This is a genomic window from Microbulbifer sp. SE14, from assembly GCF_059834885.1.
Genome location: NZ_JCBAJA010000019.1, coordinates 57,672 through 101,711 on the forward strand (window position 1 = coordinate 57,672; position 44,040 = coordinate 101,711).

Annotated in this window: 36 protein-coding genes (1 of these 36 cut by a window edge); 24 read left to right on the plus strand and 12 right to left on the minus strand. The window is 61.7% G+C overall.

Features of this window, described 5'->3' with window-relative positions; translation table 11 throughout:
• Positions 1-339: the 5' portion of an NADPH-dependent 2,4-dienoyl-CoA reductase gene (locus tag AC6R19_RS14135; RefSeq protein WP_500580482.1), read on the minus strand. 1,692 nt of this gene lie to the left of the window's left edge; the window shows 339 of its 2,031 coding nt (coding positions 1-339); it begins with the start codon at positions 337-339; the stop codon falls past the left edge of the window.
• Between the two features lie 210 nt (positions 340-549).
• Entirely contained in the window at positions 550-1,440 is an 891-nt protein-coding gene (locus AC6R19_RS14140; RefSeq protein WP_500580483.1) for a LysR family transcriptional regulator, read from the minus strand.
• Between the two features lie 108 nt (positions 1,441-1,548).
• On the opposite strand from AC6R19_RS14140, the gene AC6R19_RS14145 reads away from it, so the two are divergent.
• The 9 genes from AC6R19_RS14145 to AC6R19_RS14185 all read left to right on the plus strand — a co-directional run bounded on the left by AC6R19_RS14145 (position 1,549) and on the right by AC6R19_RS14185 (position 9,814).
• Complete coding sequence (locus AC6R19_RS14145) at positions 1,549-2,220, plus strand: histidine phosphatase family protein (protein WP_500580484.1); 672 nt, start codon at positions 1,549-1,551, stop codon at positions 2,218-2,220.
• 15 nt (positions 2,221-2,235) lie between these two features.
• Entirely contained in the window at positions 2,236-3,450 is a 1,215-nt protein-coding gene (locus tag AC6R19_RS14150) for an acyl-CoA dehydrogenase family protein (protein ID WP_500580485.1), read from the plus strand.
• Between the two features lie 11 nt (positions 3,451-3,461).
• Positions 3,462-4,520 carry a phosphotransferase gene (locus tag AC6R19_RS14155; protein ID WP_500580486.1) on the plus strand — a complete coding sequence of 353 codons (1,059 nt, stop codon included), beginning with the start codon at positions 3,462-3,464 and terminating at the stop codon, positions 4,518-4,520.
• A gap of 27 nt (positions 4,521-4,547) precedes the next feature.
• A complete protein-coding gene (locus AC6R19_RS14160) occupies positions 4,548-5,324 on the plus strand; it encodes an SDR family oxidoreductase (RefSeq protein ID WP_500580487.1) in 777 nt (258 codons plus the stop codon).
• Positions 5,324-6,103, plus strand: a complete 780-nt coding sequence (locus tag AC6R19_RS14165; protein WP_500580488.1) for an SDR family NAD(P)-dependent oxidoreductase — start codon at positions 5,324-5,326, stop codon at positions 6,101-6,103. Before AC6R19_RS14160 ends, AC6R19_RS14165 begins: the two co-directional genes overlap by 1 nt.
• 45 nt (positions 6,104-6,148) lie before the next feature.
• Positions 6,149-6,607: a MaoC family dehydratase gene (locus tag AC6R19_RS14170; RefSeq protein ID WP_500580489.1), complete on the plus strand. Its 459-nt coding sequence runs from the start codon at positions 6,149-6,151 to the stop codon at positions 6,605-6,607.
• Between the two features lie 27 nt (positions 6,608-6,634).
• Entirely contained in the window at positions 6,635-7,558 is a 924-nt protein-coding gene (locus AC6R19_RS14175; RefSeq protein ID WP_500580490.1) for an SDR family NAD(P)-dependent oxidoreductase, read from the plus strand.
• Between the two features lie 10 nt (positions 7,559-7,568).
• A complete protein-coding gene (locus AC6R19_RS14180) occupies positions 7,569-8,750 on the plus strand; it encodes an acetyl-CoA C-acyltransferase (RefSeq protein WP_500580491.1) in 1,182 nt (393 codons plus the stop codon).
• 86 nt (positions 8,751-8,836) lie between these two features.
• Positions 8,837-9,814: an NADPH:quinone oxidoreductase family protein gene (locus AC6R19_RS14185; protein ID WP_500580492.1), complete on the plus strand. Its 978-nt coding sequence runs from the start codon at positions 8,837-8,839 to the stop codon at positions 9,812-9,814.
• On the opposite strand, the gene AC6R19_RS14190 is transcribed toward AC6R19_RS14185, so the two are convergent.
• The 4 genes from AC6R19_RS14190 to dinB all read right to left on the minus strand — a co-directional run bounded on the left by AC6R19_RS14190 (position 9,811) and on the right by dinB (position 12,442).
• Positions 9,811-10,242: a hypothetical protein gene (locus tag AC6R19_RS14190; protein ID WP_500580493.1), complete on the minus strand. Its 432-nt coding sequence runs from the start codon at positions 10,240-10,242 to the stop codon at positions 9,811-9,813. The two genes, AC6R19_RS14185 and AC6R19_RS14190, sit on opposite strands and share 4 nt — an antisense overlap.
• A complete protein-coding gene (locus AC6R19_RS14195) occupies positions 10,239-10,775 on the minus strand; it encodes an RNA polymerase sigma factor (protein WP_500580494.1) in 537 nt (178 codons plus the stop codon). The genes AC6R19_RS14190 and AC6R19_RS14195 overlap by 4 nt, the downstream gene beginning before the upstream one ends.
• Before the next feature lie 84 nt (positions 10,776-10,859).
• Complete coding sequence (locus AC6R19_RS14200) at positions 10,860-11,165, minus strand: DUF6116 family protein (RefSeq protein ID WP_500580495.1); 306 nt, start codon at positions 11,163-11,165, stop codon at positions 10,860-10,862.
• Between the two features lie 194 nt (positions 11,166-11,359).
• The gene (gene dinB, locus AC6R19_RS14205) at positions 11,360-12,442 is read right to left on the minus strand and encodes a DNA polymerase IV (protein ID WP_500580496.1); all 1,083 of its coding nucleotides are present in this window, start codon (positions 12,440-12,442) and stop codon (positions 11,360-11,362) included.
• Between the two features lie 88 nt (positions 12,443-12,530).
• Between dinB and AC6R19_RS14210 the strand changes: the two genes are divergently transcribed.
• Positions 12,531-13,067, plus strand: coding sequence for a carboxymuconolactone decarboxylase family protein (locus tag AC6R19_RS14210; RefSeq protein ID WP_500580497.1), 537 nt, complete (start codon positions 12,531-12,533; stop codon positions 13,065-13,067).
• A 5-nt stretch (positions 13,068-13,072) separates the two neighbouring features.
• On the opposite strand, the gene AC6R19_RS14215 is transcribed toward AC6R19_RS14210, so the two are convergent.
• From AC6R19_RS14215 to mutS, 5 genes are all read right to left on the minus strand, one after another.
• Complete coding sequence (locus tag AC6R19_RS14215) at positions 13,073-13,270, minus strand: helix-turn-helix transcriptional regulator (protein WP_500580498.1); 198 nt, start codon at positions 13,268-13,270, stop codon at positions 13,073-13,075.
• Positions 13,267-13,650, minus strand: coding sequence for a hypothetical protein (locus AC6R19_RS14220; protein WP_500580499.1), 384 nt, complete (start codon positions 13,648-13,650; stop codon positions 13,267-13,269). The genes AC6R19_RS14215 and AC6R19_RS14220 overlap by 4 nt, the downstream gene beginning before the upstream one ends.
• Positions 13,651-13,834: 184 nt before the next feature.
• On the minus strand, positions 13,835-14,002 hold the full coding sequence (locus AC6R19_RS14225; protein WP_500580500.1) for a DUF1328 domain-containing protein: 168 nt from the start codon (positions 14,000-14,002) through the stop codon (positions 13,835-13,837).
• A gap of 334 nt (positions 14,003-14,336) precedes the next feature.
• Positions 14,337-14,660, minus strand: coding sequence for a ferredoxin FdxA (gene fdxA, locus AC6R19_RS14230; protein WP_500580501.1), 324 nt, complete (start codon positions 14,658-14,660; stop codon positions 14,337-14,339).
• Positions 14,661-14,820: 160 nt separating this feature from the next.
• A complete protein-coding gene (gene mutS, locus AC6R19_RS14235) occupies positions 14,821-17,463 on the minus strand; it encodes a DNA mismatch repair protein MutS (RefSeq protein WP_500580502.1) in 2,643 nt (880 codons plus the stop codon).
• 502 nt (positions 17,464-17,965) lie between these two features.
• On the opposite strand from mutS, the gene alr reads away from it, so the two are divergent.
• From alr to AC6R19_RS14260, 5 genes are all read left to right on the plus strand, one after another.
• Positions 17,966-19,144, plus strand: coding sequence for an alanine racemase (alr, locus tag AC6R19_RS14240; protein WP_500580503.1), 1,179 nt, complete (start codon positions 17,966-17,968; stop codon positions 19,142-19,144).
• A gap of 271 nt (positions 19,145-19,415) precedes the next feature.
• On the plus strand, positions 19,416-22,376 hold the full coding sequence (locus AC6R19_RS14245; protein WP_500580504.1) for a TonB-dependent receptor: 2,961 nt from the start codon (positions 19,416-19,418) through the stop codon (positions 22,374-22,376).
• Between the two features lie 97 nt (positions 22,377-22,473).
• A complete protein-coding gene (locus AC6R19_RS14250) occupies positions 22,474-23,874 on the plus strand; it encodes an NlpC/P60 family protein (protein ID WP_500580505.1) in 1,401 nt (466 codons plus the stop codon).
• 11 nt (positions 23,875-23,885) lie between these two features.
• The gene (locus AC6R19_RS14255) at positions 23,886-24,980 is read left to right on the plus strand and encodes a dipeptide epimerase (protein ID WP_500580506.1); all 1,095 of its coding nucleotides are present in this window, start codon (positions 23,886-23,888) and stop codon (positions 24,978-24,980) included.
• Positions 24,981-25,014: 34 nt separating this feature from the next.
• Complete coding sequence (locus AC6R19_RS14260; RefSeq protein ID WP_500580507.1) at positions 25,015-25,803, plus strand: MurR/RpiR family transcriptional regulator; 789 nt, start codon at positions 25,015-25,017, stop codon at positions 25,801-25,803.
• Between the two features lie 121 nt (positions 25,804-25,924).
• Here the strand turns inward: AC6R19_RS14260 and AC6R19_RS14265 are convergent, their stop codons facing one another.
• Positions 25,925-27,433: a transglutaminase domain-containing protein gene (locus AC6R19_RS14265; RefSeq protein ID WP_500580508.1), complete on the minus strand. Its 1,509-nt coding sequence runs from the start codon at positions 27,431-27,433 to the stop codon at positions 25,925-25,927.
• A 203-nt stretch (positions 27,434-27,636) separates the two neighbouring features.
• Here AC6R19_RS14265 and AC6R19_RS14270 point away from each other — a divergent pair, with 203 nt between their 5' ends.
• From AC6R19_RS14270 to AC6R19_RS14310, 9 genes are all read left to right on the plus strand, one after another.
• Positions 27,637-29,220: a serine hydrolase gene (locus AC6R19_RS14270; RefSeq protein WP_500580509.1), complete on the plus strand. Its 1,584-nt coding sequence runs from the start codon at positions 27,637-27,639 to the stop codon at positions 29,218-29,220.
• A gap of 21 nt (positions 29,221-29,241) precedes the next feature.
• Positions 29,242-30,291, plus strand: a complete 1,050-nt coding sequence (locus tag AC6R19_RS14275) for a S66 peptidase family protein (protein ID WP_500580510.1) — start codon at positions 29,242-29,244, stop codon at positions 30,289-30,291.
• A gap of 99 nt (positions 30,292-30,390) precedes the next feature.
• Positions 30,391-31,779, plus strand: coding sequence for a Na+/H+ antiporter NhaC family protein (locus AC6R19_RS14280; protein ID WP_500580511.1), 1,389 nt, complete (start codon positions 30,391-30,393; stop codon positions 31,777-31,779).
• Positions 31,780-31,813: 34 nt separating this feature from the next.
• Positions 31,814-33,802 (plus strand): aminotransferase class I/II-fold pyridoxal phosphate-dependent enzyme, encoded by a 1,989-nt coding sequence (locus AC6R19_RS14285; protein ID WP_500580512.1) that lies wholly within the window; start codon positions 31,814-31,816, stop codon positions 33,800-33,802.
• 63 nt (positions 33,803-33,865) lie between these two features.
• The gene (locus AC6R19_RS14290) at positions 33,866-34,132 is read left to right on the plus strand and encodes a CinA family protein (protein WP_500580517.1); all 267 of its coding nucleotides are present in this window, start codon (positions 33,866-33,868) and stop codon (positions 34,130-34,132) included.
• 220 nt (positions 34,133-34,352) lie between these two features.
• Positions 34,353-37,655 carry a TonB-dependent receptor gene (locus AC6R19_RS14295; protein ID WP_500580513.1) on the plus strand — a complete coding sequence of 1,101 codons (3,303 nt, stop codon included), beginning with the start codon at positions 34,353-34,355 and terminating at the stop codon, positions 37,653-37,655.
• A 41-nt stretch (positions 37,656-37,696) separates the two neighbouring features.
• Positions 37,697-42,049 carry a beta-helix domain-containing protein gene (locus AC6R19_RS14300; RefSeq protein WP_500580514.1) on the plus strand — a complete coding sequence of 1,451 codons (4,353 nt, stop codon included), beginning with the start codon at positions 37,697-37,699 and terminating at the stop codon, positions 42,047-42,049.
• A 444-nt stretch (positions 42,050-42,493) separates the two neighbouring features.
• On the plus strand, positions 42,494-43,732 hold the full coding sequence (locus AC6R19_RS14305) for a beta-helix domain-containing protein (RefSeq protein WP_500580515.1): 1,239 nt from the start codon (positions 42,494-42,496) through the stop codon (positions 43,730-43,732).
• Positions 43,733-43,791: 59 nt separating this feature from the next.
• Positions 43,792-44,040 (plus strand): helix-turn-helix domain-containing protein (locus AC6R19_RS14310; RefSeq protein ID WP_500579929.1); only part of this gene is annotated, 249 nt, incomplete at its 3' end.

Genomic DNA, 44,040 nt, shown 5'->3' on the forward strand with positions numbered 1-44,040 from the left:
GTTATAGGCGTAGCGGCCGGCGTGCAGTATCTGCATACAGATCTTGCCGCCCTCGGCATGCACTGCGTCGGTGACTTCCCGGTGCTGCTGCGCCTCCTCCGGCGTGGTCATCTTGGCCGCGCCCATACCCACGCCGCCCTCTTCGTTGGGGCCTATGCCGCCGGTCACGATCAAGCCTACACCGCCTCGGGCGCGCTCGGCATAGAAGGCCGCCAGGCGGGTGAAGCCGCCGGGGTGCTCCTCCAGGTTGGTATGCATCGAGCCCATCAGTACCCGGTTTTTCAGGGTGGTAAAGCCCAGGTCCAGCGGGGCCAGCAGGTGGGGGTAGGCTTGGGACATGGTGACGCCCTCTCTTCTTCTGATCGGATTTGATATGCAACTCTTTGCATATTGTTGCGCTGGAGGATAGCAAGGGAGGGGGTGGTGGGCAGTGACCGATCCGGTCGAATTCTTTGGCCTGTCCGAGTGGCCCGTAGCTGGTTCCGCGACGGCAGGGCCTTCGCATCTGGCTCGATTTCCTTTCTGAGCCCCCACTCTCTCGTCCTGCCCCTATACAAACAACTCCATCAACTGCCCCCGCAACCACCGATTGGCCGGATCGTCGTGCTGGTTCCTGTGCCACAGCAGGTGCCAGTCCATCTGCGGAACCTGGAATGGCAACTCAAACAGCCGCGCCGGGTATTGGTTGGCCAGGCTGGCCGGCACCGTCAGCGCCAGGTCGGTGCGCAACACCACCAGTGGCGCCACCCGGTAGTGCTGGACCCGCAGTTTGATATTGCGGCGCCGCCCCAGCTTGTTAAGGGCGATATCCACCAGTCCCGGCCCGCTGCGGCGGCTGGAGACGTGGATATGCTCCAGCTGCAGGTACTGTTCCAGCGTCAGGCTGGTCTGCTCTGCCAGCGGGTGGTCGGCGCGCAGCATGCACAGGTAGCGGTCGTTGATCAGGCGCTGTTGCTGTAGCTGGGTGGCGGTGGCCAGGGGTATGTCGAGGCCGAAATCCAGGGTGTTTGCGGCCAGTTCCTTCACCAGCTGGTCGCGGGGCACATAGTAGGACTCGACGCTGATCCCCGGCGCCACCTGCTGCAGTCGCTCCAGCAGCCGCGGTAGCAGCAGTGTCTCCGCCATATCGTTCATCGACAGGCGCAGTGTCTTGCGGGCGCTGGCCGGGTCGAACCGGCGCTCTTCGCTGAGGCTGCCGCCGAGCAGGGCCAGTGCCTGCTGTACCTTGGGCATGATGCGCTCAGTCAGCGGCGTCGGGTTCATACCCACCGGCGTACGGGTGAACAGTGGGTCATCCAGGGTGCGGCGCAGGCGCGCCAGGGCGTTGCTGACCGCCGGCTGGGTGATATGCAGCTGTTCCGCGGCGCGGGTCAGGTTGCGCTCGTTGTAGATCGCCTCCAGTACCAGGAAGAGATTCATATCCATCTGCTGTAACTGCACGGTTGTCACCAGTCATAATTAGTGTGAATGATTGGATATTCGCATAATAAATTTTGATGATCCACTGGCCGGCGCTAGGGTAGGAGACCAAGCAAAGGGGGATATGCATTGGCTGAGTTCTACACGGTGCGCCACGGCCAGGCCTCATTCGGCGCTGCCGACTACGACAAGTTATCCGAGCTGGGCTGGCGCCAGGCGCGCTGGCTGGGGGAGCACTGGCGCGGGCTGGGTATGGCGTTCGAGCGGGTCCTCTGTGGCGACCTGCTGCGCCACCGGGAGACGGCGCAGGGGATCTGCGAGGGCATGGAGCTGGACTCTGCCCAGGTACAGATAGTCCCGCAGCTCAATGAGTTCGATTTCCACAGCGTGCTGCAGCGCTACGGCGAGCGGGATCCGCAGTCGGTGCCGCCGCAAGGGGCCAGCCGCTCCGACTACTACCGTTTCCTGAAGAAGGCCATGCTCGCCTGGGCCGAGGGCGAGATAAGCCCGGCGGAGAGCTGGCGCGCCTTCGAGCAACGCATCGAGGAGGCATTGGAGCTGATCGGCGATAGCCCCAGGGGCAGCAGAACCCTGGTGGTGAGTTCCGGTGGTGCCATCGCGATGATGGTGCGCCAGGTGCTCGGCGGCCACGCGGAGACGGTGACCAAGCTCAATATGCAGATAAAAAACACTGCAGTGAGCCGCTTCTTTTCAGGCGCCGGCAGCATCAGTCTGCACAGTTTCAACCATGTTCCGCACCTCGAAATCGAAGGGCGGCAGGAATTCATAACGTACAGTTAAAAAAGGCAACCCGGGATGCATTTTGGATATTCTGACAAGGTGAAAGGGCTGCTCGAGCGCCTGAAAAAATTCATGGACGACCACGTCTATCCGGCGGAGCGGACTTATCACGAACAGCTGCTGGAAGACCGCTGGGGCGAGCCGCCTATACTGGCGGAGCTGAAGGCCAGGGCCCGCGAGGCGGAACTGTGGAACCTGTTTATGCCGGATCCGCGCTTCGGCGCCGGCCTGGCAAACCTGGAGTATGCGCCGCTGGCGGAGGAAATGGGCAAGGTGGTCTGGTCCTCGGAAGTGTTCAACTGCAGTGCGCCGGATACCGGCAATATGGAGGTGCTGGCCCAGTACGGCAGTCCCCAGCAACAGGCGCAGTGGCTGCGGCCGCTGCTGGCCGGGGAGATCCGCTCGGCATTTGCGATGACCGAGCCGAAAGTCGCCTCCTCCGATGCCACAAATATCGAGACCTCGATAGTGCGCGACGGCGATGACTATGTGATCAACGGCCACAAGTTTTATATCAGCGGCCTGATGAACAAGCGCTGCAGGATTCTGCTCGTCATGGGCAAGACGGACCCGGACAATCCCAACCGCCACCAGCAGCAGTCGCAGATACTGGTTCCCACCGACTCTCCGGGTGTCAAAGTAATCCGCCCGATGACGGTATTCGGTTACGACGACGCGCCGGAGGGGCACGCGGAGGTGATCTTCGACAATGTGCGCGTGCCGGCGGCCAACCTGATTCTCGGCGAGGGGCGCGGTTTCGAGATAGCCCAGGGGCGCCTGGGGCCGGGCCGCATCCACCACTGTATGCGATTGATCGGCCAGGCGCAGCGCGCACTGGAGATGATGTCGAAGCGCGCGGAAGAGCGCATCGTGTTCGGCCGCTCGATGAGCAAGCAGGGTTCGGTGCGCGAGGATATCGCCAAGTCCGCCTGCGAGATCGAGCAGGCGCGCCTGCTGACACTGAAGGCCGCAGACCAGATGGACCGATACGGCAACAAGGCGGCCAAGGACCTGATTGCGATGATCAAAATCGTCGCGCCGCAGATGGCCTGCACTGTGATCGACCGCGCGATACAGATCCACGGCGCCGCCGGCCTCAGCCAGGATTACAACCTGGCGCATCACTACGCCTATGCGCGCACCATCCGCCTGGCGGACGGCCCGGACCAAGTGCATATGATGCAGCTGGGGCGCAACCTGGCGGCGCGTTACGGCGCAGAACAGCAATAAGGCGGGGTGCGATGACGGAAGAAATGATCTCTGATAAGCACAGTTCAGTGGAGCAGCTGCCAGTAGATAGATTGGAAAAATACCTGGCCGCGCATATCGACGGTTTCCACAGCCCGCTAACGGTAACCAAGTTTTCCGGCGGCCAGTCGAATCCGACTTTCAAGCTGGAAACGGCATCCGGCACCTATGTACTGCGTCGCCAGCCGCCGGGCAGGCTGCTGAAGTCCGCCCATGCGGTGGATCGGGAATTCCGCGTGATGCGCGCGCTGGCGGATACGGATGTGCCGGTACCGCGGGTGCTGCATCTGTGCGAAGACCGGGACCTGATCGGTTCGCTTTTCTATGTGATGGAGTACTGCGACGGGCGCATCTTCTGGAACGCCGCCCTGCCGGAGGTGAACAAGCCGGAGCGCAGCGCGATTTACGATGAGATGAACCGGGTGCTGGCGGCGCTGCACAGTGTCGATATCGATAAGGCCGGTCTCTCCGATTACGGCCGCCCCGGCAATTATTTTCAGCGCCAGTTCGAGCGTTGGAGCGGCCAGTACAGGGCGTCGGAAATCGACAAAATCGACGCGATGGATCGCCTGATCGACTGGCTCTCGGGCAACCTGCCGGAAGACGACGGCCGCGTGGCGCTGGTGCACGGCGACTACCGCCTCGACAACATCATTTTCCACCCCGGTGAGGCGCGCGCCATTGCGGTGCTGGACTGGGAGCTCTCCACCCTCGGCCATCCGTTCGCGGATCTCGCCTATCAGTGCATGCAGCTGCGTATGCCGGCCCGGGGCGACAAGATGTCCGGACTCATGGGGGCAGACAGGGCCGCACTGGGTATTCCCGCGGAGGCAGACTATGTGGCGCGCTACTGCGGGCGCATGGGGATCGACAGGATCGATAACTGGGCCTTCTGCCTGGCGTTCAGCTTCTTCCGCCTGGCCGCGATTATCCAGGGCGTGGCCAAGCGCGCACAGGAAGGCAATGCCTCCAACAGGGACGCGGCCAAACTGGGGTCGCTGGTGGATCCCGTGGCCCGCATGGCGCTGGATATTATCGAAAAAGAACATTGAACATCGCAGGAAATCCGAGGATAGAAAATGACGACCAACCTGTTTGACCTGAGCGGAAAAGTCGCCCTGGTTACCGGCGCCAGCCGCGGCATCGGCGAGGCCATCGCAAAACTGCTGGCGGAGCAGGGCGCCCATGTACTGGTGTCCAGCCGCAAGATCGAAGGCTGCAAGGCGGTGGCGGATGCGATAGTTGATACCGGCGGTTCGGCGGAGGCATTCCCCTGCCATATCGGCGATTTGGAGGAAATTGAACGGGCAATTTCCGTGATACGCCACAATCACGGCCGCCTGGATATCCTAGTCAACAACGCCGCCACCAATCCCTATTTCGGCCATATCCTCGACACCGACCTGGGCGCCTTCCAGAAGACCGTGGATGTGAATATTCGCGGTTACTTCTTTATGTCCGTCGAGGCCGGCAAGCTGATGCGCGAGCAGGGCGGTGGCTGTATCGTGAATACCGCTTCCATCAATGCGCTGCAACCGGGGGTCGGCCAGGGCATCTACTCGATTACCAAGGCGGCGGTGGTCAATATGACCAAATCTTTCGCCAAGGAGTGCGCCCAGTTCAATATCCGCGTCAACGCGCTGCTGCCGGGCCTGACCAAGACCAAGTTTGCCGGCGCCCTGTTTACCCACGAGGACATCTACAAGACCGCCATCGACCATATCCCCATGCACCGCCACGCGGAACCGGAGGAGATGGCCGGTACCGTGCTCTACCTGGTGTCGGATGCTTCCAGTTACACCACCGGCGAGTGCGTGGTGGTGGATGGCGGCATGACTTCCTGCGGAGGTATCTGATGAGCGCCGATCCGATGCTCGACTTTTCCGGCCAAGTGGCGCTGATCACCGGCGCCGCCAGCGGTTTCGGGCAGCTGCTCGCGCGCGAGCTCGGCCAGCGCGGCGCCAAGCTGGTACTGGGCGATATCAACGAATCCGATCTACTGAAACTTGCGGACGAACTGGACGGCGCCGGCATCGAAGTGCTGGCGCAGCACTGCGATGTCTCCGCGGAAAATGACTGCGCGGCGCTCGCGGAACTCGCGCAGTCGTTCGGCAGGCTGGATATCGCGGTCAACAACGCCGGTATCGCGCCGCCGATGATGGCGCTGGAGGAGACGGACGAGGCGGAGATGGACCGCCAGTTCAACGTCAACCTCAAAGGGGTGATGTTCGGTCTCAAATACCAGTTGCCGCTGATGAAGCGGCAGGCAGGCGGGGTGATCCTGAATGTTTCCTCGATGGCGGGACTGGGCGGGGCGCCCAAGATCGCCTCTTACGCGGCAGCCAAGCACGGCGTGGTGGGCGTGACCAAAACAGCCGCGGTGGAAAATGCCAGGTACGGGGTGCGGGTCAATGCGGTCTGCCCGTTTTTTTCCCGTACGCCGATGGTCACCGGCATCGACAAACCCGGTGTCAGCCGGGAGGAATTCCAGGGCTCTCTCGCCGCCGGCTGCCCGATGAAGCGGCTCGGGGAGCCCGGTGAAGTGGTCGCCGCGATGCTGATGCTGCTGTCGCCGAAGATGACCTATGTCACCGGTCAGGCGCTGGCGGTAGACGGGGGCCTGTCGGCCTTTTGAGGTTTGTCGGGCAATTTCCACAACGAATAAAAAGAGGAGCGAGCAGTGTCCATACAGATACCCCGCGACAAGATTGCCGATTTTATCGGTTTCGAGAGCGAAACCACCGACTGGCTCAGGATCGACCAGCAGCGTATCGATACCTTTGCCGAGTGCACCCTCGACCGCCAGTTTATCCACGTAGACCCGGAGGCCGCGCGGCAGACGCCGTTCGGCGGCACCATTGCCCACGGCTTCCTGACCCTGTCGCTGCTGTCCTATTTTTCCGAGCAGCTGCAGATCGGTGTCGAGGGCTCGCGGATGGGCATCAACTACGGCATGGACAGGGTGCGCTTTCTCAATCCGGTGAAAGTGGGCAGCAATATCCGCGCCCGTGCGAAAATCCTGGATATCACCGAGAAGCAGGCGGGCCAGTTCCAGTTGAAGCTGGAGGTTACCGTGGAGATCGAGGGTGAGGAGAAGCCGGCCCTGGTCGCCGAATGGTTGTTTATGCAGTTTGTATAGAATAACGATTTTAGTGGAGATGACGACATGAGTATTCGATTCGACGGACAGGTGGCGATCGTCACCGGTGCCGGCAACGGCCTGGGTAAAAGCCATGCCCTGGAGCTGGCCCGCCGCGGGGCGAAAGTGGTGGTCAACGACCTGGGCGGTGCGCGCGACGGTTCCGGTGCCTCCCTGACTGCCGCCGAGCAGGTGGTGGCGGAGATAGAGCGCTTCGGCGGCGAGGCCATCGCCGACGGCGCCAATGTGACCGACTACGGAGAAGTGCAGAAGATGGTGCAGTCGGCCGTGGACAAGTGGGGGCGGGTGGATATCCTCGTCAACAACGCCGGCATCCTGCGCGACAAGTCCTTCGCCAAGATGGACCTGGACGACTTCCGCCTGGTGATGGATGTGCACCTGATGGGATCGGTCAACTGCACCAAGGCGGTGTGGGGCCTGATGCGCGAGCAGAACTACGGCCGCATTGTCATGACCACCTCGTCTTCCGGCCTCTACGGCAATTTCGGCCAGTCGAACTACGGCGCGGCGAAAATGGCACTGGTGGGCTTGATGAACACCCTCTACCTGGAGGGACAGAAGTACGGTATCAAGGTGAACTGCCTGTCGCCCACCGCCCGCACGCGTATGACCGAGGACGTGATTCCCGATCCCAAGGTGCTGGACCTGATGACCCCGGAATCGGTGACCGCGGGCCTGGTGGCGCTGGTGGCGGAAGACGCGCCCAACCGCTTCATCCTCGGCGCCGGTGCCGGCGCCTTCGCCTGTGCGCGGATTGTGGAAACCGAAGGACTCTACCTCCCCCCGGAGCAGCAGAACCCGGAAGGCGTGCTGGAAAACCTGGACGCGATCGGCGACGCCGGCGAACAGCAAGAGCTGTTCGGCGGCCTGAACCAGACGGTGAAATTCGTGCAGAAGGCCGCTGAGGCCCTGGACGTGGAACTGGATTGAGGAAAGCGACATGAAAGAAGCGGTAATTGTTTCCACGGCGCGCACACCGATCGGCAAGGCCTATCGCGGCGCCTTCAACAACCTGGAGGCGCCCAGCCTGGCCGCGCATGCGGTGCGGGCGGCGGTGGAGCGCGCCGGGGTCGAGGCGGCGGAAGTGGACGACTGCATTTTCGGCGCCGCCCTGCAGCAGGGCACCACCCACATGAACGTGGCCCGCCAGATCGCGCTGCGCGCCGGGCTGCCCGCCAGTGTCGCCGGCATGACCATCGACCGGCAGTGTTCCTCCGGCCTGATGGCGGTGGCCACCGCGGCCAAGCAGATTGTCCAGGACGGCTGTCCACTGGTCGTCGCCGGCGGTGTGGAACAGATCTCACTGGTGCAGAACGAGCATATGAACAATTTCCGCATTGCCGATCCGGCATTGCTGGAGATGCACCCCGATATCTATATGCCGATGATCGATACCGCCGAGGTGGTGGCGAAGCGCTACGGTATCGATCGCGATCGGCAGGATGAGTACGCGCTGCAGTCGCAGATGCGCACCGCCGCCGCCCAGGAAGCCGGCCTGTATCGCGATGAGATAGTGCCGGTGACCTGCACCAAGGCGGAGATGGATCGCGAGACGAGGGAGGTCTCCTACCAGGAGGTCACTCTGGAAAAGGACGAGGGCAACAGGCCCGGGACGACGCTGGAGGGACTGCAGGGCCTTAAGCCGGTGCGCGAGAACGGCGTGATCACCGCCGGCAATGCATCGCAGCTTTCCGACGGCGCCGCGGCCCTGGTGCTGATGGACAGCCAACTGGCGCAACAGCGCAACCTGGAACCGCTGGGTATCTACCGCGGTATGGCCGTGGCCGGCTGCGAGCCGGACGAGATGGGCATAGGCCCTGTGTACGCGATTCCGAAACTGTTGAAGCGCACCGGCCTGTCCATGGACGATATCGGCCTGTGGGAGCTGAACGAGGCCTTCGCGGTGCAGGTGCTCTACTGCCGGGACAAGCTGGGAATCGACAACGACAGGCTGAACGTCAACGGCGGGGCCATCTCCATCGGCCACCCCTACGGCATGAGCGGCGCGCGCATGGTCGGTCACGCCCTGCTGGAGGGCCGGCGCCGCGGGGTCCGGTATGTGGTGGTCACCATGTGCGTCGGCGGCGGCATGGGTGCGGCGGGGTTGTTTGAGGTGGTGTAACACCACATGCACTCACTATAAAAGATAGCTGTAGGAGCGGCGGGGCGGCCAACGGCCGCTCCTACAGGGAGTAATTGGAGAGATCTATGCGCGCATTGATATGCGAGGAGTACGGTTCGGCGGAACTGCTGGTAATCGCCGAGCGGGAACTGCCGGAACTGAAAAGCGATGAAGTGCGGATCGATGTCCGCGCCGCCGGACTCAATTTCCCTGACGCCCTGGTAATTGCGGGCAAGTACCAGGTCAAGCCACCCTTGCCGTTTGTTCCCGGCGGCGAGTGCGCCGGGGTGATCAGTGCCGTGGGCGACAGGGTAAAGAAATTCAAGGTGGGTGACCGGGTGATCGCCATGCCGGGCATGTCCGCCTTTGCCGAACAGGTGCATGTCAAGGAAGACCTGCTGGTACCCATGCCGGAGAAGCTCAGCTTTGAACAGGCGGCCGGTTTCTGTATTACCTATGCCACTTCCTACTACGCGCTCAAGCAGCGCGCCGCGATTCGGCAGGGCGAGACCCTGGTGGTGCTGGGTGCGGCCGGCGGCGTTGGAGTGACGGCAATCCAGCTGGGCAAGGCGCTGGGCGCCCGGGTAATCGCCTGTGCCTCCACTCCCGAAAAGCTGGAATTCTGCCGCGAGGTGGGCGCCGATGAGCTGATCAATTACTCGGACGAGGACCTGAAGGAACGCATCAAGGAGCTGACCAATGGTCGCGGTGCCGATGTGATCTTCGACCCGGTAGGCGGCAATTACACGGAAGAGGCCTACCGCTCCATTGCCTGGAGTGGTCGTTACCTGGTAATCGGATTCGCCTCCGGCGATATTCCCAGGCTGCCCCTCAACCTGCCGCTGCTCAAGGCCGGCGATATCATGGGGATTTTCTGGGGCAGCTGGGCACAGCGGGACCCGCAGGCTAATTTACAGAATTTCGCCGAGCTGTTGCAGATGGTGGAGGAGGGCAAGCTGAACCCGCTTACCACCGAAGTCTATCCCTTTGAGGAATATGTGCGGGCTTTTGCCGCTATTACCGAGCGCCGCGCGCGGGGCAAGGTTATTCTCGTTATCGACTAGGGAAGCAGGCGGCAATGGGCGCGGGCCTTGGCTTCCAGGTCCCGTGGCAGCTTGTCCGATGCTGAGCCCCGCTGCTGGCGGCGCCAATGGCTGCAGAGTTCTATATAACTGCCTGCCTGCACCTGGCTGCGAAGAGTGAACCAGGGGTCCGCGCCTTTTGCCGGTGCGTTTTTCTGCCGCCAGTCTATCAGCGGGCTCTGTTGCGCGGGGCGCAGGTTGGGAGTCAGGGCGCCCAGGTATTGTGCTGGATGCACTAACAATATAATGACTGCCAGGGCCGCACAACCGCTCGCGACCTTGGACAGCCATCGGCTGTCTCCCCTGGGCGGCTTGAACTGCTTGGCCTGTTGCAGAATTTTTTCGTCGAGGGACCCCGGGGAAGTGATTCCCGCTACTGCGTCCCGGTATTGGTGTTCCCAGATACTCATATAGTTACCTCTGCTGCCCCTTCGATACGCCAGGGCTGTCTCTGCGGTCCATACAGAAATTCTTCCAGTCTTTCCTTTCCGTTGCGATAGTGCTCTCTGCAGCGCTTCAGCGAAATTTTTTCGATATCGGCAACGGTGGCCAATGGCAGTTGGCACTCCAGATACAGCAGGAGGATATTGCGTTCAATTCTCGGCAGCTGCTGGATACCGGCGAGCAGTTTGTCGCCCGGATCCGGGGGTTGCTGAGGGGTATCGGGGTCCCGGCCGGCGCAGTTGCGCAGCAGCTTGTTGACGCGGATAAACAGCCAGCTGCGCAACAGGCGGCCGTTCAGCTGCGGTGGGCGTTCGAGGAGGTCGTTCCACAATTCCTCAAGCACGCCGCTGGCGCCGGCGAAATTCATCTGCGCGCAGTAGCGGTAGAGGCTGTCTTTGTGGCGCGCGTAGAACTGGCGGAAGGCGTTCAGATTCCGTGTGGAGTGGTAGTAGTCCAGCAGCTCCTCGTCGCTCAGGTGCTGAAAGTCTTTGCGTGACAAGTTGCCGCGCCTCCCTGCGCTGGTAATGCTGCTCGAACGGCCGAGAATGCGAGCTTCTTTTGATCTGTTAATGCTGTGAGCGAATTACTGGTGCGGCCGATCGCCGCGGCTGTCGGCTTGCGAATTCTCCTTAACCCGCTCGCCTTTTCCCCTGCCTGCAAACTTTTCGTTTGGCTGTTCTCTGGGGCCGGCGGTGCGCACCTTCCTTCTACTTCCCAGATAGAGTGCGGCCAGTCCCAGAAGTAATTCGTCGACAAATGGCAGCAGGTCGGGGATAAACAAGTCCACCAGAAAAATGGCGACTACCCACTTGAACAGCTGCGGATGCTCCAGTCTTTTGGCGTAACTCAGGAACCGGCCAAGCAGGGCACTGGGCAGCACTCTTTTCATCAACCTGCTCTTTGCTGTCAGTGTGGGGAGTATAGTTGGCGGCCCGGTGCGGCTCCGGCGGCTGAGTGTGGGACGACGCCAGATTTGCTGACTGGTACGTATTGGGTGGTTTTGCACCGGTGCCGAATGACACCTGGTCTGGCTTCTACATGGGGCTGTGCCAGCCTCGGCGCGAGTGTCCTCTGGAATGGTTTTTACGCCGACAGGCGCTTCTGCTCCGGTAGAGGCAATGGCAGCTGCTCCGGTCCCAGTTCGGCGCGCAAATCCCTGAGTTTGACTCCCACGCCCAGCAGGCGGATGGGGCTCGGGCGCCTGTCCCAGCACTGCTGCAGCAGCTGCCTGAACTCCGAGATTCGGCCGGACTGGCTGGATCGCTCCTGGGTCATAATGGAGAAGTCGCCGTATTTCACCTTCACCGTGGCGCCGCTGATCTGGTAGCGCTCGTCCAGTTTTTCCAGCCGCTCCAGCAGGCGCATATAGAGGGTGGTCAGCTGTTCCCGCCACTCGTCCAGGGTGCAGAGATCCTCGCTGAAGGTATGTTCCACGCTGACGCTCTTGCGGGAGCCGTCGCTGTTGACCGGGCGTTCGTCGATGCCGCGGCACAGTTCGTACAGGCGGCGGCCGAACTTGCCGTAGTCCCGGGTCAGTTCGATCAGGGAGAAGCGGCGCAGGTCGGCGCAGGTGCGGATGCCCTGGCGGTGCATCTTCTCCGCGGTGACCCGGCCGACGCCATGGATTTTTGCCACCGGCAGGCGCAGTACAAATTGGTCCACGGCGTCCGGGGCGACGACTGTCAGGCCGTCGGGTTTGCGCCAGTCGCTGGCGATCTTGGCCAGGAACTTGTTCGGCGCCACGCCGGCGGAGATGGTGATACCCAGCTCCGCGCGCACCCGCCGGCGTATCTCCTCGGCCATCAGGGTGGCGCTGCCGTGGCAGCGGCTGCTGTCACTCACATCCAGGAAGGCCTCGTCCAGGGACAGCGGTTCTATGATTTCGCTGTAATCCAGGAAAATATCCCGAATCTGGCCGCTAACCTCTCGATATTTTTTCATGTTACCGGGTACTACAATCAAATCAGGGCAGAGCTTTTTCGCCTGTGCGGTGGGCATGGCGGAGCGCACGCCATAGCTGCGCGCTTCGTAGTTGCAGGTGGAGATAACCCCGCGCCTGTCGCTGGTGCCACCCACTGCCAGGGGACGGCCGCGCAGGTTCGGGTCGTCGCGCATTTCGACAGAGGCGTAGAAACAGTCGCAGTCGCAGTGGATGATCTTTCGCATGCTGTGATTATATACAGTATGTGGGCGCTGCAAAAAGCAATTGCCAGCGAATGAGAACAGAACTGGAAGAAGATTGGGCAGGTGAACCATGAGCCACATTCCACTGGTGGAACGTCCCGCGGAAGATCGGGTAGAGGCGATCTTCGCCGACATAGAGGATGAACTGGGTGCGGTGCCCAGCCTGTTTCTCATTATCGCCCATCACCCGGATCTGCTGGAGGCCAGCTGGCACACCTACAAGGCGTTGATGGTCCACGGGGTACTGTCGCCACAGCTGAAGGAAGGCATAGGGCTGGTGATCTCTGCGGATAATCACTGCGACTACGGCATATACCACTACAGCGCCACCCTGCAGGAACTGGGTGTGGATATGCAGGAAGTGATGCGCATCCGCACCGACCCCAAGCATGTGCACTACTCGGAAAAAGAACACGCACTGTTCGACTTGGCCCGCCATGCCAATAAAGCCCCCAGCGATCACGGCGAGCGCTGGATTGCGGAAGCGCAGAAACTGGGGGCCCAGGATGATGAAATCGTCGAGGCGCTCACGGTGATGGAACTGGTGGTGGGCTTCAACCACTTTGCCGAAGTGCTGGGGTTGGAACCGCAAAGGAACAGGGACTAGTCCGGTTACCCCCCCTGCGGAAAGAATATCTCCTCTATCCGGTGGCCGAATACGGCGGCGATCCGAAACGCCACTGGCAGGCTCGGATCATATTTTCCCTTCTCGATTGCGTTGACCGTCTGCCGACTAACGCCAAGTGCGTCGGCCAGCTGTTGCTGTGTCCAGCCGCGCTCGCCGCGCATTTCTTTCAGGCAGTTTTTCACCGATAGCGCCTGCGCAGGATATTACCCGCCATCGTCCAGCTCACCAGTATCAGCAGTGCCGTCCAGATGCCGCCGATTGGCGCCAGGCCGGCGTAGGCCTCCAGCAGGCCGTAGGTGAGGGTGAAGAGGAAAACGATCACCAGCGCCGTCGCCGCGGCGGTCAGCTGAATGCGCCGCTCCATTTCGTCGCCGCGAACCAGGTATTGCAGGAGTACAGTGAACAGGCCGGCGGCGGGAATCAACGGCCCGAGGACCAGCGGCAGCCGCCAGGGGGAGTCCTCCGGCAGAGCCTTAAGCGCCAGCCCACCGGCGAGGGCAGTCAATGAGAACAACAGGCCGACCTGGAAAAACGAGAATCGATAGCGCGGAGTCCGGGCCATGGGTACGCCTCCATGTAAAGTGTCCTTGATATTGACGGTACTGCCCGTCATTCGATGCTGTCAAGTACTCTTTACATTTTTGGCGGGAAGTTCGTCGAGACGAGTTCAGGTTCGTCGTTGAATGCAATCGGCGGCCATTGGCCGCCGATTGCAGGTACAGGGTCCCTGGAGCCTGGTTCGCCGCTTACTTTGGCGGCCTGCGCCGACCGAATATCAGTGCCAGTACAAAGAGCACGATAAAGACAAAGAAGAGCACCTTGGCGATGTCCGCGGCTGCGGTCGCCACGCCGCCAAAGCCAAAGAAGGCGGCGATCAGTGCGATAACCAGACAGATGATGGCCCAGCGCAACATGGTGATAACTCCTTATGTGGATCTGGAGTAGGGCTCGGGCCGGATCCTTGGTGGAACCGGAGCCAATGACTCTGATTGATAAGGTTAATTTACTCAGATCACAACTTTATTTGGCCGAATATTCCCGGAAGTGCGGAACTGGACTCCGTGTGTTGAAGTAACGATGATGACCTGCTTCGCCTTGCTGATGCGCAGGGGCAGATCCACGAGGGGATTGATGCCGGCCCTCCTGATGGTGGCGGAGAGCTTTGGGCCATTGATGTGGGTGTTTTTATTTTTCGGGGCCGATAAACGAGAAAAGCCGTCGCAAGCGACGGCTTTTCAATAAATCAGTTTAGCGTTCGAGCTGGTCCAGCTTGCCCTTCTTGCCGTCCCACTCCTCGGCGTCCGGCAGCGGGTCTTTCTTCTCGGTGATATTGGGCCAGATCTCCGCCAGCTCCGCGTTCAGCTCGATAAACTCCTGCTGGTCCTCCGGCAACTCGTCCTCGGAGAAGATGGCGTTGGCCGGGCACTCGGGTTCGCAGAGGGCGCAGTCGATGCACTCGTCCGGGTGGATCACCAGGAAGTTGGGGCCTTCATAGAAGCAGTCCACCGGGCAAACTTCCACACAGTCGGTGTATTTGCACTTGATGCAGTTTTCCCCAATTACGAATGTCATGCTTGTCCCTCGAAAATACCCAATTCTGTGAAGCAGCGGATTTTATCAACTAATGGCGCGAATTGTAGTGGCTTTTCAGTCGAATTGGTTGGGTGCTTATAACTGCTCGGGACTCGGGACTCGGGACTCGGGTAGGGTGCGCCGTACGCACCGCTGGAGTTCAGAGCAGCTTCCGCAGCGCATAGAGCTGCTCCAGCGCCTGCCGCGGCGTCAGGTCGTCCGGATCCAGCGCCTCCAGTGCCTCCACCGCCGGGTGGCTTGGGGCGCCGAACAGGTCCACCTGCTGGGGAGATGCGGAAGTCGGTTGGGCTTTCGGAGGTTCGGGAGTGCCCTCCCGGGTCCCGATTGCTGTTTCCCGAGTCCCGAGTCCCGAGTCCCGAGTCCCGTTCTTTTCCAGCGCCTCCAGCCGCTGCTTCGCCTCCACCAGCACATCCCCGGGGATACCGGCCAGCTTGGCCACCTGCAGCCCGTAGCTCTTGGACGCCGGTCCCTCCTGGATGCGGTGCAGGAAGACGATTCCGTCGCCGTGCTCGGTGGCGTCCAGGTGGATATTGGCGGATTCCGGGCACTGGTTCGGCAGGTCGGTCAGCTCGAAATAGTGGGTGGCGAAAAGGGTGAAGGCGCGCACCTTGTCCGCCAGGTAGTGGGCACAGGCCCAGGCCAGGGACAGGCCGTCGTAGGTGCTGGTGCCGCGGCCGATTTCATCCATCAGCACCAGGCTGTTGGCACTGGCATTGCGCAATATGTTGGCCGTCTCGGTCATCTCCACCATAAAGGTGGAGCGGCCGCCGGCCAGGTCGTCGGCGCTGCCGATGCGGGTGAAGATGCGGTCCAGCAGGCCGATCCTGGCCCCGTCCGCCGGCACATAGCTGCCCACGTGCGCCAGCAGGGCGATCAGCGCGGTCTGGCGCATGTAGGTGGACTTACCGCCCATGTTCGGGCCGGTGATCACCAGCATGCGGCGGTCGTCGCGCAGCTCGATATCGTTGGCGACGAAGGGCTCGTCCAGCACCTGTTCCACCACCGGGTGGCGGCCGGCGCTGATATGCAGGCCCGGTTCGGTGCCGAGTATCGGGCGGCACAGGCGCAGGTTGTCGGCGCGCTCGGCCAGGCAGGCCAGCACGTCCAGCTGCGACACGCCGGCGGCGGCGGTCTGCAGTTCCGCCAGGGACTGGTTCAACTGGTCGATCAGCTCCTCGTACAGGGCCTTCTCCCGCGCCAGGGCACGGCTTTTGGCGGACAGGGCCTTGTCTTCGAACTCCTTCAATTCCGGGGTGATAAAGCGCTCGGCGTTCTTCAGGGTCTGGCGGCGGATATAGTCTGCCGGCGCCTTGTCGCTCTGGCCGCGGCTGATCTCGATAAAGTAGCCGTGCACCCGGTTGTAGCCCACCTTGAGGGTGGGGATGCCGGTGCGCTCCTTCTCCCGCACCTCCAGCTGCACCAGGTAGTCGCCGGCGTTCTCGCTGATGGAGCGCAGCTCGTCCAGCTCGCTGTCGTAGCCGGTGGCGATAACGCCGCCTTCGCGGATCACCACCGGTGGGTTCTCCACCAGGGCGCGCTCCAGCAGCTCCACCGTTTCCGGCCAGTTGCCTATCTCCCGCGCCAGTTCCTTCAGCAGCACCGCGTCCGTCTCCGCCAACTGCTGCTGGATTTCCGGGAACTGCGCCAGGGACTGGCCCAGGCGCGCCAGGTCCCGCGGGCGCGCGGAGCGCAGGGCCAGGCGGCCCAAAATGCGCTCCATGTCGCCCACCGGCTTCAGTGCATCGCGCAGCGGCTCGAAGCGGTAGCCGTCGATCAGCGCCGCCACCGCGTCCTGGCGGTTGTTCAATGTGGTCAGCTGCCGCAGCGGGTTGTTCAGCCAGCGGCGCAGCAGGCGGCTGCCCATGGCGGTCTTGCAGCTGTCGAACACCGACAGCAGCGTGTTCTCGTCGCCGCCGGAAAGGTTCAGGTCTATCTCCAGGTTGCGGCGGCTGGCGCCGTCCAGGGCCACGGTCTCGTCGCTGCTCTCGGTCTGCAGGCTGCGGATATGGGGCAGCTCGGTGCGCTGGGTGTCGCGGGCGTACTGCAGCAGGCAGCCGGCGGCGACTATGGCCGCGTGCATATGGCTGCAGCCGAAGGCCTCCAGGTTGAGGGTGCCGAACTGCTGGTTCAGCAGGCGCAGGGCCGTCTCCAGCTCGAACTCCCAGGGTGCGCGGCGGCGCAGGCCGGGGCGGCGCTCGATTTCCGCCGGCAGGGCCAGGTCCTCCGGCGCCAGTAGCTCCGCCGGGCTGTGGCGCTGCACCTGTTCCGCCAACGCCTCCAGGGAATCCACCTCCTGCACCACGAAGCGGCCGGTGGCCAGGTCCAGCAGGGCCAGGCCGAAGACGTCGCCCAGCTGTGCCGCAGCCGCCAGCAGGTTGTCGCGGCGCTCGTTCAGCAGCGCCTCGTCGGTGACGGTGCCGGGGGTGACGATGCGCACCACCTTGCGCTCCACCGGGCCCTTGCTGGTGGCCGGGTCGCCGATCTGCTCGCAGATGGCCACGGATACGCCGGCCTTGATCAGCCGCGCCAGGTAGCCCTCGGCGGCGTGGTAGGGGATGCCGGCCATGGGGATCGGCTGACCGCCGGACTTGCCGCGGGCGGTCAGGGTCACGTCCAGCAGTTCGGCCGCTTTCTTGGCGTCGTCGTAGAAGAGTTCGTAGAAGTCCCCCATGCGGTAGAAGACCAGCTCCTGGGGGTGCTGGGCCTTGATGCGCAAATATTGCTGCATCATCGGGGTGTGTTCTGCGGCGGGGGACTTGGACTTGCTGGAGGTTTTCTGCATCTCGGGATCAGTAATCGGTAGAACGGTGGAATACCCCAGCCCCGCGCTCTGCAGCCGTCGGCACGGTTCGGGGCAGTCACAAAGGGTTGTTTAAAATGCGCGCGACACAACCGGCACGGCTGGGTAGCCGCTTCTGCCGCGGAGAATATCAAAGCGCCACAAAAAGCACTAACCGACTTTATGGCCAGGCGGATGAAACTCAGGCGACCAGCCGAAAACCGATACCGGATATGGTAGGCGGTGCGGAGGTTGAAGCGGCTGGAACCCTGCGCTCGTCCGGTCCCGTGCCCGGCCGCTTGCCAGGATCCGCAGAATCGGCAAGAATAAATTATTCTAAATAATTTTATTCTTGTAATGAATTATCTGATCGTGGAAACCGTCCCTTTCGGCCCGCCGGCAGCGGACCTGTTTCGCGGCGCCGGCGAAGGGCTGCCGCTGGTTTGCCCGGCCTTTGCGCCCCTTGGGCCCATCTGCGGCGGCCGGCGCCGAGGGGGAGGGTAATATGAGCCGACCGCTGCGCGCCGACATAGATCTGCAGGCGCTGACGCACAACTATCGCTACGCCAAGTCCCTGAGCGGCGGGCGGACGCTCGCGGTGATCAAGGCGAATGCCTACGGTCACGGTCTCGCGAGCGTCGCCAGGAGTCTCGTGGGGGCCGATGGCCTGGCGGTGGCCACTATCGAGGAGGCCGTTGCCCTGCGCGACGCCGGTTTGGGTGGCCGGCTACTGGTACTGGAAGGGGTGTTTAATCGGGAGGGCCAGTCGGAGGCGATCCGGCGTCAGCTGGATTTGGTGGTGCACAGTGACTATCAGCTGGAGTTGCTGAAAGCCTCGCCGCAACAAGAGGGAACCTCGAGTGTCTGGCTCAAGGTGGACACAGGCATGGGGCGTCTGGGATTTGATTGCGGCGATGCGGCCAGGGCCTACGGGCTCCTGGTTGAATTGTCGGCGGTGCGGGAATGTATTCTCACCACCCACCTGGCGTGCGCCGATGAGGCGGACAGCCCGCACAATGCCGTTCAGCTGCACCGCTTTGACGAAGTCGTCCGGGCCATTCGGGCCGCCGGGGCGCGGTCCGCACACCGCTGCCTTCCGTTTGCACAGAGTATCGCCAACTCTGCGGCGCTGATCGGTCTGCCCGGTGCACGTCGTCAATGGGACCGCGCCGGCGTCATGCTGTATGGAGTCAATCCGCATGCGGGCGCCGTCCAGGACCGGAATCTCCAAAGCGTGATGACCCTGCGCTCGCAGCTGATCGCCGTCCGCTCCGTGCGGGCGGGCGAGCCGGTGGGCTATGGCTGCGATTACCGCTTCAGCCGGAACGGCCGCTTCGGCATCGTTGCCTGTGGATACGGCGACGGTTATCCGCGCCATGCGCCTTCCGGTACACCGGTACTTGTCTGTGGCCGGCGCACGCAACTGGTCGGCCGCGTCTCCATGGACATGCTGGCGGTGGATCTCTCCGCGATCCCGGAGGCCGGCGTCGGTGCGGAGGTCGAATTGTGGGGTGCGGCGCTGCCGGTTGCCGAAGTCGCTGCCAGTGCCGGAACCATCGCCTACGAGCTGCTCACCGGCCTCACCCAGCGAGTGCCGCGTATTTATCGTCCCGGGGTTTGTGGGGAAGGGGCGGTAGCCGGGCTTGGCACCGTTGGTACGGGCTGTTGTGATTCCTCTCTTTAACCTGTCATAAATGACAATACGCAATTTTTTTTGAATTTTTTATTATTTTTCTCTCGCCGAATAGGAATTTTTTCAGCACAATAGGATTGTCGAATAAATTATTCTTGATGGTGGAATCTGAAAATAAATTATACGTGCACAGGGTTGGCAGTTGTCACCCAGGTTGCGCAGATGCCTCAGTCGTAGCGTTTAGGGCGCTGAGCTTCAAAGTCTGCGCGAATCAAGTGCTGCCCAATTGATAAACACAATAACTGTCCGGGAGACCCTTCTTATGTTCGATCGTACCGTATCCATCCGTAAGCCCCTTCACCGCCATTTGCTGGCACTGGCTGTCAGCGCCACGGTAGGCGCGGCATCCGTTGGGGCGCCGCAAGCCCTGGCGGCCAACAACGACGGTTCAATACTCGGCAGTATCGATCAGGCTGAAGCGAGCCGTGCGGAGATCGTGGTTACCATCCGCAACGACGACAACGGCCTCACCCGCCAGACCCGGGCGGATGCCGAGGGGCGCTACCGCTTCTCCAGACTGCCGGTGGGCAACTATACCGTCACGGCGGACATTGATGGCCGGACGGTGACGCTGGCACGGGATGTCAGGGTTTCGATTGGTGCCGCTACCGAAATCGGTGCCGCGGAAGGCAACATCGAGGAGATCACCGTGGTCGGGCAGCGCGGCCGCCTGCAGATAGATACCACTACCTCTGAATCCGGGGTGACCTTCTCCGCCGCCGATCTGGAAGTTCTGCCCGTCGGCCGCAGCCTGGAGTCGGTGGCTCTGCTCGCGCCCGGGACCGTATCCGGCACTGCCTTCGGCGGCGTTTCTTTCGGCGGCTCCTCCGTGGGCGAGAACGCCGTGTTTATCAACGGCCTCAATGTCACGGACGTGGAAACCGGCATCGGCTCCGGCAGCGTGCCCTTCTCCTTCATCGAGGAAGCCCAGATCAAAACCGGTGGCTACTCGGTCGAATTCGGCCGCACCACCGGCGGGGTGACCAACGCCGTGGTCAAGTCCGGCACCAACGAGTTCGAGTTCGGCGTGAGTACCTACTATACACCGGATGCGCTGCGCGGCAGCGGCACCCACGGCTACAACTCCCTCGGTGAAAGGGTCTCCAGCAGCGACCTGAGCGAGACGGACGACGTCAGCACCAGCTTCTACGCGGGCGGTCCCATTATTCAGGACAAGCTCTTCTATTACGCCGTTTACGAACCGCGCAGCTACCGCAACGAAGGTCAATCCGCGACCAGTGATCTCTCCTGGGACAGTAAGGACGACAGCGCCTTCTGGGGGGGCAAGCTGGACTGGCTGATCTCCGACAGCCACAGCCTCGAACTGATCGCCTTTTCCGACGAGAGCGAGACGGAGACCGACTACTTTGATGGCGGCGAGTTCCAGGAGACCACCTTCGAGAAAGAGGGCGGCAAGCACTTCCTGACCACCTACACTGGCCAGATCACTGACAATTTCCTGGTCAAGGCGATGTACGGGGAGAGCGAGGGCCAATACACCTCTTCGAATACCACCGGCCTCGAGTGTAACTATGTGTACGACTACCGCGTCTACGAATACCTCGGCTGTACCACCGATACGCGTTTCGATGGCCGCTTCAATAGCCGCGAGGCCTTCCGCCTGGATATGGAATACGAGCTGGGGGACCACCTGCTGCGGTTCGGTTTGGACGACGAGCTGCGCGTAACGCGCATGAATCGCCTCACCACAGGCCCCGATCAGGCCTATTACCACATCTATGAAGCCGCGCCGGGCGACTCCGTCAACGGCGGCACAGTGCAGGGCGACGCCTATGTGCGCGTGCGCACGCGCAACTCCATCGGCGAGTTCGAGTCGGATACCTCCGCCTTCTATTTCGAGGATATCTGGTACGTGACCGACGACATCACGGCGACCATGGGTGTACGTTTCGACGAGTTCGACACCAAGGATGCGGCCGGCAATTCCTTCCTGAAGGTGGATGACATGATCTCGCCGCGCTTCGGTATCGCCTGGGATATCGCCGGTGACGGTAGTTCCAAGGTGTTCGCCAACCTGGGCCGCTACTACTTCCCGCTGTCCAACGGCCTGGTGGCCCGCGAGGGCGGCGGCACCCTGGATACGCGCACCTACCACGAATTGCTCGGCCTGGAAACCGAGACGACGGCGTCCGGCTACACCAATGTCACGCCGATCCTCGGCGACCAGATCGGTGATGTCTATCAGGTCGGCAACGCGGCCGAGGGGCTGAGCGGCACCGAGGCGTTCGTGGACAATGACCTGGAAGCCAGCTACCAGGACGAGTTGGTCCTCGGCTATGAGAAGCTGGTGGCGGAAAATTGGAAGCTCGGCGTGCGCGGTATCCACCGCCGTTTCCACAATGCCATCGAGGATATGAAGATCGATGTCGATGTGGCCGGTTGCGGCAACATCAAGGGCTGGGTCTTCGGCAACCCGGGCCGCGACCTGACCCTGACCCGCGAGTGTGACGATGGTCAGGTGCGCCAGATCACCATCGATCTCGGCGAGGGGCAGATGCCCGGCCTCGACGGTGAGCCGCTGGGCAGCCCGGAGGTGGAGCGCCGCTACAACGCGGTGGAGCTGGTGCTGGACCGCGAGTTCGCCGACCGCTGGAGCTTCAACGCCGCCTACACCTGGTCGCGCTCCTACGGCAACTATGAGGGTGGCGTTAACTCCGACACCGGCAACGACATCCCCGGCTGGACCGAGGCCGGCGATGACGTGGCCTACCTGCTGGGCAACCACGGCCGCCTGCCCAACGATCGCACCCACTCCCTGAAGCTGCGCGGCCAGTACGAGATCGTCGAAGACCTGCTGCTGTCGGCCTCCTTCAGCGTGATATCCGGGCGCCCGATCAATGCCCGCGCGCAGGGTAATCCGTTTACCTACAGCGAAAGCTATGACTTCAATTACGTCTGCGTCAGCAACTGTGATGGCGACTTCAGCAATGCGGACCGGGAGTTCGAGCGCCTGAGCAAGGGCGAATACGGCGACCTGGACTGGATTAACACGCTGGACCTGGGTGCCTCCTACCGGATGGATATCGCCGGCACCTCGCTGAACCTGCGCGCCGACATATTCAACGTGTTCAACAGCCAGAAAGTCACGGATGTGAACGAGATCCTCCGCTACACCATGGCTACCGACAACGCGGACTTCCTCGCGCCGGCGGCATTCCAGTCGCCTCGCAGCGTGCGTCTGTCCGCCTCCCTGGATTTCTAATATTGCTTGTCCGCTTTAACAGGGCACTCTCGGGTGCCCTTTTTTTATCTGTTGATGGAAAATGATGCGGTTGCCCGCAGTTTGTAAAGAGGTTGCCATGCTTCGGCTGAAGTTGTTGATCACCGCTGTATTTTTGCTGTTGAGCGCGGCATGTTCAGAGCCGGACAGATCCGGCGGCGCGGCCCCCGGCCCGGCCTACGTCACCGATGTGCCCCTGCTCGAGGAGTCGATGCTGTCGGCGGATTTCTGGATCGATCGGCTCGCCGGCGACGAGGTGCGGCTCTCCGGCGGCGAGATTGCCGCAATGAATGCCGCCAACCTGGCGGGCGATCCCTATCTCCACGACCTGGATGAATTTCCGCAGGTCCTGGCGCGCGACGAGGTGCTGGCGTTGATCGACGGCGTCAGCCGGCCGGCTTCGAGCCCGCGCGTTTTTGCCGATGGACGGCCCGTCACGCCGGACACTTACGCGCGCCTCGACGCCGCGGTACAGCGCGCGGCGCTGCCTGCGGAAGTGCGCACGCGCTGGGGGCTGGTGGTGCGGCGCGCGAGCATGCGCAGCTATCCCACCTTCGACAGGGTGCTCAAGGACCTCTCCGACCCGGACCTGGACCGGTTCCAGGAGACCGGCGTATTTCCGGGTCAGCGCCTGGCGTTGCTGCACGAGAGCGCCGACGGCCGGTGGTGGTTCGCCGTCAACTACCACTACGCGGCCTGGGTGCCGAAATCCGCAGTGGCGGAGGGCACGCGGGAGCGGATCGAGGCCTGGCATCGCCGCGAGCCGCGCTTGACAGTCACCGGCGCCCAGGTGCGCACCAACTTCAACCCCGAGGAGCCCAGGACTTCTGAGGTCACCTTGGATATGGGGGTGTCCCTGCCGCTGCTTTCCGCGGAAGAGGTGGGGCACAATGTACACGGGCAGAATCCCCATGCCAGCCATATCGTATCGCTGCCAGTTCGTGCCGAGGACGGCAGCCTCGCCTTTGAGCCGACGTTGGTTGCGCGGGGCCGCGATGTGACCGTAGGTCGCCTCGATTACCGCCCCTCACTGATTCTGCGCCAGGCCTTCAAGTTTCTTGGCGAGCGCTACGGCTGGGGGCACGATTACAACGGGCGTGACTGCACCGGCTTCGTCGGCGAGGTTTATCGCAGTGTCGGTATCCTGATGCCGAGAAATTCGGGACAGCAGGGGAAGAGCGACTTCGCCCCCACCCGGCGTTTCGCCGAGGGCGATGACGCGGCCCGCCGCGAGGCGCTCGATGAGCTCTCGGTGGGGGACCTGATCTATATTCCCGGGCATGTGATGATGTATATCGGCCATGTGGATGGGGAGCCCTATGTGATTCACGATGTGACCGGGCTCAGCTATTACCGCAGCGACGAGACCTACTACCGGGGGACGCTGTCCGGCGTTTCGGTGACGCCGTTGACGCCGCTGCAATTGAGTTCGGGCAAGAGTTTTGTCGACGCCATTTACGCTATTAAGTCCATTATTTGACGGGTACGGCCATGAAAATAGTTGATGTAAAACTGGGCATGCTCCGGGTTCCGCTGGTGACGCCTTTCAAGACCGCATTGCGCACGGTCGAAAATGTGGAAGACGTGGTCGTCATGTTGGAGACGGATACAGGGCATGTCGGCTACGGCAATGCACCGGCCACGGCGGTAATCACCGGCGATACGCACGGCTCGGTGATTGAGTCGGTGCGCAAGGTATTCGGCCCCTTGCTGGTCGGGCGCGAAGTGGCGGACCTGAATCGCCTCTGCCGCCAGATTCAGGGGGCGATGATTCACAACACCAGTGCCAAGGCGGCAGTGGAGATCGCCCTTTACGATCTGTTTGCACAGAGTTACCGCACGCCCCTCTATAGGATTCTCGGGGGCGGTGACAGCAGTCTGACTACGGATATCACCATCAGTGTCGACTATATTGACAAGATGGTTGCAGATGCCGAGCGCGCCGTTGAAAGGGGCTTCGAGATTCTCAAGTTGAAAGTCGGCAAGGATATCGGACTCGATATCGAGCGCATCAAAGCGGTGTACGCGGCGGTGAAAGGGCGCGCACTGTTGCGTCTCGATGCCAATCAGGGTTGGAGTCCCAAGCAGGCCGTCATGGCGATCCGCGGACTGGAAGAGGCCGGTGTCCTGCTCGAGCTGGTGGAGCAGCCGGTCACGGCCGGCAACCTGGAGGGCATGCGCTATATCTCGGAAAGGGTAAAGACCCCGATCATGGCCGATGAGAGCATATTCGGACCCCACGATGTGATTAACGTGGTAGAGCGCAACGCCGCCGATATCATCAACATCAAGCTGATGAAGACCGGTGGCATTTCCAATGCTCTGAAGCTTGCGGACCTGGCGGCGCTGTACGAGCTGGAGTGCATGGTCGGCTGTATGCTGGAGACCAGTATCGGTGTTTCCGCTGCCGCACATGTGGCGGCGGCCAAGGCGCCAGTGGTGTCCAAGCTGGATCTCGATGTGCCTTCCCTGTGCCAGTTTGATCCCGTTGTGGGTGGCGCGACCTACAGGGATGCAGACATTATCCTGAATGAGACTCCCGGACTCGGCATCGAGAAAATTGAGGGGTTGGAGTTGTTAGCGTAATATCGCCGACTACCAGGGAACAGGGTGGGAACCCATGAACTGCCTCTTGAAGATGCGCGCGATGCGCGATCAGCTGTCGGTGAACGAGCGCAAACTGGCGGATTTCATTCTCGACAACACGCAACTGTTGCGCGACTACTCATCGCAGCAGCTGGCGGATGCGGTGGGTGTCAGCCAGTCCAGTGTGGTCAAGTTTTCGCAGAAGCTCGGCTATCGTGGCTATCCCAGTCTGAAGCTCGCCGTCTATGAATCCTACGCCGGATCTGTTCTGGCGCAGGCGGGCGATGACGCCGCCCGGCATTTTTCCCGGCCGGGAAGTCCGCTGGATTTGTTCGGGCAGAAAAAGCTCGAGGTACTCGAGAATACGATCAGTATCAATGAGGCCGAGCAGCTCACTGAAGCGGTCGCCGCGATTCGCGCTGCACGTTGTATCCAGGTGTCGGCCTGCCCCGGGTCGGTATCTGTCGGGCGCTACCTGACACACCAGCTGCTGGAATTCGGTTGCCTGGCGGTGTTCGATGAGGGCGGCAGATTGCAGCACCGTATCGCGGATTCGCTGGAGGAGGGCGATCTCCTGTGCATCATCTGCGATTTGGGCGGCGAGGAGTCGCTGGTGGATGTGGCAAACCGGGCCCGGGAGCAGGGCGTCAAGGTGTTGAGCCTCACGCGCTACAACTATAACGCTGCCAGCATCCATTCCGATATCCGCCTGTATGTCGCTCCCGCCGAGGGGGACGAGGCCTGGCAGCGGCTGTTGTTCCGCTCCGCGCAGTTGCATTTGATTGAAGGGCTGCTCAGCGGCCTGGCCAGGCTGGACGGCTAACAGGCTGGTGAAAGATACTTTCTCACCAGCCTGTTAGCCGTCGGTGTCCGCCGGGGCCCCTGGCCGAAGTCGACTTCGCCCCGGGGGGGCGCGTGCGGCGGCGCGGCCGCCGCCTCTCCCCTCAGTCCGCTGCGGCGGAGTCTCCCCCCGCCGGAAGCAGTTCCCACTCCATGTCGTAGCTCCATTTGTCGAAATAGAGGTTGCCCCCGCGCCATTCCACTTCTCCGCGCTGGGAATCCACCGTTTCTGAGCGGAAGTGGGTCTTGGCCGGTACAAATGGACGGCTGTAATCGGTATTGAATATCAGGCGATAGCCGTCCAGTCCACCGAGATAGAACCAGCGCTCGGCTTCCGTTTCCCCCTCGAGTACGCCGTGGGTGACGTCCATCGGCATCCAGCCGTAGGGCGCCAGGTAAAATTCGCCCCAGTCGTGCATGGTGTCGAAGCTGTTCGGCGAGAATTCCCAGCCGGATTGCCAGCGGGCGGGAATGCCGTTCATGCGCATCAGGGTGATGAGCAGCAGGGTCTGCTGGCCGCAGTCCGCGTGGCCCGCTTGCGCGGCGTAGGCGCTGATATTGCGGATCGTCGAATACTCCCGCGCCCCCGCCCAGGGAATCTGGTCGACATGGGCAAAGAGTTTCTGCGCGATGCGGTAGGGGTTGGTTTCATCGCCGACAATGCTGTCCGAGAGTGCGCGCAGTTCGGGGGTGAACTTGATGTGCGGGGGGCGCTCGGACAGGTAGGGATACAGGGTGGAGTCGTCCGGAGCCGGCTGCACCTTTTCAGCCTCGATCCGCTGGTGGCGCGACAGGCTGTCGAACTCGTAGCGCACATTGAAGCGGGTGGGCTCGCCAGCGCGCGCCGTGTCCTCGAGGTAGATGGTATGCTGGGGCTGCTGCGCCGGGGGCAACTGGTGTTGTTCGGGGAGGCTGCCGAGCAGGGTTACGTTTTCCTGCTTGCCTTCCAGTTCCAGGGGGAAGGGCAGCCATACGCGCAGAGTCTCGCCGTCCGGCACCGCGTCTGCGTCCACGGTCAGGGAATAGTCGACGCGGATGCGCTGGCGCAGTGGCGAGTCCGCGGCGATGACCTCGCGGTGATGGGGGTGCATCGCGTACAGCGGCGCCTTGTCGGTAAAGCGTGTGTAGTCGCCCGTGCGTGCGGCCGCGCTTTCGGAAATCTGTACCAGGTTGTAGGCGGCCTTGCGGAAGTAGCGGCGCTGCCCATTGATGGTCTTGAACTCGAGCAGTCCGGCGCTGTCCCACTGCAGCACATCTTCGGGGGTGGCGTCGGGGATGTAGCGCTGTATCGCTGGCAGGAGTTCCTCCTGCGATAGGGTGAACTCCATTTCGATGCGCCGCATGCGCTCCAGTTCGAACTCCAGCTCCCGCCGCTGTTCCTGCGTAAGTGTCTGCTCGCTGTGCATCTTTTCAATCTCCGCCCGGGCGCCGGCATAGGAGCCGCTGTCCACCTGTTGGCGAATCTCCTCCAGGGCGGGGATATCACCGCGTTGACTGCAGGCGCCGCTGAGCGTGGCCAGCGCCAGGGCGGCCAACAGGGGGGCGGCGCGGCGCTCGCCGCGATCGGCTCTGGGTTTATCGGGGTGGCGATGAGGGTTGGATAGATGCGGCACGGTGGGCTCCTGGGCTTCGGCTTAATGGTCTGTTCGCCTTGCGAATAAAATATTATTTACTCGAAGATCTGTGCTTGATAAATTATTCTGATGCTGGTGTCGCGTCAAGAGCGCTGCACGCAGCCGCCGTGCACACAGTGAACTGTGGGAGATAATGATAAACCATGTGTGATTTTTTACTCAGAGCCGGCGGAGGTGGACCGATGAGAGTCCCGGCACTGGCGTGGACTTTTTTCGTGACGGCGTTGTTGCTGCTGTCCGGTTGTGGCGAACAGGACCCGCTCGACGGGGAGAGTGCCGAGGCGCTGGTCCAGCGCGTGCTCGAGGAAGAGCGGGTGCCCGGCGCGGCGGTGGCCATCTGGCATCGGGGCAAGCCGGTGTTGCTGCGCGGCTTCGGCGTCACCAATGTGGATGATCCGCGCCCGGTTGACGAAAATACCCTGTTCAAACTCGCGTCCACCACCAAGGCGTTCACCACTGCGGCGCTGGGGCTGCTGGTGGAGGATGGGCGTCTCGACTGGGATGACCGCGTCGTCGACCACCTGCCGCAGTTCCGCCTCGCCGACCCCTGGATTACGCAGGAGTTCCGCGTAGTCGACCTGCTTACCCACCGCTCGGGGCTGGGGCCCGGCGCGGGTGACCTGATGCTGTGGCCGCAACCCAATCAGTTTACCCGCGCCGACGTGTTGGCAGGGCTGCAATTCCTGCCCATCACGCGCAAGTTCCGCGCCGACTACGCCTACGACAACCTCCTCTACATCGTTGCCGGCGAGTTGATCGCTGAGATTGCGGGGATGAGCTACGAAGAGTTCGTGCAGGCGCGCCTGCTCGACGCCATGGGGCTGAAGAACTGTTATGCAGGTCCGGTGCCGGCCGCCGCCCGCGACAACCTCGCCGATCCGCACCGGCTGGAAGAGGGCGGCCTGGTGGTGGATTCCCCCAATCTGGCCGGCAGCGAGCCCATAGTGTTGGCCGCTGCCGGCGGCATGCACTGCAGTGCCGCCGATATGATCGTCTGGCTGCGCACCCTGCTCGCGGGGGGCGTCATGCCCGGCGGCGAAGCCCTCTTTTCCCTGGATACCCGCGATCGCCTCTGGAGACCCGTGACGCTGATGCCGCTGTCGGCCGCCCGCGCCGAGCGGGATGCCGGGAGTTTCTACGCCTATGCGCTGGGCTGGCGCGTGCAGGATATGCACGGTTTCCGGGTGATCCACCACACCGGCTCGCTGTCCGGCATGTACGCCTGGGCGGCGCTTGTGCCGGACAGGGATCTGGCCATCGTGGTGCTGATGAACCGCAGTGCGGGGACGGCCCGGCAGGCGCTGATCTACAGTCTGCTGAAGCCTTACCTGGGGGCGCCGGAGCGGGACTGGCTGGATTATTTTCAGGAGCTTTACAGCGGCGGCGACAAAGGCGCGGTGCCGGAGCCGGATCTGTTGCCCGCACCGGCCAGCCTGGTCGCGCTGGGTGATGAGGCGCTCAGCGGAAGCTACCGCGACCCCTGGTTCGGCGACATCGTGATCGAGGCCCGCGAGGGCCGGCTGCGCTGGCGGTCAGAGAAATCGCCGCGCCTGCGCGGCACCCTCACGGCGGCAGGTGCCGGCGTTTGGGCGCTGGAGTGGGACGACCGGAGCCTGGACGCCGACGCCTGGCTGGTGGCAGACCGCGGCGAGTCCGGAGCCGTCTTCCTGACTCTGCAGCCAAAATCCCGCGGCATTGATTTCAGTTACGATTTCCAGGATCTGCGTTTCGAGCGCCTGCCGGCCGCTGACCATACCGATGTATAAAATCGAGAAAGGAGAGACCACATGCTGAGAAGGTCTTTGCTCAAGTCCCTGGTGGCGGCGCCGTTGGTTGCTGCCAGCGGCGCCATGGCCGGCGTCGACGCCGCGGCGCCCGCGGCCGGCCGGTCGCTGCGCCCGGCGCGCCTCGTCAAAGGCATGACCGTGGGGCTGGTGACGCCGGCCAGTAACGTCTGGGAAGACGAGGATGTCCGCTTTGCGATCGATGTGGTGAAATCGCTGGGATTCCGGGTGAAAGAGGGCGCGCACCTGTACAAGCGCACCCAGTATCTGGCCGGTCCGGATGCAGCGCGGGCGGCGGACATCAACGACATGTTTTCCGATTCCTCGGTGGGTGCGGTCTTCTGCCTGCGCGGCGGCTACGGCACGCCGCGCATTCTGCCGATGCTCGATTACGATAGTATCCGCCGCAACCCGAAAGTCCTGCTGGGTTACAGCGATATCACCGCACTGCTGAACGCCATATACCGGCACAGCGGCCTGATTACCTTTCACGGCCCCATCGCGGCACAGAACTTTACCGACTATACGCTGCGGGAGTTTTCCAAGGTGTTGGTCGATGGCGAGCACCCGGTCTCCCTCGGCTCGCCGCCGCCCTTTGAATCCGCGCCCGGCCGCGTGGAAGACCGCAACCGTATCACCCGTTTTCGCGGCGGCCGCGCCCGCGGGCGGCTGATCGGCGGCAACCTGGCGCTGGTCTGCAGTCTGCTCGGTACACCCTATGAGCCGGACTTCCGCGACAAAATCCTGTTTCTCGAGGACGTGGACGAGGCGCCTTACCGAATCGACCGCATGCTGACCCAGCTGTGGCTCGCGGGCAAACTGGAACAGGTGGCCGGTATTGTATTCGGAAAATTTACCGGAGCGGAAACCGACGGCAATACTTTCAGCGTCGAGCACGTCCTGCGTGAGCGCTGTGCCGGGCTGCAGGTTCCCGTGGTGCGCGGCCTGATGATCGGGCACGTGGAGGACCAGACGGTGATACCGGTGGGAGCGCTGGCGGAACTCGACGGCGACAGTGGCACCCTGCGGCTGCTGGAGGCGCCGGTGCGCTGATTGCGCGGGGCCAGGCGCCCACCGGCGGGAGCGATAACCGCTTCCACGCGAACGCCACCTTTACTGGCGGCAACGACAGAATAATAAAGAATCCGTTGTATGAATGACTTGAATTGGACCACGCTGCTCCCGCCTTTTTTGGCAATTGGTTTGGCACTGCTCACGCGCCAGGTTTACCTGGCGCTGTTTGCCGGTCTCTGGCTCGGTTTTTTCCTGCTCAACGGCTCCGGTTTTTTTCCCTCGCTGGCGGAATCGATCGACGGGCTGCTGGCTGTGCTCGCGAGTCCGGGGGATGCGCGGGTGGTGATGTTCACCCTGGTGATCGGCGCCTTCATATTCACCCTGGAGCGCAGCGGCGCGGTACGTGCATTCGTGCAATTCCTCGAGCGCAGCCGCTGGGTCACCGATGGTAAGCGCGCCCAGTGGATGGCCTGGTTGATTGGTATCGTGATTTTTATCGAATCCAATATCACGGTGCTCGTGGCAGGCACTGTCGCCAGGCCACTGTTCGACCGCTTTCGCATTGCCCGTGAGAAACTCGCCTATATCATCGACTCCACCTCTGCGCCAATTTGCATGTTGATTCCCCTGAATGCCTGGGGGGCCTTCAACCTGGGGCTGTTGGAAGGGCTTGGGGTGGGCGACCCGCTCGAGCTCCTGCTCGCGAGCATTCCCCTCAATCTTTACGCCATCGCCGCGGTTGGCCTCACCGCCTACACCATCTCCCGCGACTACAACCCCGGCCCCATGGCGCGGGCGTGCGGGGCGGGGGTCCGAGATGAGGCCCCGGAAACGGTCCCGGTCCCGGGCGATAGAAAACGGGCCGCACCGCACGTGGTCACCATGTTGCTGCCGGTGGCGACGCTGGTGGCGGCCATGCCGCTGGGACTCTGGGTTACCGGCGATGGGGAGATCTTCGCCGGTTCAGGCTCGACGTCGGTGCTCTGGGCCTCCCTGGCCGCGCTCGCCATTCTGTCGGTAATGGTGATGGCCCAGCGGATCATGAGCCTGGACGAGCTCAGCCGTACCTGGATGGAAGGTGCCGGCCGCATGTTGCCCCTGGCCGTGATCCTGGTGCTGGCCCTGGCCCTCGGCGGAGTCTCCAAGGCACTGGGGACCGGCGAATACGTCGCGGGAATGGTCGGCGATGCGATCCCGCTGGGCCTGATGCCCCTGGTGATATTCCTGGTTTCGGCGGCGATCGCATTTTCCGTGGGTTCCAGCTGGGGCACTTTTTCGATCATGCTGCCTATCGCCGTTCCCGTCGCCGCGGCCCTGGGCGCCGAGCCGGCGCTGTTTGTAGCCGCGGTGCTGTCCGGCGGTATCTTCGGCGATCACTCATCGCCGATTTCCGATACCACGATTGTCTCCTCCCTGGCAGCGGGGACCGAACATATTGAACATGTGCGAACCCAGCTGCCCTACGCCCTGCGCGCCGGCGCCTTTGCCGCTATGGGGTTTACCGCACTGGGATACCTGATGCTGTGATCATTTGTGGTGCCGCCGCGCCCGGAGAGGTTTCATGAGGGAATGCAAAGTTGTCCTGATCACCGCTGACGGGGACTTCGCCAGGCGCTGGGTTGCGGAACTGGCGACTATCGCCCGCAACGATGAGGGAACGCCGGTATCTTTTGGTTTCCTGCACGCGGACGTGCGGGCGCTGCCGCGCGCGCTGGCGGAAGGCGCAGTGCAGGTCGCAGTGCTGGACGAGGCGGGGCTGGACAGTGCGGAAGCCGCCTGTGCCCGGGACACACTGTCGACCACCCGTCCCGAGATAGACTGTGTGCTGCTGGCCGCGGCGGCGCAAGTGGATGGGGTGCACGGCCTGCAGTGGGTCATCTCGCGGACGGAATCCAATTACGGAGTGGTCTATCGAAGCCTGCGGCGCATGCTCCTGGAGCGGATTGCCACGCCCTTCGCCGATGCGCTGCGTGAGTACGTGTTTGCGGCAAGGGACTCCTGGCATACACCGGGCCACTCGAGCGGCGACAGCTTGAGCGCCAGCCCATGGGTGGCGGACTTCTATCGCTTCATGGGGGAGCATGTTTTCAATACCGATCTTTCGGTCAGTGTCAAAATGCTCGACTCGCTGATGGACCCGGTGAGCGTGATCCGGCAGGCACAGCAGTTATGCGCGCGCACTTTTGGTGCCCGGCACACTTATTTCGTCACCAACGGCACTTCCACTTCCAACAAGATCGTATTGCAGCATCTGCTGCGCCATGGCGACCGGGTGATCGTCGACCGCAATTGCCACAAGTCGGTACACCACGCCATGATCATGAGTGGTGCGCTGCCCGTCTACCTGGAGTCCTCGGTGAACCAGCACTACGGGATCTACGGACCTGTGCCGCGCGCGGATATTTTCGCCGCCATCGATGCCTGTCCCGGCGCGCGTCTGCTGGTGCTGACTTCCTGCACCTATGATGGCTTGCGCTATGACCTGAAACCCATTGTCGAGCGCGCCCACTCCGCGGGGATGTTTGTGCTGATCGACGAGGCCTGGTACGCCCACGGCCGCTTCCACCCGGAGCTGCGGCCCACGGCACTGGAGTGCGGTGCCGACTTCGTGACCCAGTCCACCCACAAGACGCTCTCGGCATTCTCCCAGGCCAGCATGATCCACGTTGGCGATCTGGGCGAGCGCGCGACGGGGTTTGACCCCACGGGTTTTCGCGAGGATATCAACATGCACACCTCCACCAGCCCCCAGTACGGCATGATTGCGAGCCTCGACGTGGCCCGCAAACAGATGAGCATCGAGGGCTATACGGTGGTGGGGCGGGCGCTTACCTTTGCGCGGGACATCCGCGCCTTCGTCGACGACACGACCGCGTTTCGCAGCCTCGGCGTCGAGGACCTGTGCGGACCGACCCTGGCAGAGGACGGAATCCGCCTCGACCCCACCAAGGTGACCATCGATGTCGGCTGCGCCGGTTTGTCGGCCCCCTGGGCGCAGCAGTGGCTGTTTGGCGAGTTCGGGATTCAGGTTGAGAAGAACACGCACAACACGCTGACATTCCTCGTCACCATAGGCACCACCGAAAGCAAGGTATTGCGCCTCAAGCAGGCGCTGCGGGCGCTGTCCCAGGTGGCGCCGGGGAGTTCCGAAAGTGATGGCAGCCAGGCCCTGCCGCCGCTTCCCGCGATGCGCGCGTTGCCGCGCAGGGCTTATTTTTGCCGCGGTCGCATACACAGCCTGGCGGAGGGGGCTTCGTCGCTGGTGGGGGCCATCGCCTGTGACGAAGTGGTGCCCTACCCGCCGGGTATCCCCCTGCTGGTCCCGGGCCAGGAGATCACGGCGGAGGTGCTCTCTGCCATCTGCGCTTTTGCCAGCGAGCGCAAAGACCTGGAAATTCACGGCTTGCGCGAATTTGAGGGACAGCCCGCGCTGCGGGTGATGGCGCCTGATGAGATCGAAACGGCGCTGGCTGAATTGGCGGCGCTGCATGATGCCGGGGAGGGCGGGCGCACTGTGCCGTCCGCAGGCCCGCGGAAGCGGGTGGATTGAGTCGACGGGTTGGTGGTGTGGAAGCTTCCTTGACTACCCGCGGCCGTATCGCCGGGCGGCGGCATAGCCGCGGCCATCACCTCGGTGCCCGGCGCCTCCAACTGGTTCGAGGGCTCGCTGGTCAGCTATGCCAACCGCATCAAGCGCAGCTCCTGGGGTGCTGGCCTTGATGCGCAGGTACTAATCCAGGTACCCAGAACTGGATATCGGCCTGCGCCGGTATGCCGGTATAACGGGCTGTTGAATGCTCGATTTGAAACCGTGTCTGCACTTTATCCGAATCCACCCCATCCAAAAATCAACCCCTTACACCGCAAACCTAAAAGATGAAGCAGCTGCCACAAAAGCTTCACCAAATCTTAATCTCCCGCCTGTCGCCCCTCCGCCGTCTCCCCGTCTGTTAGTGCGTTGGACATTGGCTCCAGGCCCGTGCCTGGAGAATCCAACCTGCGCGCTTGGTTATTCGCTGGGCTTGTTTTTGTCGCGCGACGCCAAAAAGCGAAGTCAATAATTTGCATTTTCAATTTTTAGACTTTTTTGGGGGAATAGCATGAGCTTCCAGGTTTCAAGGACGCTGCTGTACAGCGCCATCGGCATGGCCATTGCCGGGCAGGTGCAGGCGGCGGCACTCAAGTTGGAATTGTTTATCGATGGCAAACCCGCGGGGCAGACGGACGTGCTGCTCGATGGCGAAACACTCGGCAGCAGCAGCGCCGGCGGCAAATTCTGGTACGACGAACTGCCCGGCGGCGGCCACCAGCTGCAATTGCGCATCGCCGGCCAAATGGTGCCCTACGAATTCACCATCGGCGCCAGCCAGGCGGCGGTGATCACCGTCAACGCAGAGTCCGCCAGCGGCCGCACGGTCAAGTCCATCCAGAAGCTGGACCTGTCTGAACTGGACGGCGAGGGCGCACAACTGAGCAGCATCGCCGCCGACGACCTGGCCCCGGGCCTGATTCAGGGCACAGTCACCACCGCCAACGGCGAACAGCCGCTGCGCAACGTCACCGTAAAAGTCGTGGGCGGCGGACAGCAGACGGTTACCGACCGCTACGGCGCTTTTGAACTGGGACTGGCGCCCGGCGTCTACCAGCTGCAACTGGAACACCCCGAATACCAGGCCAGCCGCCTGAGGGAACTGCGCGTGCTGCCGAAATTAAACCTGGCCGTGGACGTGGAACTCGCCGCAGTGGATGCCTTCGCCGAAGCCGGTGCCAGTTCCATCGAGGAAGTCCAGGTGATGGGCCGCTACCTGCCCGGCAATCCCATCGAAATCGAGCGCGTCTCCTCCTCGGTGGTGGACAGCATCGACTTCACGCAGATAGCTCGCTTCGACGACTCCATGGTAAGCAGCGCCCTCAAGCGGGTGGTGGGCGTGTCCATGGAAGACGACCGTTTCGCCATAGTGCGCGGCATGAAGGGCCGCTACCAGTCCACCGAACTCAACGGCGCCAGCCTGCCCAGCACGGACCCGGCGCGCCGCGACCTGCCGTTCGATATCTTCCCCGCCGGCATTATGCAGGGCCTGAGCCTGCAGAAGAACGCCACAGCCGATGTGCCCCTGAGTGCCACTGCCGGCCATATCGCCATGCGCACCAAGGACATTCCGGAAGAGGCCTTTTTCAAGATCTCCTACTCCGCCACCCGCGGCGACAGCCACGGCGACGATTTGCTGATGTCCAGCACCGAGGGGGACAGGGACTGGCTGGGCGTGGACGACGGCAGCCGCGAGATGCCCGATATCCTCAGGCCTACCGTGGACCAGTATCTGAATTTAACCCGAGGCAGTGCGCATCAGGGCGGCTACAGCGATGCGGAGATGGAAGCCATGGGCGAGGCCATACCCCACAATGCCATCTACTACGGCGAGGCGCAGATGGACTCCAGCCTCAGCTTCAACGGCGGAGACAGCTGGGAGCTGGGCGAGCAGCGCCTGGGCCTGATAGGCGCCCTGCGCTATGCCAACAAGTGGAGCAGCAATACCAAGAACAATACCCGCTTCAGTGCTACCTCCCAGACAGACTCTGGAGAGACACAGCTCGAACTGGACAGCGAGAGCGAGACCCTCGACACCAACAATGTGATAGATCTCAGCGCCATGCTGAACCTGCAGTGGGATATCGCGGAAAACCACCGCTTGGGCCTCAACAATATCGCCCTGCGTCACACCACCAGTTCCAGTGAGTTGGAAACAGAATATTCACTCTACCAGATCCGCCGGGAAGCAGTGGAGCGCCTGCGCAACGGTGAAGACTCGGGCCTGAAAAGCCACCCGGATGCGAGACGCTACTGGCGGCAGCGCGTCGACTGGATCGAGGAACAGCTGGTCAGCCACCAGCTGTGGGGCGCCCACAGCCTGGATATCTCTGCCGACAGCGGCTGGTCTCTCTACCTGGGCGACCTGGGCCTGGAGTGGCAGGTGATGACCGCCAGCACCGAGTACGACCGCCCCAACGCCACCCAGTACAGTTACGAGGCCAACAGTAGTTCCCAAGCCTACCGCTTTGGAGAGGAGGCGGGCGATCACTACATCCTCTGGGAAACCATGCAGGAGGAGAACGAAGGGTATCGCCTGGACCTGGAGCTCCCGGTCGAGGAGATCGGCGGTGTCTCCCTGCTGTTCAAGGCCGGCGCTGAGGCTCTGCAGCGGGACCGGGAGGGCGATGTCACCCGTTTCTATTACATAAAGGCGGGAAGCGACGGCTATGTAGTGAATGACGGCGGGGTTCCCGATCCGCGCAGCTTCTTCGCTCCGGAAAATATAGTGGGTACCAATTTGGGCAGCCTCGATGGCCAAGTCCTGTCCGTCGGCATTTTCGAGACCACGCCGGAAGACGATGTCGGCTGGGAGGGCGACGACTACATCAGCGAGCTGCAAACCTCGGCCCAGTACGGCCTGGTGGAGGCCAATATCCTGGAAAAACTCAAGGTCAACCTGGGGGTGCGCAAGGAGAGCTTCAAGCTGGATGCGGAACAGTACGCCTACACCCCCGAGCCGCTCAGGAACCTGATGGACAAGGAACGCACCAATCCCTCCCTGGGCCTGACCTGGATGTTCAACGACGCCTGGCAGCTGCGCGCCGCCTGGTCGGAAACCGTCAACTGGCCGGAAGTCTTCGAAATAATACCGCGGCGGTTCAACGACATCGAAACCCTGGAAGTCTATGAGGGCAACCGGGAGCTGAAGCCGGCGGATATAGAAAATGTCGACCTGCGCCTGGAGTGGTATCCGTCGGACAGCGAATCCATCACCCTGGCCCTGTTCCGCAAGGATCTCACCAACGCCATCGAAAACCGCTTCTCCAGTTCCGGCGATGTATTCGATATCTACACCTTCGACAACGCCCAGCGGGCGGAAGTGGAAGGCGTGGAGCTGGACCTGCGCCGGGAGTTCGTGCTCGGCCGGGACCAGGGGCACGAACTCTTCGTGCAGTTCAACTACACCGATATCACCTCTTCGGTGGATGTTACCGAGGGTTCCGCCTTTGAGCGGGATGTCAACCGCCCCCTGCAGGGCCAGCCGGACTATATCGCCAACCTGCAACTGGGCTACGACCATGTGGACACCGGCCAGGAAGTCACCCTGGTCTTCAACCAGATAGGCGAGGAACTGGCCATCACCAACAGCGCCACGGCTTCTTCCGCCCTCGTGGGCGACGTGTACCGACAGCCCTACTCGGACCTGCGCCTGATCTACAAGAAAAAATTCCTCAACGGCCTTTCCCTCGCCGCCTCGGTGGACAACCTGCTGGATGAGGAACACAACCTCGAGTATGTGGACTTCAATGTGCCCTACTTGAGCTACAAGTCCGGGCGCAAATTCAAGCTCTCCGCCAGTTACGAGTTTTAATCCGTAAAAATTTTCAAGACCAGATACAACCAGGTGATCCTATGTTCACAGATAAAACAAAATTCCCGTCGCTCCCCCGTGGACTACTGCTGGCCGCCAGCGCCCTGCTGCTGGCCGCCTGCGAGGGGGAGGTATCGGACGATATCGCCCAGGAAGACTCCCTGGAAATCAGCCTGCAGCAGTGCGAGGTGGTGATAGGCGGCGTGGTGGGCACGCCCACGGACCCCGTCGTGGTCGACGGGGTGGAAACCCGGGCCTGCCTGCTCGATACCGATGCCGGCCAGATCGGTGAGGTTAGATTGAAGGTCAGCCACAATTTCGAACCGCTGGTGTGGGTGCTGGACGGCATCTACGAAATCGGCCAGAGCAAAACCTACGCAACCCTCGCCGAATTCCAGCAGGACAGTCGCTATAGCGTCAGCTCGTCGACCAGCATACCCTTGTATGCGCGGGAAGGCACGGTAGTTGTTGTCCACCGCAATGGGGGAGCTGGGGCAAATATTGAATCCATCGATGACAATAACACCGGTGGCGGGGAATGGGCCGGTGTGGTCGTCAATGGCATCGGTTGGCATCCGGACTGCGGCGCCAATGCCAGTTCAACCGACTTTTGCAATATTGAAGGTGACTGGGGTTACTTCGGCGGTCTTTCGCAGGCGGAGAGCAACGATGCCAGCGCGCTGCTGGAAAATGGCACGGGATTTGGAGCCTATGTGGCGGAGGCCGGGGGCGAGCCCGCCAGCGGCGCCTCGCTCTCTGCGGCGCTGACCTTCAACGCACCGATCCGGGCGGGCGCAGGTGTCATTGGCAGCGGTGTATATCACAGTGCCAAGAACGGCCTGGAGCTGAACGGTGGGGCCGCAAATATATCCAGTTCTGCATTGGGAAATCAGGGCCATGCCATCTACTGGCACAGCGGGTTTAGCGGCGAGTTTTATAGAGTCAGTCATGGTAGCGCGATTATCCACCACGATGCCGATGCGGCGGCGCTGCGAGGAGACAGCAGCGGCAGCGTTGTTGCTATCCGAGAGCTGACGCTGGTGGACAAATCCCTGAATGCCGGCACTGCGATCGAGTTTTCCGGTGGCGGTGATATCAGTATCGACAATATGGTTGTGCAGGGCTTCGGCACCTGCCTGTCCATTGGCGATAGCGCCACCCAGGTCGAGGTCAGCAACAGCGTTTTCTACTGCACGGAGACCACCCTGCCCGCCGGTGACGGCGTCGACTATGCGAGCCAGGCCCTTGCCCAGGCCAGTAATGTGTATACGGCCAACCCGGACCTCACGAACAAGCTGGAAGTGGATAACGTCGCTATCTCGGATGTAACAGGGGCCAACTTGCAAAGTGCGGCTTTCAACACTACTGAGGTACATGGTTACGAATTCGGCCTTTACTACGACCCCTGCTACGGCGTGGGTACGCCACTGGAAGAAACGGTCACCATCGGCCAGGCGAGCTACAACGTCTGCGAACTGAAAGGCCAGGTCGCCGGCAACCTCTATTTCGACGACGACATCAACGGCGAACTGGTAGCCTGGCGCATCAACGGCGCCGTCATCCTGGGCAGCGATTTCAGTGCACTGGACGCGGCGCAGCAGCGGGCCGCCCTGGCGGAGCCGCATCAGGTCGTTATGGATGGCAGCTCCAGGATACTGCTGGGCGCCGGCTCGGCCCTGACGGTGAATCCGGATGTGGCCTTCCGGGTGCTGGGCACCGCGGAAGACCCGGTGGAACTGGAGTCGCACGGGCTGGAGGAAAACTGGGATGGTATCACCGTTAACGGCCTGGCGGACAGCTGTGCCAGTACCGAGGTGTGCCAGCTTGCGCAACGGAAGTTTGTGGATATCAACTACCTGCGCCTGCTGAAAGCGGGCAGCGGCCGGCCGGCCCTGGCGTTGAACGAGGTCGGCGCCGCCGGTGAGGTCAACTACCTGGATATTGCCGATTCCGCTGGCGACGGCTTGGCCCTGAGCGGCGGCGCGGCCAATATCGACAACCTGTTGGTATCCCGTGTGGCCGGTACTCAGGTGCAGTGGAGCAACGGCTACCGCGGCACCCTGCAGTACGCCATTTTGCAGTCCGGCGACAACAGCCTCGGCCACGCCCTGCACGGCCGCAACAATGCCGCCGACCACGACGCCGCCCCGCGCTCGCGCCCGGTGATGGCCAATATCACCGTAAAAGGTGCGGACACCGCGGACACCGCCATACTGTTGGAGCAGGGTTCCGGCCTGCTGCTGTACAACTCGGTAGTGGCAGACTTCAATACCTGCCTGGATATCGACGACCAGTCCACCGCCGACCTGCAGTACACCGACCCGGCGCAGATCTACTTCGACAATGTGGTGCTCGACTGCGACGCCACAGTGCCCGCGGAAGACGAAGACAGCGGTATGGACTTCGCCACTGCCACCCGGAGCCGGAGCGGCGTCTACGAAGTGGCCGCGGTGCTGGACAGCAACTTCGTTGCCACCGGTGAGAGTATCCCAGGTATCGAGCCCAGTATTGACTTCACCCTGGTGGGAGCTGTAGCCAGGTACCTGAACGCCCGAGTGGGCTATATGGGCTCGGTGCGTGACTCGATAGACGACTGGTACCTGGGCTGGAGTGATTCCGTTGGCGTGCTGTTGGCGGCTGAGTGCGATTTTATGGGTGTTCTGGAAGAAGATTATATATTCAAATCGGATGTCGGCTTTCCCGCTGTTCTCGACGCTGGCTTTCCTATCGGAAATTATTTCCCCGATCGACCGGTCTGTGGGTTGCGAGGTACCATTACCGAGGGTTTGATACTGAGCACCTATACCGGCAACGAACGATTGGCGGCAGAGAACGGCGAGCAAATTACCCAAAGAATTGAATGGGCTCCGGGCTTGCCCGCAACGGTGGTGCGCGATCCGGTGCCCACAGTATGGCTGCTTAACGGCCTGGTGCGTGTCGGCGAAGGGCATTTTGAAATCACTGACCCGGACCAGCTGCAAGCAATGAAAGAGAACCCGGTCACACTGGAAATCAAACCCTCCGCCGATGTTGTGGCCACTGCCGGTGGCGGCCTGCATATCACCCGCGGCGGCGCGCTGCTGGCCCTGGGCGAAGTGGAGCTGTTGGGCGATGCCGATACGGACATGCTGGGGCCGGTGGGCCTGAGCGGAACAGGCCCCTGGCGCGGCCTGATCGTCGACGGTTTCGGCCGCAACAACCAGTGCCCGGATGCCATGGCCGAGCCGGGCACCCGTGTCTGCAATATCCAGGGCGAGTTCGGCTACTACGGTGGCTACGACAACAACCATGGCAACCTCTGGATCGAGAACCTGGAAATGGAGGACGGCCGCGTCCAGCTGAACAGCGTGGGTGGCGGCAGCGAGATCCACAATTTCGCCTTTGCCAGTGCCCTCAATAACAAAGCCGAGGAGAGTTTTGGCAAACCTGCGATCGAGCTCGATGGCGGCGCGGTCAATATGCGTAACCTGTATATTGATTCCAGTTCCAGCAGTTCGCGCGGTCTAGTGGGCGGAGGCCTTATCCGCTGGAACCACGGCTATCAGGGCACCCTGCAGTCCCTGTGGCTGGCTATGCAAACCAGGATGGACTTTGCGGGAACCGACGCGAGCGGCAACTACCGCACCGTTTACCAGGAAACTGACGGCGGCGTTACCACTGCGCATTTTCATCCGGTAATACACGGCATCAACGGTTCTGCGGGCCACGAAAACGACCTGCCCCGTTCCGCGCCGACCATTGCCAATCTGTCCCTGAGATATACGGAAATGCTTCCCGAGCGTTACCCCGATGCACTGAGTGCCATGATCGAATTGTCGGGTGGATCTGGCCTTTACCTGTATAACAGCGTACTCAGTGCCAGAAAAAGCGACTACGAGTGGAACAACAGATTCGACAACCCGTACCCGATTGGATTTGGCATGGCACCGGACTGGTGCGTCAAGACCGATGGCAGTGTCGAGGCACTGGTGGGGGAGGCGGTGATCTTCGACCAGGTGGCGCTGGGCTGTACACAGTTCTCCAATAGCGTTGCACTGGAGCAGGCATTCAATGCGAGTTTTACCAGCGAAACTGTGACCAACATTGCCGGCACTATCAGTGATCTCGTTTCAGTGGAAGGGCGGGAGGTCTCCGCCGATATCTATCGCTTTAACTGGGCAATTGGTTTTCGGGCCAGAGAAGAAGACTATGCGGGTGTGGAGGGCGTCGTCCGGTTTGCCGGTTGGGGAAATCGCAGATATGCGACTCCCGACGTGATCAACCTGGGTGAGGCAGTATTGGATTACTCGGAATCGAAGACGGTGAATCGGGACTTTATCCTGGATACCAATTACTTCGGTGTGCTGGATTACTTTATTCCGATCAATGCCGGATACCAGATAGCGTCGGACTGATTCCAGGGGTTTCACCTGGGTAAGCGAAAAGCCTAATTTGCCCCGGATTATTCCGGGGCTTTTTTTATCTACTGATGTGAGGTGGTTAAGTGAAAGGCAGGGCTTATAGCGTTTTTATTTTATATTTATTTTTTCTTACTTTGTGTAGGGTATGTATTTAAAGGTTCACGAAAAATTAAGTCGCGTAATTGTGTTTAAAGAGTCTGTGCGTTCTGTTTATAACTTCTCGTTGTTTTTTGAGGTGGTTAACTTTTTATTTGTTCTGGTTGTATATTATTTTCTTCACAGTATTTTTGTAGCCTTTAATTGCCGGTTATGGATTGATCCGGTTTTATCTGGAAGTTGTTTTTTCCGGTAAATGCAATCATCACTTGTTTGCGTGGAGAGGCGTTCATAGAGTCCTCTGCGAAATTTCTGGATTAATAAACTTGGAAGGACCTTCTCATGAAAAAGACTATCCTGTCTCTGAGCCTGATGGCGCTGGCCTCTGTGTCCAATGCCGCAGAGGTTACCCTGGGTCTAGATCTTACCTGTAACGAAAACGGTACTGATCTTGGCTATGTGTCTTTCAATGGCGGAACCTATCTCAACTGTGAACTCCCGACTTCCATTGTCGAAGGCAGCAATACTGTTGTGCTGGCAAAGGAAAGCGGTTTCACTTCCGATCCGATCGTCTGGACCCTGCCGGGCATCGTGGTTGTCGGTAACGGCAATGCCCAGAACGCCAACCCGAGCACTGTCGACAAAACCGTGCTGAAGATCGAGGCCGGTGCCCAGATCGCCGGTGCCCAGGAAAGTGAGTCCGCACTGGTGATTTCCCGCGGTGCCCAGATTGATGCCCAGGGTACTGCCAGTGATCCGATCGCATTCTCGTCCATCGACGATAATATGAACGAATCCGGCGAATGGGGCGGCCTGGTAATCGCTGGCTTCGGCGAGAGCAATAACTGCCCCAGCGCCAGTGGCGTGGACAGCTGCCAAATGGAAGGTGTGGCCTCCGGTTACTACTACGGCGGCGGTGCTTACCTGGATGAAAGCATGAGCAGCGGTACTCTGGAGTATGTCGTAATTGCTGAAGGCGGCCACGAAGTGGCTACTGGCAGCGAGATCAATGGCCTGACCCTGTACGCTGTCAACAGCAGCACCACCATCAACAATGTGCACGTTCACAACAATGCGGACGATGGCGTGGAGTTCTTCGGTGGCGATGCCGCAATCACCAATATGTGGATGACCTGTAACGAAGACGACAGCGTGGACTGGGACGAGGGCTATCAGGGCTTCCTGGTGAACGTCAGCATCGCCCAGGGTGATAACGCCGGTTACGCCCTGGAGCTGGCCAATAACCCCGATAACGACGACGCACTGCCGCGTGCCAGCGGTACTATCTACGGCATGAGCATCGACTACATCGGCACCGGGACCCCGGCCAATGTACCCTTCAAGCTGAAGGAAGGTACCGACGCCACCTTCCAGAACGTGGTCGTAGGTGTTGGTTACGATGCGATTAGCTGCGACGAAACCAGCGGTGCCTATGCCAGCGCTTCCGGTCAGTGGAGTGTCATCGAATACGGCTGCACCCCGGTTGACGGCGATCCCTCCTCTTGGGATATGCCGGCCTCCAACACCAGCGCAACCGGCTTCACCGCCTCCTCCTTCTGGTCAGCGCCGGCTTGCGACTGATCTGATTCGACATACTAACGGGGCGGAAATAATCAATACAACATGGTATCATGGCGCGCATGAAATACGACGCCAGAAAACTTAGCACAGAAGAGCAGCACCTCATACGAAAAATCGCCGTTCAGCGCGTATTTGATGGGGAGTCTGCAGCAGAAGTCACTCGTAGTTTGGGACTGGGTAGCAGAACCATTTTCCCGTGGTTAAAAATTGCACGGGAAAAAGGCATCGATGCATTGGCACCTAAAGCTAGGCCGGGGCGTGGCAGAAAGCTGTCTCCTATCGAGGAGCAAGAAGTCAAACGCTGGGTT

What these genes read in the sequence shown, in the direction of transcription:
- AC6R19_RS14150 (WP_500580485.1), top strand. Translation starts at nt 2,236, where the DNA reads ATGCATTTTGGATATTCTGACAAGGTGAAAGGGCTGCTCGAGCGCCTG.
- AC6R19_RS14155 (WP_500580486.1), top strand. Translation starts at nt 3,462, where the DNA reads ATGACGGAAGAAATGATCTCTGATAAGCACAGTTCAGTGGAGCAGCTG.
- AC6R19_RS14160 (WP_500580487.1), top strand. Translation starts at nt 4,548, where the DNA reads ATGACGACCAACCTGTTTGACCTGAGCGGAAAAGTCGCCCTGGTTACC.
- AC6R19_RS14165 (WP_500580488.1), top strand. Translation starts at nt 5,324, where the DNA reads ATGAGCGCCGATCCGATGCTCGACTTTTCCGGCCAAGTGGCGCTGATC.
- AC6R19_RS14175 (WP_500580490.1), top strand. Translation starts at nt 6,635, where the DNA reads ATGAGTATTCGATTCGACGGACAGGTGGCGATCGTCACCGGTGCCGGC.
- AC6R19_RS14180 (WP_500580491.1), top strand. Translation starts at nt 7,569, where the DNA reads ATGAAAGAAGCGGTAATTGTTTCCACGGCGCGCACACCGATCGGCAAG.
- AC6R19_RS14185 (WP_500580492.1), top strand. Translation starts at nt 8,837, where the DNA reads ATGCGCGCATTGATATGCGAGGAGTACGGTTCGGCGGAACTGCTGGTA.
- AC6R19_RS14190 (WP_500580493.1), bottom strand. Translation starts at nt 10,242, where the DNA reads ATGAGTATCTGGGAACACCAATACCGGGACGCAGTAGCGGGAATCACT.
- AC6R19_RS14200 (WP_500580495.1), bottom strand. Translation starts at nt 11,165, where the DNA reads ATGAAAAGAGTGCTGCCCAGTGCCCTGCTTGGCCGGTTCCTGAGTTAC.
- dinB (WP_500580496.1), bottom strand. Translation starts at nt 12,442, where the DNA reads ATGCGAAAGATCATCCACTGCGACTGCGACTGTTTCTACGCCTCTGTC.
- AC6R19_RS14210 (WP_500580497.1), top strand. Translation starts at nt 12,531, where the DNA reads ATGAGCCACATTCCACTGGTGGAACGTCCCGCGGAAGATCGGGTAGAG.
- AC6R19_RS14220 (WP_500580499.1), bottom strand. Translation starts at nt 13,650, where the DNA reads ATGGCCCGGACTCCGCGCTATCGATTCTCGTTTTTCCAGGTCGGCCTG.
- AC6R19_RS14225 (WP_500580500.1), bottom strand. Translation starts at nt 14,002, where the DNA reads ATGTTGCGCTGGGCCATCATCTGTCTGGTTATCGCACTGATCGCCGCC.
- fdxA (WP_500580501.1), bottom strand. Translation starts at nt 14,660, where the DNA reads ATGACATTCGTAATTGGGGAAAACTGCATCAAGTGCAAATACACCGAC.
- mutS (WP_500580502.1), bottom strand. Translation starts at nt 17,463, where the DNA reads ATGCAGAAAACCTCCAGCAAGTCCAAGTCCCCCGCCGCAGAACACACC.
- alr (WP_500580503.1), top strand. Translation starts at nt 17,966, where the DNA reads ATGAGCCGACCGCTGCGCGCCGACATAGATCTGCAGGCGCTGACGCAC.
- AC6R19_RS14245 (WP_500580504.1), top strand. Translation starts at nt 19,416, where the DNA reads ATGTTCGATCGTACCGTATCCATCCGTAAGCCCCTTCACCGCCATTTG.
- AC6R19_RS14250 (WP_500580505.1), top strand. Translation starts at nt 22,474, where the DNA reads ATGCTTCGGCTGAAGTTGTTGATCACCGCTGTATTTTTGCTGTTGAGC.
- AC6R19_RS14255 (WP_500580506.1), top strand. Translation starts at nt 23,886, where the DNA reads ATGAAAATAGTTGATGTAAAACTGGGCATGCTCCGGGTTCCGCTGGTG.
- AC6R19_RS14260 (WP_500580507.1), top strand. Translation starts at nt 25,015, where the DNA reads ATGAACTGCCTCTTGAAGATGCGCGCGATGCGCGATCAGCTGTCGGTG.
- AC6R19_RS14270 (WP_500580509.1), top strand. Translation starts at nt 27,637, where the DNA reads ATGAGAGTCCCGGCACTGGCGTGGACTTTTTTCGTGACGGCGTTGTTG.
- AC6R19_RS14275 (WP_500580510.1), top strand. Translation starts at nt 29,242, where the DNA reads ATGCTGAGAAGGTCTTTGCTCAAGTCCCTGGTGGCGGCGCCGTTGGTT.
- AC6R19_RS14280 (WP_500580511.1), top strand. Translation starts at nt 30,391, where the DNA reads ATGAATGACTTGAATTGGACCACGCTGCTCCCGCCTTTTTTGGCAATT.
- AC6R19_RS14285 (WP_500580512.1), top strand. Translation starts at nt 31,814, where the DNA reads ATGAGGGAATGCAAAGTTGTCCTGATCACCGCTGACGGGGACTTCGCC.
- AC6R19_RS14295 (WP_500580513.1), top strand. Translation starts at nt 34,353, where the DNA reads ATGAGCTTCCAGGTTTCAAGGACGCTGCTGTACAGCGCCATCGGCATG.
- AC6R19_RS14300 (WP_500580514.1), top strand. Translation starts at nt 37,697, where the DNA reads ATGTTCACAGATAAAACAAAATTCCCGTCGCTCCCCCGTGGACTACTG.
- AC6R19_RS14305 (WP_500580515.1), top strand. Translation starts at nt 42,494, where the DNA reads ATGAAAAAGACTATCCTGTCTCTGAGCCTGATGGCGCTGGCCTCTGTG.